Here is a 57,671-nt window from a genome sequence, read left to right as displayed (position 1 = left end):
GATATTGCGGGCATGCATCGCCTGGTACTCGTCGGCAAAGCTGTCGAATTCGGCCTTATCCATGCTGTTCCTCCTTCCTCGCCGTCTATTGTCCAACGTCGCAATCGCACCTTCAATAGCGCGTTGAAACAAGTATTGCCGCCGCTTGTCAGGCATGTCAGAAGTGGCGCAAAACGATGAATTATCCGCGCTATCCGTTGAATCGAATTGTGCTGATAAAACAATGTTGCGGTTCCAATTCGGCGTTTTCGCCGCTGATTTAGCGGTTTTCGGACAAAGAAAACCTTATTCTTGCATGAAGCGGACCATGCGTACTAATGTCGAAAGACTTGGTGCCCGATCGTGAGTCGAGCCGGCTTCAGAATGGGATGCGCCTATGACGACGCTGAATCTCGTCGTACCCTGCTACAACGAAGAAGAAGTCCTACCGGAGACCAGCGCGCGGCTTCTCGCACTATTGCAGCGCCTGATCGACGCCGGCGAGGTCAGTGACGAAAGCCGCATCACCTTTGTCGACGACGGTTCGCGCGACCAGACCTGGTCGATCATCGCCGCGCTGCACGCGAGCGATGCCCACTGCGGCGGCATCAAACTGTCGCGCAATCGCGGCCATCAGAATGCGCTGCTGGCCGGCCTGATGACCGCGCAAGGCGATGTGCTGGTGAGCCTCGACGCCGATCTTCAGGACGATATCGAGGCGATTCCGCGCATGCTCGAACAATACCGGCTCGGTGCGGAAATCGTCTGCGGTGTGCGCTTCAAGCGCAACACGGATACGTTCTTCAAACGCTTCACCGCGCGCAACTACTACAAGCTGCTGCGCGCGTTCGGCGTCGATATCCTGCCGGGCCACGCGGACTTCCGGCTGATGAGCCGCAAGAGCGTCGAAGCGTTGCGGCAGTTTCCGGAGGTGAATCTGTTCCTGCGCGGCATCATTCCGATGCTCGGCTTCCGGATGACCACCGTCGAATACGAACGGGCCGCGCGCTTTGCCGGCGAGAGCAAATATCCGCTCGGCAAAATGCTCGCGTTCGCGTTCGACGGCATCACGTCGTTCTCCGCGGTACCGCTGCAATGGAGCACCCGTATCGGCGCGTTGCTGGCGTTCGGCTCGTTATGCTTCGGCGCGTGGGCCGCATTCGCGCGTCTTTTCACCGACCTGACGGTGCCCGGCTGGGCCTCGACGGTCATTCCGATGTACTTCCTCGGCGGTGTTCAGCTGCTGTTTCTCGGCGTGATCGGCGGCTACATCTCGAAGACCTACGCCGAGACCAAGCAGCGTCCGCGTTTCATCATCGAGCAAACCTTATGACTTCGTCCGTCGACCCATCCGCGTCGGCGCGCGCAGGCGCCGACGCGCCGTCCGGACCCGCGTCGTTCGCGCGCTCCGGCCGCATTGCCGCGCTCGCGCCGTACGTGCTGTTCATCGTCACCGTGCTGTACGGCGGTGCGCTGTTCTGGATCGCGCCGCGTCCGCCGATGGTCGATCTGCCGCAACACGCGGGCCAGGTCGCATTGCTGCGCGATCTGCTCGAACACACGTCGCGCTGGGAAAACCTCGTACAGATCAATCTACTGACACCCTACCTGGTCGGCTACGGTCTGGCGCTGCCGCTCAGCTGGCTGATGCCGGTCGACGCCGCGCTCAAGTGCGTGCTGACGCTCGCGTACTTCGCGTTCGTCGCGTCGTGCATCGGCTTTCGCCGCTATCTGCGTGGCGACCCGCGGCTCGACTGGCTGTTCATCCCCGGCTTCTTCGGCTTCTCGTTCATGTGGGGCTTCTATACGTTCCTCGTCGCCGCGCCGTTAGGCATCCTGTTCATCTGGCTGTCGCACGCGTATGCGAGCGCAACTTCGTTCAGGAAAGGCGTCGGCATGCTGATTGCCGGCACCGCGCTGTTCTTCTGTCACGGCCTCGTGTTTCTGCTCGCGGCCGCGATCGGCGTCGGTTTCGTACTCGTCAAGCAGCGGCCGCTTGCTCGCGCGGCGCTCGCGCTCGCGCCGTTCGTGCCGCTCGGCGTGCTGTGCATCGTCTATGCATGGTGGAGCCGCTCGACCGATCCGCTGCTCGGCCAGGCGGTGGCGGGCATCGCGGTCTTCAACTGGGGCTTCGATTGGCAGCGTCTGCTGGCGCTGCCCGTCTACGTGTGGGGGATGAACAAAGCGGTGGTCGGCTATTTGCCGCTCGTCGCGCTGATGTTCGCCGCGCCGTGGGTGTGGCGCGACCGGATCAATGCCGATCGCGCGGTCGTCGTGCCGATGTTCGCGGTCGCGCTGGTGTGGTTTTTCGTGCCGGGCACCGCGCTGAAAACCGCCTACCTGTATCACCGTTTCGCGCTGTTTCTGCTGCCCGCGTATGCGCTGATGTTCTGCGCGCCGCCATCGGCCGCGAGCGGCGCGCGCGCCGCGCCGGCCGTGTCGAACTCGCGCAGGATTATCGGCCGCGGCGTGCAGGCGGCGATCATCGCCGGCTGCTGGATCTTTTTCGCGGACCAGACGATCCGCCTGCATCGTTTCGCGGTCGAGATCGCGCCGCTCGACACGCTGCTCGCGCAGACGCAGCCCGAGCAACGCGCGCTGAGTCTGATCTTCGATCGCGCGAGTCCCGCGTACCGCAGCACGGCCGCCTACGCGCACCAGTCCGTCTGGTATCAGGCGGAACAGCACGGTTTCGTCGATCTGAACTTCGCGACCTTCGTCCCGCAGATCGTGCGCTTCAGGCCCGGCATGATGCCGATCTCGCCGCCCGCGCTCGAACACGATCCGGGCAGTTTCGAATGGACCCGCGACCAGGGCCGTCAGTACCGTTACTTCTTCGTTCACAAGGTCGGGCCGTTGCCGGCGAATTTCTTCGCCAACAACGAATGCGAAGTGGCGCTGGTCGTGCACGAGGGCGAATGGTCGCTGTACGAGCGGCGCAAATGCCGGTGACCACACCCTCTATAAAATAATCAAATATTCAGTGCGCTATTTATATAGCGATTCCTCGATTTCCTAATAAAAATCCTCCGTAAAAAGCACGGGGCGCGCCCCAAAACGCGCGCCGTGCTGCCGCTGTCTCATACCTCACCGCCTCAGGCATCTTCCGCGCGCCCTAACCGGCCACATTACATTTACCTTAACAAATCACCACTAAAACACGCGAATTTTCCATTGCGCAAATTCGATATCTGTATTGAATAATTTATTTGAATTTTTATCGCATTTAATGCGCTTTAAGTTTGCCGTCGATAACACCTGCGCATTTAATACCTTGGCGTCGTTCGCGACGCATTTTCAGGGGTTCTCCAACCATCGACTTTGCGAGGTGAATGATGAGAAATGCATTGGTCGGTCGATACGGAATACGGCAAATGAGCAGGCGCGCAACGATCGCGTTGACGTTCGCGACGCTGGGCGCCATCGGCACTCTCGGCAGCAGTGGCGTGAGCCATGCCCAGTCCGGCTCGGATTGGGCGATGAGCGGCCGGGACGTCGGCAACTCGCGCAACCAGCCCGCGCAAACACAACTGAACGTGAACAACGCCGGCAGTCTCGCGTTGAAGTGGTCCCACACCGTGCACGGCGACGTGTCGGCCACGCCCGCGGTCGTCAACGGCGCCGTTTATTTCCCGGACTGGGCCGGCTATCTGACCAAGCTGGACGCGAACACCGGCGCGCTGATCTGGGAGCATCGCATCGATGCGTACGCCGGCGAAGCGTCGGGCGCGATCTCGCGCACCAGCCCGGCGGTCGTCAACGGCGTGATCTATATCGGCGACCAGAACGGCGCGAACCTGCTCGCGATCGATGCGAACACCGGCAACCTGAACTGGCGCACGCTGCTCAGCAACGGACCGTCCGCGATCATCACGCAATCGCCGATTGTCTATAACGGCGTGGTGTACGTCGGGACGTCGTCGACCGAGGAAGGCTCGGCCGCCAACATCGTCACCTATCCGTGCTGCTCGTTCCAGGGCACGTTCTCCGCGGTCGATGCGGCGACCGGCGCGATCAGATGGACCGCGCGCATGCTGCCCGACAATCACGGCCTGTCCTCCGGCTACAGCGGCGCGGCGGTATGGAGCAGCTCCGCCGCGATCGATCCGGCCAGCAACACGATCTACGTGACCACCGGCAACAACTATTCGGTGCCCGCGTCGGTCAAGGCCTGCCAGCTCAACGGCGGCTCGGCGGCCGCGTGCCTGAGCAGCGACGATCACGTCGACTCGATGGTGGCGCTCGATCTGACCAGCGGCGCGATCAAGTGGGCGACCGGCGTGCAAGGCTACGACACGTGGAACGCGTCCTGCATTCTCGAAGTCGGCCTGCTGAATAACTGCCCGCCGCCGCCGGGCGAAGACTACGACTTCGGCTCGGGCCCGAACCTCCTGACGCTCACCAATGCCGACGGCAGTATGCGGCTCGCGGTCGGCGCCGGGCAGAAGAGCGGCTTCTACTGGATCTTCGACGCGCACACCGGCGCGATCCTGTCGAGCACCTCGGTGGTGCCGGGTTCGTCGCTCGGCGGCGGCATCCAGTGGGGCACCGCCACCGACGGCCAGCGCGTGTATATCGCCGGCTCGGACATGGACCTCGTGCCCTACACGATCAACGGCGCGATCGTGATCTCGGGCTCGTTCGCCGCGCTCGATCCGTCCACCGGCAAACTGCTGTGGCAACGCGCCGATCCGACCGGCAGCGCGCTCGACCAGGGCGCCGTATCGGTTTCGAACGGCGTGATGTTCGCCGGCTCGAAGAGCGGCCACATGTACGCGCTCAACGCGGCGACCGGCGCCGTGCTGTGGGACTACCCGGGACAAGGCAGCTCGAACGCGGGCCCCGCGATCGACGGCAACGGCACCGTGTACTGGGGCAACGGCTATTCGCACCTGCTGCTGTACGGCACCGGCAGCAACACGTTCTACGCGTTTTCGGTGAACGGCAAATAACGCTCCCGGCGCGGCTGGGCGCGCCATTCCACGACGCCTGGCCGCGCTTGCGGGTAATCCCTCGTTGACCCACCCCATCTCATTAACTAGAGTGGCGCGCGTTCGCGTGAAGAATCTACGTTCTTTACGCGAACTTTCCACCCCCCGCACCCGGTTCCGGAAAGCCGGCCGGTGCGAGTATGATTCATTGCCGAAGCTCAGCAGATTTGCCCAGGCGCAGCATCGTGCGCCATTGCCAGACGGCGCACGGTCTTGAGAAAAGCAGCTCGTCGCGGCGGGCTTTTTCGCTTCAGGAGACCATCATGAACCGCAGCCCAGCTGTGAACGTTCAAACGTTCATCAACGAACATCCGTTTTCGCCGTTCCAGTGGCTGATCTTCTTTATGTGTTTCATCATCGTCCTGCTGGACGGTTTTGACACGGCCGCAATCGGCTTCATTGCGCCCTCGCTGATCACCGAATGGGGTATCGACAAACCCGCGCTCGCGCCGGTACTGAGCGCCGCGCTGTTCGGCCTCGCGTGCGGCGCGCTCGGCTCGGGTCCGCTGTCGGACCGGCTCGGACGACGCGTGATGCTGGTCGGCTCGGTCGCGCTGTTCGGCGCCGCCTGCCTCGCCTCCGCGTTCTCGGACACGATCGGACACCTGACCGTGCTGCGCTTCATCACCGGCGTCGGCCTGGGCGCCGCCATGCCGAACGCGGTCACGATGATGGGCGAGTACTGCCCGGATAACCGTCGCGCGACCGTGATCAACCTGATGTTCTGCGGCTTCCCGCTCGGCGCCGCGTTCGGCGGCTTCCTCGCCGCATGGATGATTCCGCATTTCGGCTGGCGCAGCGTGCTGATCCTCGGCGGCATCGCGCCGCTGCTGCTGTTGCTGCTGTTGATCGTGAAGATGCCGGAATCGGTCCGCTACATGGTCGCGAATAACAAGCCGGCCGAGCGGATTCGCGCGGCGCTCGCGCGCATTTCCGGCGACGCGGTGCACGCCGCTTCGTTCACGATGACCGAAACCGCGCCGCAAACCGGCGGCAAGGGCCTCGGCGTGGTGCTGTCGCGTTCGTACATCGTCGGCTCGGTGATGCTGTGGCTCGCGTACTTCATGGGCCTCGTGATCTTCTACGCGTCGATCAACTGGATGCCGATCCTGCTGAAGGACGCCGGTCTCACGCCGCAACGCGCTACCTTGATTTCCGCGCTGTTCCCGCTCGGCGGCGTCGGCGCGGTGCTGGCCGGCGTGCTGATGGACCGCTTCAATGCGAATCGCGTGATCGCGGTGTGCTATGCGCTGACCGCGATCAGCGTGTACCTCATCGGCCAGGCGGCCGGCAACGTCGGCATGCTGGTGTTGATCGTGTTCGTCGCCGGCGTGCTGATGAATACCGCGCAATCGTCGATGCCGGCGCTCGCCGCCGCGTTCTACCCGACCGCGGGCCGCGGCACCGGCGTCGCTTGGATGCTCGGCGTGGGCCGCTTCGGCGGGATCGCGGGCTCGTTCCTCGTGGCCGAACTGACGCGCCGCCACTTCTCGTTCGGCGGCATCTTCGCGACGATCGCGGTGGCCGGTCTGGTGTCGTGTATCGCACTGCTGATCAAACAGGCCGCGCGTCCGCAGGTCGCGGAAAGCGGTGCGTCGAAGGCGGAATCGTTCGGGCATTGAGCGAACGTCCGATGCAATAACGCCACCTGAGCGAAGGCTGCCCGGGTGGTAAATCAGAAAAGCCGCTCTGCAGTTTGCAGAGCGGCTTTTTGTTTGGCGCGGCGCGAACCGCTCAGCTCAGTTCAGCTCAGGACTGCGCCTTGTACGCGGGCAGAGACTGCCCAAGCCGTGCGCCCATTTCCGCACCCAGCGCCTGCAAGCCGCTCGCCGGCCGCACCATCACCTCGAATTCGACGATCCGGCCAGCCTCGTCGAAACGGATCATGTCGATCCCCTTCAACTGTTTGTCCTGCACGGTCGCGCTGAATTCGAGCACGACGTTCAGCCCATCCGGACTACTGAATTCCCGGTAATACGTGAAATCGTTGAGGATCGTGATCACCGTGCGCAGCGCCATCAACAGCGCGGGCGCCGGCGCGTAGGCCTTGAACGCCATCGGCGAGCGGAATACCGCGTCCGGATGAACGATCGATTCGAGTTCGCTGAAATCCTTGTTGTCCACCATCGCGTGCCACGCGTCGAGCGAGCGCGCGACCGCGGGTTGAAGGGCCAAACTGGTCTGACTCATGGAAGCTCCGTTCTCGGGAAAGGGACGACGGCCCGCCGGCGGCGGGACCATACTTCATTGCATTTCACAGCGCGGCCGCGAGCGTCGTGCCCTGGTGGATCGCACGTTTGGCGTCGAGCGCGGCCGCGTCGGCGGCGCCGCCGATCAGATGCACGCGGCAACCGGCGGCTTCCAGTTGATCGGCCAGCTCGCGCAGCGGCTCCTGGCCCGCGCAGATCACCACGTTATCGACCGCGAAGCTGCGCGGCTCGCCGTCGATCGTCACGTGCAGGCCGTCGTCGTCGATACGCTGGTAGTCGACCGCGGACAACATCTCGACGCCGCGCGCCTTCAGCGACGTCCGATGAATCCAGCCGGTGGTCTTGCCGAGCCCGTCGCCGACCTTCGACTTCTTACGCTGCAACAGATGCACGGTACGCTCGCCCCGCTCCAGAGCCGGCCGGCGCAAACCGCCGCGTTCGTGGTACGCGGTATCCACGCCCCATTCGGCGAAGAACCTCGCGGCGTTGCGGCTCGCGCTTTCGCCGTGATGCAGCAGATAGTCGGCCACATCGAAACCGATGCCGCCGGCACCGACGATCGCAACTTCGCGGCCGACCGGCTTCGCGTCGCGCAGCACGTCCAGATAGCTGAGAGCCTTCGGATGGTCCGCGCCGTCGATGCGCAATTCGCGCGGCACGACGCCGGTCGCGATCACCACTTCATCGAAGCCTTCGCGCAGCAGCGCTTCGGCATTCGCGCGCGTGTCGAGCCGTAAATCGACGCCGGTCAGTTCGATCTGCCGCAGGAAATAGCGCAGCGTCTCGTAGAACTCTTCCTTGCCCGGCACTTTCTTCGCGAGGTTGAATTGACCGCCGATCCGCGCATCGGCTTCGAATAGCGTGACCGCATGGCCGCGGCGCGCGGCGGTCACCGCGCATGCGAGTCCGGCCGGCCCCGCGCCGACGACCGCGACCCGCTTGCGCTGAGCCGTGGGTTCGATCACGAGTTCGGTCTCATGGCAAGCCTGCGGATTGACGAGACATGACGTGACCTTGCCCGCGAACGTGTGGTCGAGACAGGCCTGGTTGCAGCCGATGCAGGTATTGATTTCGTCCGCGCGTCCTTCGCGTGCTTTGCGCACGAACGCGGGGTCCGCGAGAAACGGCCGCGCCATCGAGACCATGTCGCACGCGCGGTCGGCGAGCAACTGCTCTGCCAGTTCTGGCGTGTTGATCCGGTTGGTGGCGACCAGCGGCACCGACACCTGGTCCATCAGCCGCTGCGTGACCCACGCATACGCGGCGCGCGGCACCTTGGTCGCGATGGTCGGAATGCGCGCCTCGTGCCAGCCGATGCCGGTATTGATGATCGTCGCGCCGGCCGCTTCGACCGCGCGCGCGAGCTGGATCACTTCGTCCAGCGTGGAGCCGCCTTCGACCAGATCGAGCATCGACAGCCGGTAAATGATGATGAAATCGCGGCCCACCCGTTCGCGCACCCGGCGCACGATTTCGACCGGCAAGCGAATACGGTTCTCATAACTGCCGCCCCAGCGATCGCTGCGCTGATTGGTGCGCGCCACGATGAACTCGTTGATCAGGTAGCCCTCGGAACCCATGATCTCGACGCCGTCATAGCCCGCGTGCCGCGCGAGCGCCGCGCAGCGAACGAAATCCTCGATGGTCTGCTCGACCTCGTCGTCGCTCAATTCGTGCGGGACGAACGGATTGATCGGCGCTTTCACCGCACTCGGCGCGACCAGTTGCGGGTGATACGCATAGCGCCCGAAATGCAGGATCTGCATCGCGATCTTGCCGCCCTCCGCGTGCACCGCGCGGGTAATCAGCCGATGCTTCTCGGCCTCCGCCTCCGTGGTCAGCATCGCGCCGCCGTGCATCGGTCGCGCGCGCTCGTTCGGCGCGATGCCGCCAGTCACGATCAGCCCGACTTCGCCGCGCGCGCGCTCCGCGTAGAACGCGGCCATCCGCTCGAAGCCGTTCGGCGCTTCCTCCAGACCGACGTGCATCGAGCCCATGAGTACGCGGTTTTTCAGCGTGGTGAAACCGAGGTCGAGCGGCTTTAGCAGTTTCGGATAGTGGATCAGATCGTGGCTCATGGGGTTTATGCAACTGGTTGCATTAAGGGTTGGCCGATAATGCAACCAGTTGCATAAACAGTCAAGCGGATGCGAGAATTTTGAAAAGTCCCTCTATCCGTGGCCCTTTTCTTCCTTCTCTTCCCGTACGCACGCCGATGTCTCTACCTCATGCCCTGCTCACCGCCCTCGTTGAACGGTCGTGCTCCGGTTCGGAGCTGGCCTCGCGCTTCGACCGTTCGATCGGCTATTTCTGGCACGCATCGCATCAACAGATCTATCGGGAGCTGGCCCGGCTGGAAGAAGCCGGCCTGATCGAATCGTTGCCCGAGGAGACGACCCGCGGGCGCAAGCGCGGCTACCGGATTCTGTCCGCCGGGCGCAGCGAGTTGAAACGATGGATCACGCTGGAGGAAGAACCCGCCGCGCTTCGCGACGAATTCATGGTGCGTCTGCGGGCCGAGGCCGCGGTCGGACCGACCGGGCTGGAGAAAGAGGTCCAGCGCCGCATCGGGCTGCATCAGGCGAAGCTCGCGTTGTATCAGGAGCTCGAGAAGAAGGACTTTCCTCAGGAGCCCGAAGATCGTAAAGCGGCGCTGCAGCTCCTGGTGCTGCGAGTCGGGATCAGCTATGAGAAGAACTGGCTCGACATTCTGGAGGCGGCGCTGGTTGCGCTGGGCAAGCCCGGTGGTAGGTCGCCGCGGGCCGGCGGGTCGGGCGATCATCGATGATCCGCATCTCGCAGCCACGCACGCGCGCGCGGAAACCGACCAGCACGAACCCTGCGGGCGCCCCCACTCCCAGAGCATCCCCCGCCACTTCCCGCTAAACTACGCCCTCATTCACCACGCGCCCGCAGGCCCGCGCCCGGCGACCCTCGCCGCTGCCACGCCGCCGCGCGTCTCTTGTCAGGATTTTCGGTAATGAAACGCGTAGTCGTAACCGCGCTCGTCGCGCTGTGCGTCGCGCAGCCGGCCACTCAGGCCGTCGCGCAGACAGTCAGCGATCAATGCTCCGCGCTCGGCGATATCGCCGGCCAGGTCGTCGGATGGCGCGCGCACAAGAAAACCAAAGCGCAGGCGCTCGAGCAGGCCGCCCGCTACTACAAGGGCCCGGCCGACCGCGCGGCCGTCGATGCGATCATCGAGAAAATCTTCGCCCCCGACGCGCCGCGCATGACGCCCGATCAGGCGAACATGGCGGTCACGGCGGAGTGCCTGGACCGTCAGAAAGGACCGGCATCGTCGACGCAGTGATGCCGGCTCGCGCCGGCCCTCACCGCGCGGCGCGCAGCCACGCAAGCAACCACTCACGTAGCCACACGCTCAGCCACGCAGCCGGCGCGCGGCACCAGCATCACTACCACCGCGAACGTTATCGCCGCCGGAACGCATCCAGCGACGACAACGCGTTGCCGTGGAAATCGAACAACGTGTTGTTGTCCCACTGATCGCCGGCGCCCACTTCCCAGCCGACGTTCGGCGTCGGGATCCATTCCGGCTCCCACCAGAACACGCCCTTGCCGTGACCGTTGGGGATCGCCTTGACGATGTCGGTGACCGCGCCGAGAAACTGCGCCTGTCCGGCCGGCGTCTGCGGATACGGCGACGTGCCCACGTTGGTCATCGAGTTCGGTTCGGAGTCGCCATCGCTGGTGGTCCACGGATACGCGGTTTCGACGACCATCACATCCTTGTCATAACGCGTCGCCAGATCGTTCGCGTTGCCCTGCAGGTCGCTGAACGAACCCTGCCATTGCGGGTAGTACGACAGCCCGATCACATCGAACGTGACGCCGCGCTGCGTCATCGCGTCGAACCACCAGCGGCTCGTCGCGTTGTTGCCGCCGCTGTCGATATGCAGCATCACCTTAGTCCGCGCATCGACGCCTTTGACCGCGTCGTGACCGGCCTTCAGCAGCGCCGCGAGATTGTCGAGCTGATCGTACTTGCCGAGCGGCCACAGCATCCCGCCGGTGATCTCGTTGCCGATCTGCACCCACTCCGGATGCACGCCGTCGCGCTTGAGCATCTGCAACACGTCCGACGTATACGCCGACAGCAGCGCGCAGGTCTCCGTGATGTCCTTGCCGGCCCACGCGTGCGGCGGATACTGCTTGCCCGGATCGGCCCACCAGTCGCTGTAGTGAAAGTCGATCAGCACGCGCAAGCCGAGCGCGGCCGCGCGGCGCGCGAGGATGCGCGCGTGCTCCGCGTTGTTCCAGCCGGCCGCCGGACTCTGATTGGCCGGAAAGAAGTTCGGGTTGCCCGGATCGTTCCACACCTTGATCCGGATCGAGTCGACGCCGTGATCCTTCAGGATCGCCAGGCAATCGCGCGACTTGCCGTGCTCGTAGTACTTCGCGCCGTTCGCTTCGAGTTCGAGCAGCGTCGACACATCCGCGCCCATCGCGAAGCGGTTCGCGAGCGCGGCGGCCGCAGCGGAATCATTGCCCTGACCACCGCGTTGCTGATCGCCGCCCTGATTACCTTGCCCACCTTGACCGCCCTGACCGCCCTGCGCCGCGAAACCCGGCACACTGACTGCCGCGCCGACGCCCGCCGCGGCAGCGCCCGCGAGCCATCCCAGTAGTTCTCTTCGGTTCATCCGTCATCCTCCATGTATTGAATGGCGGCTTTTGACGAGCCGCCTGATCTGGTTTGATGCGTCCGTGCTGCAACCTTCGAGTTTCAGACTGCGTTGCTTCTACTGCGCCGGGCGTGACCGACCGCCCGTCTTTACGACTGCATAACTGCCCACCGGCCAGCGCGACCGCGATCGCGCCGGCCGCCGGATCACGCGTCTTGCCACACGCAAAGCTCGCCGGTTTGCAGACGCGGCTCACCCAGCACGAACGTCGCGTTGCGCGGCGCCGGCGCCTGCACCGCCTGCTCGCCGAAGTTGAATGCGAACGTCAGCCCGCCGCGCCGGCGCAGCCGCAGTCCATCGGCAAGCAACTGCGTTTCGAGACCGGCGTCGCGCGCCGCCTGCTGCAACACCGTGCGATGCAGTTCATGCGACAGCCAGCCGGCGACGTAGCGCACGTTGCCGTGCGTCAGCAGCGCCGGCCACGCATCGTCGAAACGCGCGGCAATGCGCGTCTCGCCGTTCGCGCGCACATGCTCGCGCCAATGCAGCGCGTGGCCCTCGGTGCCGTCGATCGTGAGCGCGGGCGCCAGCGACGCGCGCAGCGTTTCGACTTCCAGCACCTGGATCGGCAGCACGCGCTGCAATGCGCCGGGCGGCAGATTGCCGGGGATCGCGAACTCGCCGGTCTTCGAGCCGCTGCGCGGACCGAACACCCATTGCGCGCGGCTGTGGGCGATCTGCTCGACCAGTGCGTCGTCGATCGTCGCGAGACTCGGCACGACAACCAGTTGGTAGCCCGAAACATCGGCGCGGCTCGACACGATATCGACATCGAGCCCAAGTTCGCGCAGCGCTTCGTAGTAGTCGAATACCAGCGTCTGATAGTCGAAACCCTTGCCGTGGCGCTGGATCTCGAACATCCATTGCGACTCGTAATCGAACAGCAGCGCGACGGCCACGCGCGACGGCGCGGCGAGCTTCGACAGCGCCGCGCTACCGGCAATCTCGCGCGCCGCCTGCTGCACTTCGAGACCACCCGGCGACAACTCGTTATTCGGCAGATTGAGCCCGGAATGCATCTGCTCCTGGGCATACGGGCACTGCCGCCAGCGGAAATACGACACCAGTTCCGCACCGTGCGCGAACGCTTCATACGCCCACAGCCGCACCATCCCGCGCGCGGGCACCGGATTCCACGGCGCCCAGTTCACCGGGCCGGCCTGCTGCTCCATCACCCAGAAACGCCCGGCGCCGACGCCGCGGTAACGGTCGTGATCGAACGCGGACACATCGGGGTGGCCAGTGCGCGCAAACCGCGCCTTCTGTTCTTCGGGCAATGCAATCGATTCGGTGCGCGCGATCGGATAGCTGTCCCATGCGGCGACGTCGATCGCGTTGTCTTCAGTGAAGCGGTAATGATCGAAGGTCGTGAAAAAACCCATGAAGTTGTGCAGCAAATCCGCATTCGGTGCGTGTTCGCGCAGCACGTCGATCTGCTCGCGATGAAAGCTCGCCACTTCGTCGGACATGAAGCGGCGGAAGTCGAGCAGATGGATCGGATTCGCGTCGGTGGGCGTCAGGTTCGGCAGGCCGATCGCGTCGAACGACGGATACTCCATACTCCAGAACACGTTGCCCCACGCTTCGTTCAGCGCGCCGACAGTTTCGTAGCGGCGCTGCAGCCACCCATGAAAACGCGTCAACGCCGCCGGCGAATAACTCGGCACCGTCTCGTGGCAACCGAGTTCGTTATCGGTCTGCCATGCAACGATCGACGGATGTCGTCCATAGCGTTGCGCCATCGCGGTCACGATCCGCACGCATTCGCGCCGGTACATGTCGCTCGAAATATCGTAGTGACGGCGCGAACCGAAATTCCAGCGCGTGCCGTCCGCGCGCACCGGCAGCATGTCCGGATGCGCATCGATCAGCCACTTCGGCGGCGACGCGGTCGGCGTGCCGAGCACCAGTTTCAGGCCGGCCTTCGCGAGCGTGTCGACCGCTTCGTCGAGCCATTGCCAGTCGAATTCGCCGGCGCGCGGCTCCATCCGGCTCCACGCGAATTCGGCGATCCGCACGTGGGTGATGCCGAGTTCGACCATCCGTTGCGCGTCGTCGGCCCACATCTCGCGCGGCCATTGTTCGGGGTAGTAGCAGACACCAAGTTGCATGTGAAAGTCTCGTTGTGAGTTGACGGCCCGGCCCGCGGGCTGGCTCGCGGTTTATCCCTTGCTCGCGCCGAACGTCAGCCCGGCGACGAAATGACGTTGCATCGCGAAGAACATCAGCACCGACGGCAGCGCGGCCAATACCGAGCCCGCCGCGACCAGATTCCACGCGGTGGTCCACTGCCCTTTGAGCGCGGCGACGCCGACCGTGATCGGCGCGGCCTCATCGCCTTGCGTGAGGCACAGCGCCCAGAAGTAGTCGTTCCACACGAACGTGAACACGAGAATGCCGAGCGCCGCGAGCGCGGGCCGGATCAGCGGCAGCACGATGCGCAGGTAGATCATCCATTCGCTCGCGCCTTCCACGCGCGCCGCCTCGATCATCTCGAACGGCAGCTGCTTGATGAAGTTGCGCAGAAACAGCGTGCAAAAGCCGGTCTGAAACGACACGTGAAAGATCACCAGCGCCCACACGGTATTGAACAGTCCGAACTTCAGCGCCATGTCCCGCACCGGAATCATCAGGATCTGGATCGGCACGAAATTGCCGGCGACGAATGCGAACAGCACCGCGGTGTTGCCCGGAAAGCGATAGGTCGCGAGCGCGAAGCCCGCCATCGACGCGAGCACGATCGCACCGATCACCGACGGCACCGTGATCAGCACGCTATTGGCGAAGTAATGCAGCATCGGCGTCTGCGTGAGCGCCGCGCCGTAGTTCTCCAGCAGCGCGAAATGCTTCGGCCACGTCCAGTAATCGCCGTGCATCAGTTCATCTGACGAGCGGATCGACGTGACCAGCACGGCGAGCATCGGCAGCAGCCAGATGAACAGCGCGAGCGGCAGCGACGCTTTATAGAGCGTTCGATTCAGCGGTTTCCAGCGTTCGACGGGAAGTGGATACATGACCTGGTACTCCTGACGTTCAATGAATCAGCGTTCTTCGCGCAGCATGCGGCGCAGATGGAACACGATGTAGACGAGCATGATCGCGAACAGCACGACCGCGATTGCCGCGGAATAGCCTTCGCGGTAGTACTTGATCGCCTGGTCGTACATGTAATAGGCGAGCACGGTGGAGCTATCGAACGGGCCGCCGCCGCTCATCACCGCGATCAGGTCGAAGCTGCGCAGCGCACCGATCACGGTCAATACGACCGCCATGAAAGTGGCGGGCCGCAATTGCGGCAGGATCACGTGCCACAGCAGACGCAGCCCTTTCGCGCCTTCCATCCGCGCGGCTTCGACGACTTCCGGATTGATGCCGGTCAGCCCGGTCAGATACAGCACCATGCAGAACGGCGTCTGCGGCCATAGCGCGGCGAAGATGATCCCGAACGTGACCGTATGCGGGTCGCCGAGTACCGGAATACCGCGTCCGAGAATCAGGCGCAGCAAGCCGAAAGTCGGATCGTAGAACCAGCTGAACACCAGCCCGACCACCACGCCCGACAACACGAACGGCGCGAAAAACAGCGACTTCACGACGCGCATGCCGCGCACGTGCTGGTTCAGATACAGCGCGAACAGCAGACCGAGCGGCGGCGCCAGCAGAAACAGCGCGAGCCAGATCAGGTTGTTCTTCAGCGCCGTATAAAACGTATCGGACTGGAACAGCTCGGTGTAATTGGCCAGACCCGCGAAGGTCTTCGGCGTCATGCCGTCCCAGTTATAAAAGCTCAGCGAAATACTGCTGATGATCGGATAGATCACGCACAGGCAGAACAATGCGCAGCCCGGCAGCAAGAAGAAAAACGCCGCGCGATGCTGGTGACGTCGGGTCGTCGAGACGCGACGGGGCCGCGCCGCGGGCAGGCGGCGCGCTGCGGTATCAGACATGGATCAGGCCTCGGTGGAATGCGCGGGCGACGCGCGCAGCGAAACAACGCACGCGCGGTCGCGGCAATCGCCGGCACACACCGGCCGCCAGAATGCGGCCGGCGCGGCGGGAGTTACTTCTGGTAGATGCGCTTGCGGGTCGCTTCGAGATGCGCGAGCACGCTGTCGAGTTGCGACGGATCGCTATAGAACTGCTGCATGGCCTTCATCCCTTCGTCGGCCATTTCCTTCTGCATATCGCGATCGTAGAACTGCGCAATGCCGCCGCGCGTGTTCGCGAGCGTCTGGAAGCCGACCTTCGAGATCGGATCTTCCGGCTCGGTCGCCTGGCTGTTCGACGGCAACTGGCCCCAGCCCTTCGCGAGTTCCGCATTGATCTTCGGCTGTTCCATGAACGCGAGCAGCTTGCGCGCGTCGGCCTTGTTCTTCGCCTTCGCAGGAATCAGCAGCACGTTGACCGGACCGTCCTCGGCCATCGGCACCTTCGCGTCGATCACCGGGAAGCGGAAGAAGCCGATCTGATCCTTCACCGCCGGCGGGAAGCTCGCCGAGAAGAACGTGCCCATCAGCATCATGCCGGCCTTACCGTTGACGAGGAACGGCGCGATCGAATCGAGATCGTAGGACAGCGCGTTGTCGATATACGCGTGATTGTCGAGCAGCGTCTTCCACGTCGTGTAGACCTTCTTCACGCGCGGATCGGTGTACGGCACTTCGCCGGCCATCAGCTTCTGATGGAACTCGTTGCCGTTGATGCGCAGATCCAGATAGTCGAACCACGCGGCGAGCGTCCAGCTATCGCGCGCGGCCACCGCGATCGGCGCGACGCCGATCGCTTTCAGTTTCTTCGTCGCGTCGAGCAGTTCGTCCCACGTTTTCGGTTCGCCCTTGATGCCGGCCTTCTCGAACAGGTCCTTGCGATAGAAGAAGCCGTACGCGTCATAGCCGAGCGGCGCCGCATACTGCTTGCCCTTATACGTCGATGCTTCCTTGACCGACGCGTATTGCTGCGACCAGCCGTTCTTCGACCAGTCCGGGCTCAGGTCTTCGAGCAGCCCGCGCTGCGCGTAATAGGCCATCCGCTCGCCGTCGTGCCACGACACCACGTCGGGCGGATCCGTCGCGAGCCAGCCGCCCATCTGCACCTTGTACGCTTCCTCGGTGATGTACGTGACTTTCAGATCGATGTCGGGATTGGCTTTCTTGAACTGGTCGAACGCGTCCTGCCAGGTCGAGCGCTGGTTGCCGCGCGCCGATACGTTGACGTTCAGCGTGGCCGCGTCGACCGTGGCGCTGCCGAGCGCGCCGGCCACCATTGCGGCCGCCAGCGACAGCCGTGCAAGACGGCGAAGGCGAAGAGCAATCATCTATGTCTCCTTGTCTACCTTGTTGACCGGCTACGTGGCCGGCGATGTATGCCGCTCTGCGGCGGAATTGAGCATGACGAACCTTTCGCGGGTTCGTCGTTGACGATCGATCAGGCGGCCGCGCCTTCGGGTTCGAACGTGCTACGCCGCAATGCAAGACCCTGTTCGTCGAACAGATGACAGGCCGACGCCGGCACGTGCACGCGAATGTGTTCTCCCGCGCCGAGCGGCGTATCGCCGGGCGCCTTCGCGATCAGCGTGCCGCCCGCGTAGTCCGCGTGGATATAGCTGTGCTCGCCGAGCCGCTCCGACAGCACGGTCGCGCACTGAATGAACTGGTCGTCGCCGTCGAGCCGCAGATGTTCGGGCCGCACGCCGAGCGTCACGCGCTGGCCGCGTTGCAGGCGTTGACCGTCGACGTGCGCGACGAGCTTCACCGCGTCGCCGCCGTGGCTGGCATTAGTTAGCAGTGCGACCGTCACGCGGCCCGGCTCGATCGAGTCGACCGTCGCGTCGATGAAGTTCATCCGCGGCGAGCCGATAAAGCCGGCGACGAAGCGCGACTTCGGATGGTGATACAGCTCGAGCGGCGCGCCGGTCTGCGCGATGCTGCCGAAGCGCTCGGCATCCGCGCCCGCATGCAGCAGCACGATGCGATCGGCGAGCGTCATCGCCTCGACCTGATCGTGCGTCACGTAGACCACGCTCGCATCCGCGAAGCGCTGATGCAGTCGCGCGATCTCCACGCGGGTCTGACCGCGCAGCGCGGCATCGAGATTCGACAGCGGTTCGTCGAACAGAAATACGCCGGGTTCACGCACGATCGCGCGGCCAATCGCAACGCGCTGGCGCTGACCGCCCGACAACGCTTTCGGATGACGCTCGAGCAGACTTTCCAGTTGCAGGATGCGCGCGGCCTCCCGCACCTTGCGCTCGATCACGTCTTTCGGCTGCTTCGCGAGCTTCAGCCCGAACGCCATGTTGTCGAACACGGTCATGTGCGGGAACAGCGCGTAGCTCTGGAACACCATCGCGACGCCGCGCTCGGCGGCGGGCACGTCGTTGACCAGGCGGCCGCCGATATGCAGCTCGCCGTCGCTGAGGTCTTCGAGACCGGCGATCATCCGCAGCAACGTGGACTTGCCGCAGCCCGACGGCCCGAGAAATACGCAGAACTCATGCTGCGCGATCTCCAGATTCACACGCCGGATCACCGGCGGATGGTCGCCGTAGGCCTTCTTTACATCGGTCAAACGAATCGTTGCCATGCTGTCTCCGTCTGCATTTAATCGCTTAAATTTTTTTCGAAAATAAAGCGGCGGCCCTTGTGCGACTGGCATTTAATCGCTTAAATTCGAGTGCGACGAGAAAAGTCATGGTGAGTGTCTCCGCGATGTTTTTCAGGACGTTAGCAATCTCGCGGGCTGCTTGCAACATATGAATCATCTTCCCTACATTTGGGACAACCGAACATGGTCACGCTGTCAGAAGTCGCGAAGCGCGCGCAGGTCACTGCCGCGACCGTCTCCAACGTCCTGCGCAATCGCGACAAGGTACGTCCCGAAACGGCGGAGCGCGTGCTGCGGGCAATCGACGAACTCGGCTACCGGCCGAATCTGAATGCGCGCGCGCTGGCCGAGGGACGTTCGTCGACGCTCGCGTTGATGCTGTCGAACATCTCGAACCCGTTCTACCCCGAGTTCGTGCTCGCCGCCGAGCGCGCGGCGCGCAAGAGCGGCCACTTCCTGATGGTTTGCAATACTGACGATGATGCGGAGATCGGCCGCGCGTATCTGAACCAGATCGCCGGCACGCTCGCGGACGGCGTGCTGGTGATGAACACCGACATCACGATCAACGATCTGTGCGCGTCGGCCACGCATAGCGCGCCGATTCTGCTGGCGATGTGGGAACACCCGGAGTCGCCGCCCGAACTGCCGTGCATCGCGGTCGATTTCGCGCGCGCCGGCGAGCTGGCCGCGCAGCATCTGCTGACACTCGGGCATCGCGACATCGGTCTGTTGATCGGCGACGGTTGCGGCGGTTTGCAGGATGCGCGCTCGAATGGTTTTCGCGCGGCGATGCGCGCGGCCGGTATCGAAGCCGACGCGGCCGCGGTACTGCAGATTCGCGACTCGATCGACGCCGGTTACGCGGCCTGTATGCAGCTGATGGCGAATCGCCCGCAGGTGAGCGCGATCTTCGCGACCAACGACCTGCTCGCGATCGGCGCGGTGCAGGCGCTGATCACGCTCGGCCGCGCGGTGCCGGACGACGTGTCGGTGATCGGCATTACCGACATTCAGCTCGCGCACCAGGTGCATCCTGCGCTGACCACGGTCGCTATTCAGACGGCGGCGGTCGCGGAGTTGTCGATCGAGAGTCTGATCCGGCTGATTCAAAACCCGGCGCAACAGCCGTCGATGGTGCTCGGGCCATCGCCGGAACTGGTGGTGCGGGCGTCGACGGGGCCGTACCGCAAACGCTAACGCCCCCACCACCCCGCCTCAATTCACCCGCTGCTGCGCCATCTTCGTAACGATGTCGAACGCCTTCTGCGTCGCGCCGGCGTCGGCCTCGACCACCGGCGCGATCACGTCGATCTCCTCCCGGGCGGACTCACCGTTGTCGCCGTTGTGCGGATTGAAGCCGCACACCGCGATGCGCGGCTGCGCGAGGCCCGCGCGTTTCAGACCGTCGTGAATCATCTCATCGCAGGTTTCCATACCGCGATCACTGGGGGTTATCGGTAGCGAAGCCACACGAGTTCTGCACGGTATCCTGTCCATTCCCGCAACAGGACTACCGACATGAACCTCAGAGCTCTCCAATGCTTCGTGATTCTCGCGGAGGAACTCAATTTCAGCCGCGCCGCCGAGCGTCTGCATATCGCGCAGCCCGCGCTGAGCCAGCAGATCCGCGCGCTCGAAGAGCGGCTCGGCACGCAACTGGTGGACCGCGCGCGGCGGCCGTTGATGCTGACCGAAGCCGGCCACTATCTATGCACCGAAGCGCGCCAACTGCTCGGCTCGCTAGAACAGATGACCGTAGCCGCGCAGGAAATCGGCGTCGGCCGGCGCGGCTGGCTCAGTGTCGGCTTCACGCGTTCGTCGATGTACAGCGTGCTGCCGCCCGCGCTGAAGAAATTCCACAGAGCCTATCCGCAGGTCGAATTGAAGCTGTACGAAATGCTGACCGAGGAACAGACCGATGCGCTGCGCGATATGCGCATCCATATCGGCATCGGCCGTCAGCCGCTAACTGTAGAAGGCTGCACGTCCTACACGCTGCTGCGCGAGCGCGTGGTCATCGCGCTCGAAGCGGGTCATCCTCTCGCCGCGTGCAAGACACTGCGTATCGCCGATCTCGCCGATACGCCGTTGATTCTTTATCCTAAACACCAGAACGCGCAGTTCAAACGCTCGGTGCTGTCGTTGTATCGCGACGCGGGCGTAACGCCGCTGGTTGCGCACGAAGCTTACGAAATACAAACGGCGATCGCGCTGGTCGGCGCCGGTCTCGGCGTGACGGTGGTCGGCGAATCGGTCGCGCGTCATGGCCGCGCCGACGTGGTGTTCCGGCATCTGGCGGGACCCGGTTCTTCTTACCGCTCGACGCTCGCCGCGACCTTTCGTACCGATGACATGTCCCCGCATCTGCGCGCGTTTCTCGACTGTCTGCCGCCGCCGTTGAACGACGCCACACTATAAGCGCAGTCTTATACAAGCATAAGCAAGCGGTCTTGGACTCCACGCCGCCGCGTTTTTATCATGGATGCTGCGTCGCTCAACCCGGCGCTCCACGATAAAACGCACCGGCGGCTACTTCAGTTAGCGGTCGCACTTACGGTGCATGGGGTCCGCGTCAGTGCCGAAGCACTCGCTCGGACCGACAGGAGACATGCATGACCGCATTCGATGAAACCGCCACGATGCGCAAGGTGTACCGGCGCCTGATGCCGATGCTCTTTGCGATGATGTTCATCAACTATCTGGACCGGATCAATATCGGTTTCGCCGCGCTCGATATGAACAAGCAGCTGGGTTTCAGTCCGGCTGTATTCGGCTTCGCCGGCAGTATTTTCTTCGTCGGCTATATGCTGCTCGAAGTGCCGAGTAATCTCATCTTGCACCGGGTCGGCGCGCGCGTCTGGATCGCGCGGATTCTGCTGACGTGGGGCGCGGTCGCCGCGGCCACCGCGTTCGTGTTCAACGACACCAGCTTTTACGTGCTGCGCTTTCTGCTCGGCGTGATGGAAGCCGGCTTTCTGCCAGGCATCGCGGTCTATCTGACCAAATGGTTTCCGGTGCGCTACCGGGCCCGCGCGGTGGGCGGCTATATCGTCGCCGGCTCGTTTTCGGCGGTGCTCGGCGGCCCGATTTCGACGATGCTGATGACCTACGCGAACGGCATTCTCGGTCTGGCCGGCTGGCAATGGATGTTCATTCTCGAAGGCGTGCCCGCGATGCTGCTGGGTCTGCTCACGCTGCGCATCATGACCGAACGCCCGGCCGACGCGAACTGGCTGACCAGCTCGGAAAAGAACTGGCTCGAAGGAACGCTCGCGGCCGAGCGCGAGGCGGTCGGCGGCAATCGTCACTTTCCGCTGCTGAAGGTCGCCGGCGATATCCGCGTATGGAGCCTCGCGTGTCTGTTCGGCTGCGCGCTGGTCGGCATTTACGGGCTGTTTCTGTGGCTGCCGCAGATCGTCAAGAGCTTCGGCCAACTGAGCAATATCGAGGTCGGTTTCCTGTCAGCCGCGCCGCCGCTGCTCGGCGTGCTCGGCACCTTCCTGATCAGCCGCAGTTCCGACCGCACCGGCGACCGCAAGAAGCACCTCGCATTCGTCTACGGGATGAGCGCGCTCGCGATTGCCGGCAGCGCATATGCGCCGAACCCGGTGATTGCATATCTGTTGCTGTGCGTGACCGGCCTGTTCATCTATGCGGGCAATCCGCTGTTCTGGAGTCTCGCGTCGTCGTTTCGCACCGGCGCGGCGGGTGCCGCAACGATCGCGCTGATCAACACGATCGCGCAATTCGGCGGCCTCGTCGGCCCGTGGAGTATCGGGCTGGTACGCAACGCGACCGGCAACTTCAAACTCGCGCTGCTGACGATCTCCGCGTTCCTGGTCGTCTCGACGATCATCGCGCTGGTCATGCGCGTGACGCCTCCCGAAGACGAAACCGCCACGCTCGCAACCGGCAAGGCCCCACGCCGCGCGTAACCACTCGCACGGCAGCGCGCCCTCCCTCTCGCTTCGCGCTGAAGCGAGCCCGAACGAACGCAACCGACCCAACCGCAGAAGGTACTTGCACGCATGATTATCGATTGCCACGGTCATTACACGACTTCCCCACCGCAACACGAAGCATGGCGCAAACAGCAGATCGCCGCGCTGCAAGACGGTCTCGCGCCGCCGCCGCTGCCATTTATCGGCGACGACGAAATCCGCGCCAGCATCGAAACCGGCCAACTGCGCGTGCAACGCGAACGCGGCACCGATCTGACGATCTTCTCGCCGCGCGCGGCCGGCATGGGCCATCACCTTGCGGGCGCCGACGCGAACGCGCAATGGTCGAGCGCCTGCAACGATCTCGTGCATCGCGTCTGCGAAATGTTCCCGCGCAATTTCATCGGCGTGTGTCAATTGCCGCAAGCGCCGGATGTCGCGCCGGCGAACTGCATCGGCGAATTGCGGCGATGCGTTGAAGAACTCGGCTTTATCGGCTGCAATCTGAATCCGGATCCGTCCGGCGGCCACTGGAGCGGGTTGCCGCTGACCGATCGCAGCTGGTATCCGCTCTATGAAGCGCTGGTCGAACTCGACGTGCCGGCGATGATTCACGTGTCGTCGTCGTGCAATCCGAACTTTCACGCGACCGGCGCGCACTATCTGAACGGCGACACGTCCGCGTTCATGCAACTATTGCAGGGCGATCTGTTCGCGGACTTTCCGACGCTGCGCTTCATCATTCCGCACGGCGGCGGCGCGGTTCCTTATCACTGGGGCCGTTATCGCGGTCTCGCGCAGGACATGCAGCGGCCGCTGCTCGAAGAACATCTGCTGAACAACGTGTTCTTCGATACCTGCGTATATCACCAGCCCGGCGCCGAACTGCTCGCGAAAGTCATTCCGGTCGAGAACATTCTGTTCGCGTCGGAAACGATTGGCGCGGTGCAAGGAATCGACCCGCGCACCGGCCACTACTACGACGATACGCGCCGCTATATCGACGCGATCGAATGGCTCAGCGACGCCGAACGTCAACGCATTTACGAGGGCAACGCGCGCCGTGTGTACCCGCGGCTCACGCGTCAACTCGATCGCCAAACCGATCGACAACTCGCAACCCGAGGAACAACCGCATGAATCCAGTGGGATGGCGCGAATATCCGTGCGCGCCGCAAATCAGTCCGGCCACTCTTAACGCATTGCGTGAGCTCGCGGTCTCGCTGCTCAGCGACAACATGGCCCGCGCGAGCGGCGCGCTCGGTTTGCGGCCGTATCACCGGCCCAAGCCGCTGGCGGGCACCGCGTTGACGATCCATACCCGCCCCGGCGACAATCTCGCGATTCATCGCGCGTTCGAATATTGCCGGCCCGGCGACGTGCTGGTGATCGACGGTGCCGGCGACGTCAGCCAGGCGTTGATGGGCGAGATCATGGCCACCTATGCGGAAAGTCTCGGCGTGCAGGGTCTGGTGATCGACGGCGCGATTCGCGACTCGGGCGCGTTGAGCCAGCGCGACTTTCCGGTGTACGCGCGCGGCGTCACGCATCGCGGCCCGTACAAGAACGGCCCCGGCGAAATCAACGTGCCGGTTACGGTTGGTGGCATGGTCGTGCATCCAGGCGATATCATCGTCGGCGATGAAGACGGTCTGCTCGCGATTTCCCCGGCCGACGTCGACGCGGTGATCGAAGGCGCGCGACGGCAGCAGGCGAAAGAAGCGGCGGCGCTCGCGTCGATTGCGAACCGCACGTTCGACAACGCGTGGGTCGCCGTGCAGCGCGACCGGATGATGAACGGCTCCTGAACCCCTTTCAATCCGCTCCATGGCGCAACATCTGAACGCTGCAACCCTGCTCGAACTGGCGCGCGCCGCGCAACAGCGCACCGCCGCATCATGCGAATGCACGCGCACGCCGCTCGACGGCTGGCAATCGCAGCCGCTGTCGGTCGACGAAACGCTGCTAGTCGAAATCGGCACGCTGATGCCGGAAGACGATCCCGAACCGACATATAGCGAATATCTGCCGGACAAGACCACGTACTGGTCGACCGATGCGCCGATCGCGCCGCGCTATTTCCCGTATAACCGCTGCGGCGTGTGGCAGTGCTCCAATTGCGCGCGCGTTTATCTGCGCTACGTCGAAGGCGGCGGCTACTTCGTCGACCGGCGGATTCGCGCGCTCAATGCGGATCTGATCGAGGACATCCCGCTGCCCGGGTAATCACGCGGTACCATGACGGCCTTTCGCAACCGTCGAACTCGATACCAATGAAGTCCACACGCTGGGCCGGAGTACTTTTTCTACTGATTACCGCAACCGGTTGGGCGCTGAACTGGCCGGCCATGAAAATCCTGCTGCGCGAATGGCCGCCGCTATTCGCGCGCGGCGTCGCCGGCATCGTCGCATCGTTATTGCTGATCGTGATTGCACGCTGTTCGGGCGAGCGCATCGCGATTGCCCGCGAGTTGTGGCCGCGCCTGCTGCTCGCGGCCAGCACCAACGTATTCGCATGGATGGGCTTCTCGACGCTGTCGATGAAATGGCTGAGCGTCAGCGAAGGGGCGCTGCTCGTCTATACGATGCCGATCTGGGCGATGCTGCTCGCGTGGCCGATCCTCGCGCGCCGCCCTTCCGCCGAAGGCTTCGTCTCGCTCGTGCTCGGCCTTGCCGGCGTGGTCGTGCTGCTCGGCGGCCAGGGGTTCGCGTTCGACGCGGGCAAACTCGCCGGCATCGGCTTCGCGCTCGCCGCGGCTGTGCTATTTGCGCTCGGTACCGTGATGACGCGCACGCCGATTCCGGTGCCGCCGATCACGCTGGTCGCGTGGCAGGTCGGCATCGGCTGCGTGCCGATGCTGATCATCGGACTACTGATCGAACGGCCGGACTTCGGCGCGCTCGATCATGCCGGCTGGGCGGTGATGATCTATATGACGCTGGTGCCGATGGCCGTCTGCTATCTCGCGTGGTTCGCGACGCTGCGGCATCTGCCGCCTGAAGTCGCATCGATCGGCATGCTGCTCGTGCCGATCATGGGGATCGTCGCGGCCGCGCTGTCGCTCGGCGAACCGCTCGGCCTCAGACAGATCGCCGCGATGGCGTTGACGCTCGGCGGCGTGGCGCTGGCACTCAGACGCAAGGCCCCCGCCGCGCGCCGTGCCGCGAGTTGAGACAAACCGCCGGCGCGGTATAACTCACTCGTCGTCCCTGTCGCCGTGGGCGACGCCGACCATCTCTTTCACGCGCCGCGCGAAAGTGGACAGCACGCCGCCGCGATGTCCGTCGGGCTGCGCGGCGAATTGCCGATGCGCCATCCGTTGCAGATCTTCGTGATCTTCGTCGAGCGCGCGCGCGTGACTGGCCGCGCTATACGGCCAGCACACCGCGCTCGCGTGCACATGCGGCGCACGCGGATCCTGTTCGGCGCCGTCGAGATAGGCATTGATCGCCGACGCCTCGCGCCGCGCGGCCTGCTCCGACTCGACGGCAATAAAGTCGTCCGGGCCTTCTATATGGACGCACCACAACTGTTCGCTCACGTCGTGTCTCCCGCGTACCTCAAGCCTCATTGGCCGTCAAACTGCTGTGCCGTGAAACTCGTTTGCCTCTGAATAATATGTAGCGAAAATTCAGCGTGCCGCCTTCAACCGTTCCCATCTGAGATCCGAAAAGCACGGCCCCTGGGTGGCCTCGCTGAATTTCACGTCGTTGTGCTCGCCGTTCCATTCCATCACCTGCACCCGCTCGTCGGCATCGACGGTCAGGTCCCAGCCCACGCAACGCGCAAACGGAATCTTGCTGTGCAGGCGCAGCACCGTCGCTACGCATTGCTCGAACTGTGGAATCTTCAAACCAGCAAATCGCACGCCTGAGTCCGGATGCGCGTCGAGCGCCCCCCAGTCGGTCGTAAAACCTTCGGCGGCCAACTCGCCGGTGGCGAGATTCACCGGTACGCAGATCTCGCGATCGGTCAGGATATGCGTGTCGTCCGCGCGCCCCAGACGCAGAAAACACGCACGCATCGAGATATAACCGTTGTCGTCGACCACGGTCGTGAAGCGCAGCGTGGCCACCGGCTTCGACGCGAATGCGTCGAACATCGGGTGTTGAATGATGAATTTCTGGATCACGCCATTACCCAGCGAGCGGATCATCGCGGGATTGAAATTCGCCCGGTCGAATACGTACACGCCATTACCCTGCATCGAGCCGTCGAGTTTGAACACGACGCGCTCCGCATGCTCGAATACCACCTCGCGCAACTCACGCTCGGGCACCACGACACTTCTGTCGGTAAAGAACAGACCATTGGCGTAATACGCGACGTCCGGCAATGCATCGCCGTCGAAGATCAGCCGAGAGATCGGCTTCAGGCTGGAAATCTTGCCATACCAGCCTTTCATATGCGGGACCACCACGCTGCCGTAGTAGTTATCCGGAATCCAGCCTTCCTTGAACGTGCCGCAAAACGCCGTATAAACGCGCAACCACGGCGCGTACACCGGATCGCCGAATACGTCCCGCGCGTAATTGTCCGCGAGCCGCAGATTCGCCGGATCGGCCTTGCCGTACTTGCTCTCGATCGTCAGCAATACTTTTCTCGCCTCCGCGCCGTGACCAAGGTGAAAGCAGTATTGCCCGACCCGCTTCGCGGATCGTCGTACTACGTTCTCGACGTCTATTTTCATTATTTTTTAATAAGCGTTCGGATGATGAAGACCCTTGAAAATCGTGGCCAGAATAATTTTTACATCGAGCCAGAACGACCAGTTCTGCAGGTAATACAAATCGTGCGCGACCCGCCCTTCCATCTTCTCGATCCGGTCCGTTTCACCGCGGAAGCCGTTGATCTGCGCCCAGCCGGTGATGCCCGGTTTGATCCTGTAACGATGGATATAGCCGTTCACGATGTTCTGATACAGGTCGTCGTGTTCGATCGCATGCGGACGCGGCCCCACCACCGACATCTCGCCGCGCAGCACGTTGATGAACTGCGGCAACTCGTCGAGGCTCGTGCGGCGCAAAAACGCGCCGACCCGGGTAATGCGCGGATCGCCGCGGGTGGCCTGCTGAAGCACGCCGGCCTTCTGCTCATGCACCCGCATCGTGCGGAACTTGTAGATCGTGAAGACGCGGCCGTCCGCGCCCTTGCGCCGCTGTTTGAAGAACACCGGTCCATGCGAACTCAGTTTCACCGCGATCGCGCAGCCCAGCAGGATCGGCGAGATCGCGATCAACGCGCCGAGTGCGAACACGCGATCGAACAGATCTTTCTGTACCAAAGCTCCCGGCGGCAACGGCGACGCGGCCAGGTTGATGGTCGGCACGCCGAGCAATTCCGTCATGCTGCCTTCGAATAGCGCGAGCGTGCGCACGTCCGGCATGAAGCGGATATTGATCAGATCATTGCGAAACTCCGAGACCAGTTTGAGAATCGCGCGCTCCTCGCTAAGCGGCAGTGCGAGCCAGACTTCGCCGATGTGCTGCTCACGAACGTGGCGCGCAAACGCGTCATGTTCTTCGAACACCTGTACCGGCGAGCGCGTTTTCACCCGGTCGTCCGGATGCAGGTTGTACAACGCATTGGCGCGAAAGCCGGCCGCGGGCGACGCCTCCATCTTGCGAATGATCTCGTCGCAATGTTCTCCGCACGCGGCCACCGCGACTCGCTGCAGGTTGATCCCCGCATGACGCATGCGCCCGAGCAGCGCATGGGTCACGAACCGGCCGGCCATCATCGCGGCGCCCGAGATGCCGGTCCAGTACACGAACCACAGCCGCGACACGAAGTCGATCCGATGCAACGAGAACATCAGCGCCATCGCGCAAGCCTGCACGACCAGCCAACCCAGCGCGACGTGACTCACGAGTGCGCGTTTCGAGCGCCCGCGCCACGATTCGTACACGCCGAGCGCCGGAAACACCGCCAGCGAGAACGCCGCCGCGAACGCAACGAACGCGAAATAGAAACTCCGTTGCGAGCCGCCGTCGAAGCGGATCTGCGACGCCGCGAAGCCGCCCGCCACGATCATCGCGACGTCGAACAATCTTGCCAATAGACCAGTCAGCAATCGCATCGCCGCCCCCTCATAGCAAATAGTCGCTCGATTCCCGCGCATTAGCCGCAACGTCCGTACTTGTCGTCGTAACGAACGATGTCGTCCTCGCCGAGGTAAGTACCGGATTGCACCTCGATGATCTGCAACGGCACGCGGCCAGGATTTTCGAGCCGGTGACGAACGCCGAGCGGAATATAGGTCGATTCGTTTTCGCCGAGCAGGAATTGCTCTTCGCCGCGTGTGACCAGCGCGGTGCCGCTGACCACCACCCAATGTTCGGCGCGATGGTGATGCATCTGCAGCGACAGCCGCGCGCCCGGCATCACGACGATGCGCTTCACCTGAAAGCGCTCGCCGTGATCGATCGAATCGTAAAAGCCCCACGGACGACGGACTTTTCGATGGTTGTCGGCTTCGGGCGCCTTCTCGCTGCGAATCCGCGATACCAGCCCCTTGATGTCCTGCACGTGCGAGCGATCGGCGACCAGCACCGCGTCGTCGGTTTCGATCACGACCAGGTTGTCGGTGCCGACACACGCGACCAGCCGGCCGCCTTGCGAACGAGCGTACGTCGCGGTCGCGCCTTCGAACAGCACGCGGCCGTTCGCGGCATTGCCGCACTCGTCCTTCTCCATGGCCTGCCAGACCGCGTCCCACGAGCCCAGATCAGACCAGCCCGCGGAAAGCGGCACGACCACGCCGGAGAACTTCGAGTCCGCTTTGCCGAGCTGTTCCATCACTGCATAGTCGATCGAATCGGACGGCGAATTAAGAAACTGTTCGGCATCCGGCATGATGCATTCGTCGGTCGTTTTCGCGGCACGGCACGCGCTCACGCAGGCCGCGTGCATACCGGGCTGGAATTGCTCGATGATCGACAGCCACACCGATGCACGCACCACGAAAATGCCGCTATTCCACCAGTAATTGCCGGACTCCACGTATTGCGCGGCCAGCTCGGCCGCGGGCTTTTCGACGAAGCGCTCGATGCGATGCGCGCCATCGGGCAGCGCGTCGCCGAGACGGATATAACCGAAGCCGGTATCGGCGCGTTCGGGCGGCACGCCCAGCGTGACGATCGTGCCGCTGCGCGCATGGCTGGCGGCCAGATCGATCGCGCGATGCAGCGCGTCGAGATCGGCGATCGAATGATCCGCGGGCATCGCGACCAGAATCGCGTCTTCGCCTTCCGCACACGCGTTCAATGCGGCCAGCGTCAGCGCCGGCGCGGTATCGCGACGGCCCGGCTCGACCACGATGCGCGCGTTCACGCCGATTTCGCGAGCCTGTTCGTAAGTGGCGAAATAGTGTTCGCTACCGCACACGATCACCGGATCGGCGGCCACGTCCCACGCGCCCTCGAAGCCGGCCATGCGCCCCATTGTTGCCTGCAGCAAGGTCTGATCGCCGACCACGTCGATCAGCTGCTTCGGAAACTGTTCCCGCGACACCGGCCACAGCCGCGTGCCGGAACCGCCGGCGAGAATCACCTGCACGAGCGGCAGATAGCCGGTGCTGGTCGAATTGCGCTGGATCGTTTCGATATCCGTTGCGGCTGCTGCCGCGCTTGCCTTACCCATTTGTTTGACTCCTTCGCATTGAAACCGGCTTGGGAATGCTTCCCCCGTGGCGGCAACGCCCATTGCGTTGCGCCGCGTTCCACGCTATGACCGACTCATGTGATGTTTTTGACAGGACGCTCGTGTCGAACGGACCACGCCAACAGTTCGGCTTGCAGCGACACTGCAGGTACCGGCTAGACCCCGGCACGAACTGAAAATCCTGGAACTGCCTGGCTGGATCGCTGCGGTCTGCCCGGCAACGACGCCCAGATAACGAAAAAACGAAAGAACGTATGACACGTCGGCTTGATTCACATCGAAAGACGCCGTGTCTCGATGTGATCAATCATAGTGAGTGACAGGTGCAACGCGCCGCTTGTGGCGCGAACAGCGGAGCTTTTGGCAGCGCGCGTCAGCTGTTTTTAGCAGGCCTGCGAACGAGCTTGCATTGCACTTGCAGACAAAAGTTGCAAGATGGCAAGAAGTGTATCGACGTGCTACCGTGCGGATGAACATTCCCGCACTTTCATGTCAAACTCAGGACAACGACGTTATCCGTGAGAGGGTCAGTCACGGATCCGCAGTGCACGTTTCCTGCTTTCCAATCCGAGCCATTATCCAGCGCATGGGTATCACCCCAACCGGCGCGTCACCTTCATTCCTGGAGTCGCAATGGCCTATATTTCGCTCGTCGCACTGTTTCTGACAGTCACCAATCTGGTGCCTCTCAGCGCGATCGGCTTTATTCCGCTCATTCTTTGCGCGTGGCGGTTTTACGGCCGCAGCTACCCGGACTTCATCATGCCGCTCACCGGCTTCACGGTGCTCGCGATCCTGTCCACCCTGTTGTACAACCCCGCGTCGTTTCTGGAGTTCGATTTTTACCGGCGCGACGGTAATTTCTTCATTTCGTACGCGCCCATTTTTGCCGGCTGTTTATATGCGCATCGCTGGGATCTGAACAAGGTACTGCGTACCTTCTTCATTTTCGCGGTCCTGATCAATCTGCCGATCTACGCGTACTACATCGCGACCAACGGCCTGCTCAGCATCTTCCTGAATCCGAACGACAGCTTCGGCAGTTATTTCATTGCCCGTAACGCGGCCGGCGGTTTCTTCGCGATGCTGTTCTGCCTCGGCGTGGCCTGCTATCTGCAACAGCGCAGCCGGCTGGTGCTCGCGCTGCTCGCCTGCAATGCGCTGATGCTGTTCTCCACCTACAGCCGCGGTTCGCTGCTCGGCGCGCTGGCGATCCTGCCGTACCTGTACCTCGGCCGCAAGCGCTGGGTGCTCGCGTCGCTGCTCGCGGGGCTGCTGGTCGCGTCGTTCGCGGTCGCGATCTACCACACCGACCCGACTGTCGACTACATGGGCTATACGTTCTCGATCCAGAATCAGGACGCGAAGCTTGCGAATCTGAACATCCGTTATGAATGGCTGTGGCCGCGCGCGCTCGCCTATTTCCGGCAGAGCCCGCTGGTGGGAATGGGCTTCGGCTCGTTCGACGACCACATCGGTACGCTCGCGTCGTATTTCCATCTGATCTCGGTGCCGTCCGACATCACGGTCGAGCACAGCGACTCGCACGCTCACAACTCGTACCTGAATATCCTCGCCGAAATGGGCGTGGTCGGCCTTGCGCTGATGCTGACCTTCTACTGGAAGCTGGTCGACTGGTGCAAACAGGGCGCGGCATTCGCCGCGCTGGCCGACGGCGGGCGCAATTTCGCCGCGTACCGCTTCGTCGAGATCGCGTCGGTGTGCCTGCTGGTGATGTCGGCCACCGAGCACCGGCTGGTCACGCCGTCGAACGTGCTGATCCTGTCGCTGGTGATCTCGCTGCTGCTCGCCGCCCGGCCGCTACGGGCCGCCGCGCCGACCTTCGACCCGCGCGTCGCGCGCAAGGCGAAGGTCGCGAATGAGCGGCCCGCGCAGCACGTCGTGCCGAGCCGATAAGATCAGACGAGTGATTGCGATCGATCCCGCTTCCAGCCGGGAGCGGATCGAAACGGATTAAAGCGGATTGAGGCGAATTGAGGCGGATTAAAACGAACTAGAGCGAAGCAACGGCCAGCGGTATCGACCGCGCCGGCGGATCAGCAGAGATTGGGACAGAGAGGCCGCGAATTCGCGGCTTTCTTTTTTGGAGGGACTCGTACAAGCCGCGGCATGCCGATCAAGGCCGCCGCGCTCACGTCCGGCCGCGCATCGCACCCAGCGCATGCAGCGCACGCAACACGAACGTGGTGAAACAGCGCCCGCTCAGGGCGTCACATCGGCCAGATGACGCTCGTCGGCCGCGGCCGGAGCATGATCCACGTACGGCAGATACTGTTCGACGCCGGCATACGGCAGGCGCGCGTCGACAAAGCTCATCAACGCCTTCTTGAAGTTCTCCGTCGAGAAGCGCTCGGCATTCTTGCGGCACTGGCGCGGATCGAATAGCCCCGCGTTCGCTTCGAAGCGGCCAACCGCCTCGAGCAGCGATTCGGCGGTCTGCTCGCCGAAGAACACGCCGGTCGGCCGTTCGAGCGGCAAACCGATCACCGATTCGAGCGCGCCGCCGCGTCCGAATGCGATCACCGGCGTGCCGCACGCCTGCGCTTCGACCACCGAAATGCCGAAATCTTCTTCCGCCGCGAACACGAACGCGCGTGCGCGCCGCAAATGATCGACCAGTACGTCGGACGGTTGATGGCCGAGGATCTCGACGTTCGGGCCCGCCACCGATTTGATCCGTTTCATTTCCGGGCCGTCGCCGATCACCACCAGCTTGCGCTCGGGCGTCTTCGAAAAGGCCTGCACGATCAGATCGATACGCTTGTACGGCACCATCCGCGACGCGGTCACATAGAAGTCGTCTTTCTGCGTGCCGACCGTCATTTTTGCCAGATCGACCGGCGGATAAATCACCGTCGCGTCGCGCTGATACGCCTTCTTGATCCGCCGCGCGATGAACTGCGAATTGGCGACCAGATGATCGACGCCATTCGCGGAGCGCGAATCCCAGCCGCGAATGTAATGCAGCAGCACCCGCGCCATCGCCGAGCGCAGCCCGGTATTCAGATTCGATTCGCGCAGGTACTGATGCTGCAAATCCCACGCATAGCGGATCGGCGAATGCACATAGCTGATATGCACCTGGTTCGGCCCGGTCAGCACGCCTTTGGCCACCGCATGCGAGCTCGAGATCACGAGGTCGTAGCTGCTCAGATCGAGCTGCTCGATCGCAATCGGCATCAACGGCAGATAGGCGCGATATTTCCTGCGCGCGAACGGCAGGCGCTGGATAAACGACGTGTTGACGGACTTTCCCTTCACGCATTCGCGATCTTCGAGAAAATCGACAATCGAGAAGATGTCCGCATTCGGGAAGCACTCGATGATGTTTTTCAACACCTTCTCGGCGCCCGCCGAGACCACCAGCCAATCATGAACAATAGCGACTTTCACTTCGCCCTCCCGTGACATTTCACATCGACTTCGACACCACCCGCGAGTGGTGGCATCAATCGTCTTTCGCACCGCCCGTCTGCGGACGCAGCCCACACACGACGCGCACCCGCTGCAACGCGCGTTCGGCACCCGGCAGCAGGTGCACCAGTTCGAGGCGGATCATCACCCCGAGCAGGATCACCGCCAGCGTCGCTTCGCCGATCACCCGCGCGGACGCCATGCCGAGCGCGCCGAAATGCGGCGCGAGCGCCAGAGCCGAGACCAGATTGAACACACCCGACGCCACACCCGCGATCGCGAGCAGCCGGTCCTTCTTGCGCGGTACGAATACATAAAACGCGACGAACTCGTTGAACGCCGCAAACGGAAACATCCACGCGAACACCTGCAATACATGCGCGCTGGGCTCGAACGCGGGGCCGAGAATCAGCGGCAGCACGAACGGCGACAAGGTCAGCGCGCCGCAGAAAACCAGCATCCCATAGCCGATCAATAGCGTTGCGCCGCGACGCGTCGTGACATGCGCGCCTTCCTTGTCGCCCTCGGCGAGCTGCCGCGAGATGGTCGGAATGAACACCTGCGAGGCCGGTCCCATCAGACTCAGGCCAATCGTCGCGAAGCGCTCGGCCGCGCCGAAATAGCCGACCTGTTGGGGTGTCGACAGCAGCGTCAGCAGATACGTCGACGACGCGGTCAGTACGACCGAGCCGGACGAATAGCAGAACAGCATCGTCGAATTGCGCACCAGCGGCACGACACCGGTCAGCCGCAGACGCGGCCAACCGAGTTGCCACGTCGTCATTCCGTAAGAAATGATCGACGACGCAATCCCGGCGATCAGCAGCGCGGCCAGTACCCACACCGCGTCGCCCGGACCCTTCACGAACGTGAGCACCAATACGAGGCTCAGCGCGAAGCCGAATACCTCGATCATGATCGGCGTGCGAAAGTGCTGGCGGCCCTGGAATAGCCAACCGAGATTGAGTGCCGACACGATCCCGAGCGCGGTCGCGAGAAAGCCGATCAATGGCCGCTCGGACAACACCGGCGAACACATCGTCGCGACCACGCCGATCACCGCGCCGAGCAGACCCAGCAATAGCCGCGCACTGACATGCAGCGAATAGATCTCGTTGCACTCCTGCGCCGACTTCGCTTTCGACACCTCGCGCATCCCGACGAACGTGAAGCCGTAACTGACCAGCATCCAGATCACGTTCATCAGCGACATCGACGCCAGCACGCGACCGTACTCGGCCACGCCGAGTACCCGCCCATAGAACGGCACGACGATGATGAGGTACACGTACCTCATCAGATAGCCGCCGTACACGAAGGCAATTACATTCGCGCTCGCGCGTCGATTCATCCCTTCCTCCTTCGCGCTCATCGGCCGACCGCGCGGCGACGCGCGAGCGGGTTGGCGATGTAACGCACCGCGAAATCGGACAACGGCGAGTAAGGCACCAGACACAGACCGGAAAGCACCAGCGTGCCGAGCTTTTTCTTCGGCCCCCAGAACGGATTCGCGACGATCGTATGCAGATAGCTGCGCGAATCGCGCAGCATCCAGCGCCACCGCGAAAATAGCCGCGCGTGATAGACGTTCGAGCAGAACGTCGCTTTCTCGAGCGAAAAGTCGAGAAAGCTCGCCGGCAATTCGATGTCGAGCCGGTCCCGCGCGAGATTGCGCAGAATTGCCCAGCGCATGCTGAATGCGCGCGGCGCTTTCGTCAGTTGCTCGGAATTGGCGAACGACACCGTCTCGCTGCCCGCGTTGTGCACGCGGTAACCGCCGAGTGCTTTCGGCACGGTCGCGATCGGGCCCGTTAGCGCGACGCCATAGATCGCGTAAAAGTCCGCGCCATAGCGATTAACGCCCTCTTCCGGGACCGGAAAGATCTGCCTGAGCGCGCTCACCCGGTAAGCGTTGCCCGATGCGGGCGGCGACGGATACAGCCAGCCGGCGCGCAGCAGCTTGCCGCAGTCGGGCGGCGGCTCGCTATTGGGCACCGACGCACCGGTGCGCGTGCCTTCGCTATCCATCACGTCGAGGCGGAATTGCACCTTGGCCCATGCGCCCGCTTCGAACAGTCGCATCACCTCGGACACCGCGCTCGGATACAGCACGTCGTCCGAATCGAGAAAGATCACGTATTCGCTGTCGAGCAGTTCAATCGCATGGTTGTACGCGGACACCTGCCCGCCATTACTCTTGAAGGCCGTTTGCACACGCTCGCCATAGCGTTCGATGATCGCGCGCGAGCCGTCGGTCGAGCCGTCGTCGACGACCATCACTTTGGTCGCCGGATAATCCTGCGCGAGCGCGGAGTCGATCGCCGCGGCCAGATAGCGTTCGTAGTTGTAATTACAGATCGCAATGGTGACGTTTTTCATGATGCCTCGACGCTATCGGTCAAATTCGATCCGCCGGTTCCCAGCGGTCGTAAAACACACGATGTAGGGTGATGCGACGCGCTACGCTGCATTGCGCACCACCAGATAAGCCAGATGTTTCGGTGGGTTGTTGCGTGCGCCGTTGACCCGGTCGGGTACTCTGAAACGCAGTTTCATCAGATCGTTGTCCCAACTGATTGCCAGCTGGTTCGACGCGCTGGTCTCGCCGGTGAGCGCATCGATAAAAGCGGTCTTTACCGAGCCTTCGCGCAACGCCTGCAAGCCGCCGATGCCAAGTTCCTGCCAGCCCGCATTCGCGCTGACCTGCAGCACCAGATCGCGGCCGGACAATAGAGCTTTCGCAGCAACCCCCGGGCCCGCCTGCACGGGTTTCGCGAAACTCGCGAGCTCGCCGCCGGCGGTCTGACGCAGCACGACGAGACTGCGGCCGGACACGTTGTACGTTCGCGCCGGCGGCCCGCGATGAGTCAGACGGAACGGTTCGAAACCGTCCCAGTGATAGATCATCGACACGTACTTGTTCGGATCGTCCCACTGCCTGTCGAGCGCCCACACCGCGAAATCGAAGAAATAACGCGGCAGATAATGCGGGTCCTTCATGTACTCGTCGCCGATCTCGGTTTGCCAGATACCGCGCGCCGGACCGTTCTTCACGTACTGCTGATAAAGCGACTCCATGTCGGCCACCGGCAGATAATGCGTGTCGATGTAATCGACCCAGTCGAGCATCCGTTCCTTCGATGCCGGGCTGCGGTATTCGAGCCAGCGCTGGAAGTTATCCAGACCGCCCTGATCCGGCCAGCCGCCGTACACGATGTACGCGTGATACTTGCGAATGATCCGCGCGGCCGGCAGATGAATCTTCTCGACGTAGTCCTGCATTGCGCGCTCGTAAGGCTTCGCGCGCTTCTGGTCCTTGTCGAAATGCGGTCCGTGCCAGAACGTCGCCTGCGGCAGTCCGCCGGACAGCTTGCCGGCCGCCTCGTTCCAGATCTGGAAATAGCGCAGGTTATACGGGGGCGCCGAGTACTTGCGGACCACCGCCTCGACGTATTGCTCCCACGGGCCGACATCGACCGGCGCGGAATTGCCGTCGCCCGGCACGCTCGCATTCCATCCCGGCGTATAGCCGAGCAGCAGCAGCGAACCGATGTCGTTGCGGTCGTTGCTAATCAGTACCGACGGTAGATCGCTATCGAATGCGGAACCGGTCTTGTCGATCCGCATGTTCTCGCCGCGCCGGTCGGGTTGCCCCGGCCCCACCGAGCCGCGCCCCCAGCTGATGCCCATTGCGCGCCACATCTCGAGGTCGGCCGGCGAGCCGGCCCAGCCGTTGGTGCCAATCAGATCGGTCATCATGCGCGCGCCGGCAGCGGCGCGCGGCGGCTGGGCATTCTGCGCCAATGCATACGCGGGTGTGCTACGCGCCAACGGCAACACGCCGCCTGCGGCGAGCGCGGCAAGCGCGCGCAATGCACGTCTTCGACCTGCACGGGTTTTCACGTGATTCATGTTCGTGTCCGCCCATTGCTAGCTCGCCGACGCACGCGGCGCCAGATTGGCCAGCCGGTTGCCGGTCTGACCGTGAAGAATGTCCAGTACCTTTTGCGCGGAACGCTCCCAGCGATACTCGCGCGCATGCGCGAGGCCGGCGCTTCGGTAGCGCTGGCGCAATTCCGGGTCGCTCATCATCTGGGTGATTTTCGCGGCGATGTCGTCGGCCGAGGTGGCCTCGCAATACATCGCGGCATCCCCGCACGCTTCCGGAATCGACGTACGCGCCGACGCGATCACCGGGCAGCCGCAGTACATCGCTTCGAGCGGCGGCAAACCGAATCCTTCGTACAGCGATGGAAACACGAGACAGCCGGCATTCTCGTAGAGCGACTTCAATTCGCCGTCCGATACGAATCCCGCCCACACGATGCGCCGCGAGCGAGCGGGCGGTTCCGCGCCGTCGCCGCTGAAAATGCGCGAGTTCTTGCCGCCGACGATCACGAATTTGACGCCGGCCAGATGGTCGAGCCGCTCGATCGCATCGAGCACGCCTTGCAGGTTCTTGCGCGGATCGAGACTGCCGACGATCACGCAATAGGCGTCCTTATTCAATTCGAGGCGCTGAATTACCGCGGGGTCCGCGACGATCCGGTCGAGATGATCGGCGCCCGGCGTTACGACTTTCACGCGCGATTCGTCGATCTTCAGATGGTGACAGATGCGCATCTTCGAGAACGTCGAGACGGTCAGAACCGTCGGCTGGGTACGCGGCAGCAACGAAAAGCACAGCCGGTACCAGAGCCGGAATTCTCTCGAGAAGCCATTGGGCACGTCGTACACGGCCATGTCGTGCACCATCACGACCTGGCCGCGCTTGAACAACGGATTGGTGTTGCACAGACTGAGCAGCGTGGTCCCGCGCGCCGCGAGCGGCAGCGTGATCTGCTCCCACAGCGTGCCGCGCAGCCCCGGCACCCGCCGCTGCGGCTGCAGCAACGCGCCCGGCGCCACCGCGTTCTGCGGCACCAACAGCTCCGGCTCGTCGCCGGGGCCGGAGTTCATCTGCATCGCCCGCGTCAGTTCATACGCAACGCGCTGAACCCCCGTGACGGACTGCGAAGTAAACTTTCCGTTGATTGCAAAGGCCATCTGCTGATTCTCCGTTTTACGCCGTCGCAAGCCGCTCAATTGCCCTTTCCTTCCTGTTTGTTATGTTCAATTGCAAGCTGCTCACGCACCGTGCGGCGCCTGGTGCGTGACGTCGTCCTCGCCGAAGTCGCTGGCGTAATTGGTTTCGTAGTCGTAGTTTTTGGTGCTCCGGCGCAACGGAATGCCGTTGAACACCGCGCCCGCGATCCGGCCTTCCGCGCGATCGACCTTCTTGACCGTGTCGGCGATTTCCTCTTCGCTCTGCATGCCCGAGCGCAGCACCAGCAGCGACGAGCCCGCATCGCTCGCAATAATCGACGCATCGGTGACCGCGAGGAACGGCGGCGTATCGATGATCACCAGATCGAACTGGGTCGACAGCCGCTCCAGCAATTCCTTGAAGCGCGGCTTCATCAGCAGTGCCGCCGGGTTCTCCGGGCGCACGCCGCACGACAGGAACGTCAGGCCGTCGATACCGGTCGCGCGCAGCGCGCTACGCAGCGGCATCCGCTCGGACAGCACTTCGGACAGACCGCCGCGATTGGCCTCATTAAATAGCGAAGCCAGATGACCGCGCCGCATGTCGGCATCGATCAGTACGACACGCGAGCCGACTTCCGCCTGCAGGATCGCCAGATTCGCGGCGACGAAGCTCTTGCCGGCCGAAGGCGTCGGCCCGATGATCATCATGATGTTGTTGCGCGCCCGCGCGAGATCGCGCGTCATCGCGGTACGCACGCTGCGCAGCGCTTCGACCGAACTGTCGTGCGGGAAACGCGCGGCCAGAATCCGGTTGTTCTCGCCGGCATTGAATTGGATGTCGTGCAGCCCCTTGTGCATCGGCGGGCCGCCATGCGCGGCCGCCGCCGGCAGCGATTTGCGCAAAGTACTCGTCGCGTTGCGATCGAGCAGCGACTGCTGCTGGCTGAACAGGATTTCACCGAATACAGGCACGCTCATCTGACGTTCGATAAAACGCGGATCCGTCACGCCGATCATCACGTGGCGACGCATGAACACCATCACGACACCGGACAGCACACCGAGTACCAGCCCGCCGCCCAGCACCAGCAGCGGCTGCGGCATCACCGGACGATGCGGGGTCAGCGCCTGATCGAGAATATGCGCGCCGCCGGTCGTGCTCGCGCGCCGCACCTGCAATTGCTGAGCCTTCTGCACCATGCCGAGATAAACCGTTTCGGCGACCTTCTGCGCGCGCAGCAGATCGACGCTCGCGCGCTCGGAGGCGGGCATGCCGCTGAAATGCGTGTCGAACTTCCCTTTCGCGGCCTTCAGTTGCGCCAGCTGCTGGTCGATGTTTTGCACCCAGCGGCTCTGCTCGGTATAGCGTTCGAGCATTTGCGTGCGCTGCAATTGCAGACTCGCGATCTGCTTGTCGAGCTCGAGGCCGCCTTGCAGATACGCTTGCGCTTCGTTGGTCGGCTGCATCGATTGCGCATTCGAGCGGTAGTTCTTCAGCGCCTCTTCCGATTTACGCAGATCGCCGAGCAGTCGCGGCAATTCGCCGTTGATGAACTGCAGAGTCTGGGTATCGTTCAACTGGCGGCTGGCAATCGCCGAATTCAGATATTGCTGGCCCAATGCATTGGCGACGGCCGCGGCCTTATCCGGATCCTTGTCGCGATACTGGATTTGCAGCAGTCCCGAATCCTTGACCTTGTCGCCGACTTTCACCGCGTTCTGAAAATTCTTGACCGCGTCCAGTTCATTCCAGCGAATCACTTCGAACTTCGTACCGGGACGCGCGGCGAGTTCTTTCAGCAGCATCGATACGCCATTCTGTTTGACGGGCGTGCCCACCGTGCCGCTCACTAGCAGCTCGCCGGACGGATTGAGCAATTCGAAAGCGCCGTGCTCGCCGGCCACCAGCGTGAGCTTCTCTTCTTCGAGATCGCGCGGCACGTCCAGCGAGCCGATCTGTACGCGCTCGCCACCCCACGCGTAGGATTTCAATCCCAGCCACGGCGCCGACGGATGCCCCGGCGTCGAGAACTTTTCGGCGATCGCGCCGAGCACCGGAACCTGATGCGGTTTCACCGACACGTCAAAGCGGAATTGATCGATGACCGGCTGCAATACCGCGCGGCTCTGCATCACCGCGGCTTCCGTAACGGGAGACGGCGCGGGCGGCGGCAGCGCTTCCTGGGTCTGCAAAGCAAGTCCCAGCGCATTGGGTTCGGGCGGATCGACGCGCACGACCACGTCGCTGGAATAGATCGGCGTGGCGATCAACAGATAGGCGACGGCCAGCGTGAGCACGACGACCGTCGTTACGACGATCTCCCACACGTGGTCGCGCATCAATGTGAGCATCCCACTGGCTGTGAGTTGCCTGCGCTCGCTGTCGACAGCGGGATAGAGCGAATTTTGCGGGTAGTAATCCACCGGTCTGATCCTTGCAGGTTAATAGGCAAAGCAATCGACGATCGCTTTACGTCGCCACATCGTCATGAGCACCACCGCTCCAGAAACGAGCTGAATTGGCGGGTAGCACGGCGAAGCGACGTGCTGTGTCGGGTTAGGTCGGGGAACCGGGTTCGGGACCTCTCGAACGCCGGCAGGCTGCACACCTATGGCTATCCACCACGGCGTGGCCGAATGCGCTCCTCGCGAGTTCGTAGACACACAGGTCCATAGCCCCATTCGCGAGAGGCACTTCTTCTTTGGATGTTGCGCTGAAGCATAGGTGGGGAAAGCGCCGGACTTTCGGCAGGGGCGCAAAGTCGGGTGCTATTGGCCGATTCTGTGGAGCAATTTACGGCGCGAGACGTTGACAGAAAGCGTTGTTGCGATGTGCAATTGGTGTAACAGAGTTATACGGTGAAACCCGTACAACGCGCCAGAACCCCAGCGCCCTCTTCAGTTCCGAAGAATTCCGCTCAACCCGTCTCGTTCGGCCGCAATCCATTGCCAGATGGCGCATTCGGCATGATTTTCGCAGCGTTTTTCGACCCCACTGCGTGAAATTGGCAAAAGAAAATCTTCCCTAGTGTGTTAAGTATTAGAACCAATTTAAAGAAATCGCAAGTAAGAATTTCTTCGCCCCTGTCGATTACGCCAAAACACCACGCGACCCGGCCAGACTCGTCTGTCACACTTCGATGCGCTAATCTCAAGCGTAGATTTTCCCGTCTGGAGAACCTCGCGTGATGAAGCACATTGGTCTATTCGTCTTTCAAGACTGCTCGATGGCAAGTACCGGAGCGATCGGCGACGCCTTTCGCCTTGCCAACGAATTCAAAAAGGCGGGCGGTGAAGAGCCGCCCTATAAGTTCACCGTCGTGTCCGACGGCGGCGGTCTCGTCACGAGTTCGTCCGGTATTTCGATCTGGACACAAGGGCTCGAACGCTACTGCCTCGCCGATTTCCATGCGTTCTTCGTCGCCTGTCGCGACGTGAGCGAAGTGGCGGAATCAAACGATCGCTTCCTGTCATGGATCTCTTTACAGGGATCGATCGCTTCGTTCGGCATGCAGCAAGGAGCAAACCTTGCAGTGATCTGCAACGATCCACTGCAATCGACGGTACCGATATTTCTGTTCGATGACAGCGGCGATGCCGCGCGCTCGCAAAGCAGCGTCACGCCCACCGATCTCGCGCTCGCGCAGATCGAGCGCGATATCAATACCGACACCGCCCGCAAGATCGGCCGTATTCTGCAGGCGGGCTACGTCGAAAAGAGCCGCACCGAATACGACGATGCGAATATCACCACCACCACCGAGAAGATTCGCGAGTCGGCACGGTGGATCAAGGAGAACTACAGCAAGGCGATTTCGGTCGCGCAGGCGGCCGAGTCGGTCGCAATGAGCAAACGCAATTTCCAGCGCCGCTTCAAGTGCGAATTCGGCATGACGCCGCTCGAATATCTGTTGCGTACCCGTTTCGAGATTGTCTGCTCGATGCTGAAGAACACCGATCTGCCAGTCGACAAGATTGCGCGCCGCTGCGGGATGGGCGACGGTAACCGGCTCGGCCGTCTGTTCAAGGAGCGCTACGGAATGGCGCCCACCCAATTCCGCGCGCAGCAGCACGTGGAGTCCGAAGAACGCTGGCTCACGCCTGAACAGAGCTGGAGCGCCGCGACCGAGATGTTGCGACAGGTCCCCGCCACGGTCTGACCTCAAACCTTTGTCTTTCCGGGTGCGATGACTCGTTGCAATGTTTTGTTGCGATGAATCGCCTCGACCACCCAAAGGGAAATAACAATATGACAATCCTTAAATCCGCCGAGCTCGACGAGGAGGATGCGGCAGTCGCGCCGAAACTCAACGTTTTCGGACAGATCGACGACCATGCGGGCGCCGCCGTTCTGGCGGAGCGGCCGCCGGTACAGGCCGAGCACGCGCATGAGGGCACAGCTCAAACGCCGTCGCGAACGAAGAAACTGAAGGAAGTCGCGAAGACATTGCTGCCGGACTCGCTATTCGTGAGTCTGTTGCATCACAAGTGCATTGGCCGTTACCCGAATCTGCTGCATCCGACGACGTTCAACGAAAAGATTCTCCAACGCAATCTGCACCCCGATCCTCGTTATATTCCGCTGACGGATAAGTTGCTGGTACGGGAATATATTGCCGACAAGATCGGCGAGCAGCATTTAATACCGCTTCTGTGCGCGCCGGATGCGTTCACGCGCGAAGTATTCGACGCGCTGCCCGATGCTTTCGTGATGAAGGCCAATCATGGCAGTACCTTTGTCGAAATCGTCAGAAACAGATCGGACACCTCGTTCGAAGAATTGAAAGCGCTTGCCGATAAGTGGCTGCAGACCGAGTTCTACTACGTCGCGCGCGAACGCCACTACCGGACCATCGAGCCGCGCATCTTCTTCGAACAGTTGCTGCTCGACCAGCGCGGCCAGATTCCGGCGGATTTCAAGCTGCACTGCTTCAACGGGTGTCCGGGCCAGCGGCCCACCATGTATCTGCTGGTGATTTCGGATCGCTTCGGCAATGCGACGCATGGCGACGTGTACGACGTCGACTGGAATCGCCTCGACATTCAAATCGGCCCCTATACGCGCAGCCCGGTGCCGGCGCCGCGCCCCCCGCATCTGGACAAGGTACTGGAGGTCGCCGGGCGGCTGTGCGAAGACTTCGACTATGTGCGTGTCGATCTGTACGCGCCGGACGACAAGGTCTATTTCGGCGAATTGACCTTCACACCCGGCGCGGGCGTGCTGCCGTTCAAACCGGACAGCATCGATTACGAGTGGGGCAAGCTGCTGACCTGAGCGTGCGCTGCCTGAGCTGCCTGCGCCGCCTGCACTGGCGTGCATTCGCAGGCAGCGCGGCGTGGTCATTCGTAGTGCTTTGAATCGGCCATCGATTCCGGCGTACCAATCTCGCGCGACTCAGGCCTGCGCGTTCACCAATGCCGCCGACTTGCGCGCGATATGTGGTTGCAGCATCGCAAAGCTCAACGCGCTGATCACCATCGCGACGATCATGAACAGGAAGCCGTCGTTGAACGAGCCGCTCGCCTTCACCAGATAGCCGACCACCAGCGGCGACGCCATCCCGCCGATCTGACCGCCGGTGTTGATCAGCCCCGCGAAACCGCCGCGCGCCTGCTCGGGCGAGAAGTGCGACACGAGACTCGCATACGGCGACAACATTCCGTACAGCAGAAACGCCGCAGCCGACAAACCGGCGAGACAGGTCATCACATCGTTGCAGGTGAAGGTCAGATATAGCGCGCACGCGGCGCCGACGCCGCCCGCCGCAACCAGCAGCGGACGCCGGCGATGCAGCGCGCCGCTGCCGAGCGTGCCGAACACCATCAGACCGAGAAAGCCGAACAGATACGGCACGGAAGCCGCGTAGCCCAGCGTCTTCAGATCGATATGCCGCTGGATCGCCAGATAGGTCGGCATCCAGCCGACGAAACCCCAGTAGCCGATATTGAACGTCAGATACGCGACGAACAGCAGCCACGTGGTCTTCTTCTGCAGAATCTCGCCCCATTGCCGGCGACGCTCCGCGCGCTCGACCCGCTCCGTCACGGCCGCGGCTTTTCTGCCCGGAATCAGCAACAGGATCAGCAGCGACACGAGCACGCCCGGCACCGAGAAGAAATAGAACACATGGCGCCACGTGCTGACGGTCAGCAGCATCACGACGACCGGCGCGACGAACGCGGGACCGAGTGCGAGCGCGCTCAACCATACGCTGTGCGCGCGGGCCGCCTCCTTGGTGCTGAAATTGTCCGACACCACTTTGTAGACGGCGGCGTTGCTCGAGCCTTCGGCAAGACCGAAACAGAAGCGCACCAGAATCAGCACGCCGACCGTCGACGCGAGGCCGGTCAGGCCGGTAAAGATCGAGAACAGTAGCGGCGCGCCGACCAGCATCGTCTTCGCGCCGAAGCGATCCGACAGCATCCCGCCGGGCAATTGCATCACCGCGTAGCCGACCGCGAACGCGCCGAAAATCAGGCCGATCTGACTCGCGTCGAGTTGCAGCGTTTTCATCATCGACGGCGCGGCGACCGAAATGCTGACCCGGTCGAGGTAGTTGACGAACTGCAGCAGCCAGGTCAATCCCAACAGTCTGTATCTGAGGCTCATTGTCTTCTCCATGCTGGGCCCGCTCTTTGCATCAGTAGCCGGGCCAGTCATTGTTATGTGATTACGCGTTGCGTTACGGCAGCGGGAATGCGTTCGTGTGTCTCCTCCGGATTCTTTTCATTCAGATTGCAATGGCGGCGGATCGGCGCACACGTTTGCGCGAGTTGCGACAGACGCACTCTGTGCCGCATGCGATTGCCGTGTCGCGACATATTCGTACTCCTCATATCGCCGCTCACTGTTTGCCCGTGCTGCAAACGCAGCCGGACCGCGCTCAGGCCGCCGACATCCGCACACCCTCCTGGGGCATGCCGGGTAAAGACAGAATCAGGTTCGCCGAATGCCACAGATGGCGTTTCATCGCGTCATAAGCGGCATCGCCATTGCCGGCCAGAATCGCCGCCGCGATGTCCTCATGCTCGGCGAGCGAATTGCGGATCAGCTGGTCGCTGCCGATGTTCTGGCGCAACTGGATCATGAAAACCGGTAACTGATATTTATCGATCAATTCGCCCAGCAGCGGATTACCGGAGATCCTGACGATCTCCTGATGAAACGCGCGGTTGTCGATAACGAATTGCTGAAACACCGGGCGCTCTTCGTGGCGGCGCCCTGCTTCGAGTACTTCGGTCAGAAGGCGGCGATTGTCGGCCTCGCCGATGTTTTGTGCGGCGAGTCGCGCGGCCTGCCCTTCGAGTGCTTCGCGAATCTGGAACACGTGGCGCACTTCCGCATGCGAGAGCTTGCGGACCACCGCGCCGCGATTGGGCACCACCTCGATCAGGCCGTCCGCTTCGAGGCGGCGAAACGCTTCGCGCAGCGAACCGCGGCTGATACCGAGTTCTTCGACCACGTCGCGCGAAATCAGGCGCTGGCCGGGCGCGAAACGTCCTTCGAGAATGCGGGTCTTGAGTTCTTCCGCAATGCGCTCGACGGTCTCGCCCGAGCGGCCAACGGTATCTGCGGGAAGAAAAGCGCGGGTATCGATTTGGGTTCTCCGGAAAGGCCACAGACACAGCGCCGCTTAAGGTCGGCAAAAGGCCATGAGCCAACCGCCAACCGCTCGCCGTCAGCGATAAGACCGCTGACTGGCCGCCGATACTACAGGACATTCCGGCAAAAGTGTATGACACTTTTCCCTGGCAAATCGCGTACGGCCCTTACAAAAACCCTACATCGACGACGCAAATGAATGGCTTTAATAGCCGAAGAAAAGAGAATGCGGCGCTCGACATCGCGGTGAATCGCGATGTCGAGGCATATATATGCGGGGAACTTGGACCGCGAGAAAGGAAGGCCCGAATGGCCCAAGCTGCAACCTGCTGACGGCTGTCAGGCCGGCGTCATCCCATTGGCCAGCTTCGCGCCGGAGGCCTCCGGCGAAACCAGAAAGGCCAGCAACGCCTGCGCCGCTTCGCGCTGACGCGCGAGCGTGCAGATCGCGGCGGTGAACACCGTGGTGGCTTGCACATCGGGCGGCAATTCGCCGAGTACCGCAATACCCGGCACGTGAATCAGTTCGCTCAACTGCTGAAAACCCAACGCAACGTCGCCACGCGCGACGAGCCCACCGACCGGCACACCCGGCGGCGCCTTCACGAGCCGCGGCGCAATCTGTTCGGCAATCCCCCAGCGCTCGAACAGCTTGAGCAGATGCGTGCCGCTCGGCCCGGTCGAATAACCGATGCTGCGCGCGCCGACCACCGCGTTGCGCAGCGCCGCTTCGCTGCCGATGTCCGGGCGCGCGCTACCGGCCGCCACCGCGACCGCGATGCCCGAACGCGCGACACCGACCCGGCTTGCCGGCTCGACACAGCCGGACACCACCAGCCGCTCGATCGCATCCGCCGCGAGCACGACGATGTCGAATACTTCGTCATCCTCAACGCGGCGCGCCGCATCGACGCCGCCGACCGATTCGATCGTCACCGCCTGACCGCTGCGCCGCTCGTACGCGGCAACGAGTTCGGCCAGCACCTGGCGGGTCGCCATCGACGAAATGCCGGTGATCGGCAGCGCCACGTGCTGCCCGTTCGTCAGCGCGACCACGGCCGTCAGTCCTTGTAACGCAGGCCGGCCTGCTCGAGCGTGCCGCGCATGTCGTACATGTCGAGACCGAGCACGCCGGAGGCGAGCTTCGCGCGCTTTGCCGCTTCGTTGGCTTCGCGCGCGGCCGCCTTTTCCAGCACTGCCGACGCCGCCGCGGCCGGCACCACGACCACGCCGTCGTCATCCGCGACGACCACGTCGCCCGGCGTGACCAGCGCGCCCGCGCAGACCACCGGAATATTCACCGAGCCGAGCGTCGCCTTGACCGTGCCCTTCGCGGAAATCGCCTTGCTCCACACCGGGAAATTCATCTCGGTCAGCACGCTGACGTCGCGCACGCCGGCGTCGATGATCAGCGCGTGCGCGCCGCGCGCCTTGAAGCTGGTCGCGAGCAGATCGCCGAAATAACCATCGGTGCAATCCGCGGTGACGCCCGCGACGACCACGTCGCCCGGGCGGATCTGTTCGGCCGCGACGTGCAGCATCCAGTTATCGCCCGGCTGCAGCAGCACGGTGACCGCGGTGCCGCTCGCGCGCGCGCCGACATAAATGGGCCGCATATACGGCTTCAGCAGGCCGGTGCGGCCCATCGCTTCGTGCACGGTGGCCGAACCGAGCGCGCCGAGTTTGGCGGCCACGTCCGCATCCGCGCGCTGGATGTTGCGATAAACGACTCCGAGTTCATACATGATTACAGCCCCTTCGCTTTGAGCATTGCATCGAGACGCGGATAAACGCGCCGCGCGTTGCCTTCATAAATCTTCTGACGATCTTCGGCCGCGACATGCGCCGCTTCGACATAGCGTTTCGTGTCGTCGAAATAGTGGCCCGTCTCCGGATCGATCCCGCGCACCGCGCCGATCATTTCGCTCGCGAACAGGATGTTGTCGACCGGAATCACCTTCGTCAGCAGATCGATACCCGGCTGATGATAGACACAGGTATCAAAGAACACGTTATTCAGCAAATGGTCTTTCAGCAGCGGCTTTTTCAGTTCCTGCGCAAGTCCGCGGAAACGGCCCCAGTGATACGGCACCGCGCCGCCGCCGTGCGGAATGATGAAACGCAGCGTCGGAAAATCGCGGAACAGGTCCGAGGTCAGGCATTGCATGAACGCGGTCGTATCCGCATTCAGATAATGCGAGCCGGTGGTGTGGAAGCACGCATTGCAACTCGTGCTCACGTGAATCATCGCCGGAATGTCGTACTCGACCATCTTCTCGTAGATCGGATACCACGAACGGTCGGACAGCGGCGGGCTGGTCCAGTGACCGCCGGACGGATCGGGATTCAGATTGATCGCGACATTGCCGTACTGCTCGACGCATTTGACGAGTTCGGGAATGCAGGTGGCCGGATCGACACCCGGACTTTGCGGCAGCATCGCGGCCGGCACGAAACGATCGGGGAACAGCTGGTTCACGCGATAGCACAGCTCGTTGCAGATCGCCGCCCACGTGCTCGAGACTTCGAAGTCGCCGATGTGATGCGCCATGAAGCTCGCGCGCGGGCTGAAGATCGTCAGATCGAGACCGCGTTCGCGCATCAGTTTCAGCTGGTTGCTTTCGATCGACTCGCGCAGCTCGTCGTCGCTGATCTGCAACTCCGAGACCTTCGGCATTTCGGACGGATTCCTGATGCCCGCGATCTGGCGGTTGCGCCACGTTTCCAGCGCTTTTGGCGCGGTCGTGTAGTGGCCGTGAATGTCGATGATCACCGTGATTCCTCAATAAATGATTTGCCCTGACGGCGCGCGCGGATTGCGCGCGCGCCGGATTTCTTATTGCGAGTTCGTTATTACGCGTGCATCAGTGCGCGGTATTCGGCTGCGCCGCCGACGCCACGTTGCTCACGCGCTGGCTCACCAGGATCGCGATCGCGGCGAGCGCGGCCGGAATCGCCAGCATCGCCAGAATCGCGCCGAATTGCCAGCCCAGACCGAGCAGCGCGCCGCCGATCGCCGAGCCGAAGATGCTGCCGAAACGGCCCATGCCGAGCATCCAGCTGACGCCGGTGGCCCGCGCGACGGTCGGATAACGGCCCGGCGCATACGCGTTCAGACCGGTCTGCGCGCCGCTCATGCAGAAGCCCGCGGCGAATACCAGCAGCGTAAGCGAAGACGACAGCGCGCCGATATAGCCGAGTGCGAGCACGCACAGCGCGCCGCCGACATACGCAGTACTGATCACCGGCGCCGGACGCGCCTTGTCCATGATCCAGCCGACCAGCACCGCGCCGATCGTGCCGCCGATCTGGAACATCGCGGTGACGTTCGCCGCGGTCGTGACCGTCAGACCCGCGTCCTTCATCAGCGTCGGCAGCCAGCCGGTCAGCAGGTAGATCACCAGCAGACCCATGAAATACGTGACCCACAGCGCAATCGTCATCGTGCTGTAGCCGTGCGAGAACAGCACGCCGATCGGCTTGCGGGTCGGCAGCGGCGGTTCGTTCGACACGAATACTTCGTCGCCGTTGAAACGCGCGCCGCACACGCGGCCGAGCACCGCGCCGACGCGTTGCGAAGACGCGCCGCGCACCGCCAGCAGACGGGCCGATTCAGGCAGCAGCCAGATCTGGAACGGAATCAGCACGAGCGGCAACGCGCCGCCGAAGATCAGCACCGAGCGCCAGCCATGCACCGGGATCAGCCAGCCAGCCACGAAACCGATCAATGCCGAGCCGAGATTGAAGCCGGTGAACATCACCGTGATCAGCAATGCACGCTTGCGCTGCGGCGCGTACTCGGACAGCAGCGTGGTCGAGTTCGGCATCGCGGCGCCGAGACCGATACCGGTCAGCAGACGCAGCACGGCCATTTGCAGCGGCGATTGCGTGAATGCGGTCGCGATCGTGAACACACCGAACAGAAACACCGACGTAATCAGCACCCACTTGCGGCCGATGCGGTCCGATGCCGGACCCGCGGTCAATGCGCCGATCACCAGACCGATCGGCGCCGCGCTCATCACGAGGCCGAATGCGGGACGCGAAATGGCCCAGTCGTGAATGATCGACGGCGCGACGAAACCCATGATCGCGACGTCCATCCCGTCGGCGGTCACGACCAGAAAGCACAGCGCCACCAGCAACCATTGGTACGCCGAAATAGGCCGTTCGTCGATGAACGCCTTGATATCAATTCTTTTACCGCTCGTGGTTCCACTCATTTGAATCTCCTGCCTCCATCACTGGTCTTATCGCGCGCTCGGAGCACGTAATTGCGCACTGCGTTCGTACTGCATCGATTCCGTAACCGTCGTGGCGACGGTCGCTCAGTTGCCTTCTTCAAGTAACTGGCGTGAAGGTACGTTTGCCGATTCGACTGCCAAAGCGCGGGTTAACCATAGGGCTGATGCGAGTATCCGCGTTTTTATGATTCCGCATAGCGTTCCCGCGCCCCGGCCAAACCACCGGGAGTCCCGCCCGACAAGCGTTTTAGCCCATCTATAAGGGGCCGAAAGCGGGCTTTACGACCGCTCGTTCGCACACCCTTCGATAAATAGAACTGATGACGCGGGAACGAAGTCGCATAGAACGGCCGCGCGGGTCATGCGGGAATAGAAAAAGCGGAATGACCGGGACAACGGTCATTCCGCTTTGGAGAAGAACCGGCCGCTGAAGGCCGGCTATTCGATCGGTTACAGCCGCCTGTTAACGCTTACGGCGCGGCCACGCCACGCGTGCTCGGCGTGTAGGTCGTGTAGAAGCTCGAGCCGGCCCACGTGCGCGACGCCGCGCTGTACAGCGGCGAGCCCTGCGTGTAATTCGCGCCGTCGTGCCAGTCGCCCGAACCGGTGTACTTCGCGACCGCCGGGAACGGATAGACCGGACGCGAAGCCGTCACGTTGTTCGATGCATCGGTTTGATACGTCATCACCGAATTCGGCGCCTTCGCCTGCTCGACCCAGTTGGTGACCGACGTCACGAGGTCGATGTTCGGGAAGCCTTCGCCGCCGCCGCAATGCGCGACGCCCGGCACCAGATAAAGACGCGCGAACTGATCGACGTTCGAATCGCCCATCGTCTTCTGCATTGCTTCGTAGTACTGGATCGTGAACAGCGGCGAAATGTGCTGGTCGGCCCAGCCGTGCCACAGAATCAGCTTGCCGCCGGCCGCCTGGAACGCGGACAGGTCCGGGCTCGTCGCATCGATGAACGGATGATTCGCCTTCAGATAGGTCGGGTAGAAGCTTGCATCCGTATAGCCGAAAGTGTCGATGGTCGGCATCGTCGGCGAACCGGTGAAGATCAGGTTGTAGGCGCCGGTCACGATCGAATAGCTGAACAGCTTCGTGACGGGCACCGGCGCGTCGGTCGAGTTCGTCGTCGGCACTTCGACGCCAACCCAGTTCGCTTCCGAACCGTATTGCGGCGAACCGGCCAGCATGTACTCGCCAGTGGTCGCATCGGTCGGACCGCTATAAATAGCCTTCGCGGTCGTCACTTCGGCAGCGGTCAGACAGCTGCTCGTGTCGGTCGCGTTGTTCGCGCACTGGATCGTGGCCGGATCGAAATGACAGGTACGCGGATCGGCGAGCAGACCATCGGCCGCGCCGCTGCCGCCGCCGCAAGCTGCCGCGACCGCCTTGTGCAGCAGCGTGGCTTTATCGGCGTACAGGATCGCATTGCCCGCGCTGGTGCCGGTCGTGCTTTGCGACTTCACGCTCCAGCCGTGATACAGCGAGTTCTGGATCTGGAAGTGCGCGGCCGGTGCGCCGGCGACGATACCGTTGTAGTCGGTCGGGTAACGTTGCGCGGCCATCAGCGCTTCACGGCCGCCGTCCGAACAGCCGATGAAGTACGAGTACTTCTGCTGCTGTCCGTAATAAGCCTTGATCAGCTTCTTCGCGGTGAGCGTCGTGATGTGCTGGCCGCGATACGCGAAGTCGGCCTGCTTCTGCGTGTCCGAACTCCACGTCTGATCGGAGCCGGTGTGGCCCATGTCGGTCGCCGCCGTCACGAAACCGCCCTTCTGCACCAGCGGGCATTGATACGTGAAGCTGAACGAGCTTTGCTGGGTCGGATCGCTCAGATTGCCGCACAGGCCGCCGCAACCGAGTTCCGCGAAACGCTGCGTCCACGTGCTGACCGGCAACGCGACTTCGAACGTATTCGACGGTGCGAGCGTGCCCTTCACGGTACAGAACGCAACGGTCGCGCCATTGATCGTCGCATTGGTCACGGTCGCGGACGTGATCGTGCTGCCCGCGCCGCCGATATCGGTGATATCGACCGCAGCGAGCTTCGCGCAATCGACGACCGGTTGCACGACCGACAGCGTCGGATAGGTAAGCGTGCCGCCACCGCCGCCACCACCGCATGCGGCGACGATCGCAGCGGTCGCGCACACGCCCGCCAGCGTCAGCAGCGAAACGGTACGGGTCCGGATGCGTGAGAGCAGATGGCGAGCATTCATGGTTCTCATGCCTGACCTCCTCTGTGCGTTGTTCCAGGCTGAGTGACAGCCGTGTTCTTCACCTTCATGGATTTACCTCTCCTCTTTGATATTTCGGCTCTTGGAAACGTCGTGGATCTCTTGATGGCGGCCATAGGGTTCGCGGTTTCGCGACGGCTCGTCTCGTTTTGCCGCGACGTTAACCATTCGGTGAACAGCGTGAAATCGCGGGTTAACCACAGGGAGCGACAGCGGAAACCAGGCGTGTGCGATGCCATGCGCATCTCGTAATTGCGCAAAGCGGTGTGCGCCACGCTTTGCTACAAGGACTTACGCGCGCCCGCCACAATCGATACCGGCGCGGCACGCAATCGCATATCACCGCGAGCGATAAATTTTTTAGATATGAAAAGTAAGAAAATGAAATGCGCTGCGCGGCGCTTATCGCGCCGGCCATTCCGGCAACGTCTTGACGTGTCGGACGCACACCCCGCGAAGTTGTGGCGTACACCCAACGCCACGCGAAATCGCGTTGCGAAGTAATGCACGAAGCTTTCTCTTTTATTTATCGCGACGCGTGTCGGAGAACTTCGATTTTTACAGAATTGCCGTTTAACTTTTACGAAAAACGCACAGCATCAAAACGTGACATAAAAATAAAACACTGGGTTTTCAACGCACTACAACGCATTCTCCGCGATCGCGCAGCATGCCGCCGCATTCGCTACTGCGCGTAAACCCCGCATTTTCGTCACCGCGTTCGCACACTCGATTGCCTTTTTCGCACGCTCCGCACCACTTCCTTACGAACATCGGGCTCGACTATATTGAGCCCCGTTCTGCAACCGGCCGCCTTTTTCCTGGCGATGGCCACGGCTACGCATGATCCGCGACCGGCATGGCTATGACACGCCGCCGCACTTCGCAGGACTAAATACAAAAGGAGATCATTACGATGAAGAAGACGCAAATCGCGCTCGCCATTCTCGCGAGTACCCTGATGGCAAGCGCGGCACATGCGCAAAGCAGCGTCACGCTGTTCGGCCTGATCGACACGGGCGTCACCTATGTGAGCAACCAGTCGGGCAAGAGCAACGTGAAGATGGACGACGGCGTCAACGGTCCGAATCTGTGGGGCATGAGAGGCGCCGAAGATCTCGGCGGCGGCACCAAGGCCATCTTCGAACTCGTCAACCAGTTTCAGGTGAACAATGGCTCGTTCATGCCGAATGCAAGCCTGTTCAGCCGCACCGCGCTCGTCGGTCTCACCAACGAACGCGCCGGTAAGATCACGCTCGGCAACCAGTACGACTTCATGACGGACGCGCTCTATTTCGGCGGCAACGACCCCGCCGAAATTTCGGGCCACTTCTATGCGTTCCGTGCCGGTCCGTTCAAGAAGCTCGCGCTGCCGAGCAATGCGACCGGCTCATTCGACTGGGACCGCATGGCAGGCGAGCGGATCTCCAACTCGGTCAAATACGTGACGCCGATCTTCAACGGCTTCAGCGCGGGTGCGATGTACGGCTTCGGCAACGTGGCGGGCTCGATCGGCGCCGGCAATTCGACCAGCTTCGCGCTCAATTACGCGGCGAATTCGTTCGGCGCGAACGCGGCCTACACGAACATCAAGTACTACACCGCGGGTTCGCCGCAGGTCAGCGTACGCAACTGGGGCGTCGGCGCGCATTACAAGTTCGGCGGGTGGTTCACCAATGCGCTGTTCACGACCGTGCACAACTCAGCAAACGGCGCTTCGGTCTACGAAGGTTCGGTCGGCGCGCAGTACCGGGTCACGCCGGCATTGGCAGCCGGTGCATCGTATATGTATATGAAGGGCAATTCGGTCGTCGACAACAATCACGCGCACCAGGCCGCGGCGATCCTCGACTACTCGCTGTCCAAGCGTACCGACGTCTATGTGCTCGGCGTGTATCAGCGCGCGAGCTCGGGCGGGCTCGCGCAGCTCAACGGGATGAACAGCGCGGACGGCGCATCGAGCGGTCAGACCCAGGCGGTCGCGCGCGTCGGCTTGCATACGCGGTTCTGAGTCGCGCATCGGCGCGAATCATCGCAGTACGCCGCGCGCCTCGCGCGGAACCACGCATGGCCTGAAGGGCGAGCCCGCCCCTCGGGCCATTTTTTATTTGCTCGCCGCGATCCATTCGTCTGCGGATTCGAGCCCCGGCCGGCGCCCTCGGCCAGGGAAATCACCGAGCGTCTCTTTCACAACTTTGCATACAATGTATTGGTCATCCTGCCGATACGCATCTTCCTGATCGTGAAAGACAACGTTTTGCATACAATGCAGCCTGCACCGGCCCGATCGCCGGACGACGTCTATCTCGCGATCAAACAGTCGCTCGCCGAGAACCGTTATGGCGCGGGCCAGTATCTGCGCGAAGAGCAACTGGCGAAAAGCCTCGGAGTCAGCCGCACGCCGGTGCGTGAAGCGCTGCGCCGGCTCGGCGCCGAAGGCTGGGTCGAGATCCGGCCGAACTATGGCGTGCGGGTCAAGGCGTGGTCGCTGCAGGACGCGCGCGAGATCTTCGAGGCGCGCCTGCTGATCGAGCCGTTTCTCGCCGGGCGCGCCGCGTTGAAGATCGGCAGCGCCGACATCGAGCGGCTCGGCGCGCTCGCCGCGCAGATGTCGGCGATCACGCTGCAGCCGTCCACCGCCGAAACCACCGAAGCGTGGTTCACCGCCAACGGCGAATTCCATTCGATCATCACGGCCGCCGCCGGCAACGCGCGGCTCGACCGCTCGTTGAAGTCGATGAAGGAAACCCCGCTGATCAAGTGGACGTTCGATTCCTACAACGACGAACACCGCGCGAGCAGCGCCCGCCAGCATGTCGAAATCGTGCAGGCGCTCGCGAACCGCAATGCCGCATGGGCCGAAGCGATTACCCGCTGCCATATCCTCGCCGCCGAAAAGGCCGTGCTCGACCGCTATCAACGCGAGCACCCGGAACCGTAGCCAGCGCTCGCGCGCGCCACGCTTTCAGCCATTACCGCAAGACCTCTCGTAGAACCCGCCACAGAACCAATCGTTGAACCACCCGCAGAATCTTTCGTAGAACTCATCGCAGCACACATCGAAGCACCACGAAATAGCCGTCCTATAACGACGCAGGAGACGTGAAATGCCGAGCACCGTGAACGCTGGTCCAAGACTGGACAGACTACCCATCTCCGGTTTTCACCGGCGCATCCTCTGGCTGATCGGCGGGGGCATGTTCCTCGATTCGTTCGATATCTATCTGGCCGGCGGCGTGCTCGGCGCGCTCGCGAAGACCGGCTGGTCGACGATGCAACTGAATGCGGCGTTCCTGTCGTCGACCTTCGTGGGTATGCTGCTGGGCGCGTTCACCGCCGGTCTGCTCGGCGATGCGAAAGGTCGTAAGTTCACCTATCAGTTCAATCTGGCGATCTTCGGCCTCGCATCGATCGCCGGCGCGCTCGCGCCGAACATGACGTGGCTGATCGTCTGCCGCTTTTTCATGGGCCTCGGACTAGGCGCGGAAATCGTCGTCGGTTATGGCTCGGTCGGCGAATTCATTCCGCCCGCGGTGCGCGGCAAGTGGTCCGCGTATCTGTCGCTGATCACGAATTCGGCGCTGTTCTTCTCGACCTTCCTCGGCTACCTGATCATTCCGACGATCGGCTGGCGCGCGATGTTCGCGATCGTCGGCGCCGGCGCGCTGATCATGTGGGTGATCCGCAAGAAGATGCCCGAATCGCCGCGCTGGCTCGAATCGAAAGGACGCTATGCGGAAGCGGATGCGATTCTGCACGCGGCCGAAGCCGAATCGGCTAAAGCTCAACCATTGCCGCCGTTCACGCCGGTGTCCGAGTCGGCGGCGGGCGTACGCGCAACCACGCTGCTCGACCTGTTCAAAGGCTCGCAGATTCGCCGCATGCTGCTCGCGGTCACCGTGCAGATCGGCGTGAACGTGGTGATCTACGGCTTCATCGTCTGGGTGCCGACCTTCCTGATGAAGCAGGGCTTCGGGATGGCGTCGTCGCTCGGTTATACGACGCTGATGTCGCTCGGCGGCCCGGCCGGCGCATTTGCCGGCGTGCTGATCGCCGACAGGATCGGCCGCAAGAACGGCCTGATCGCGGTCGCCGCGCTCGCCGCGGTGGTCGGCTGGCTGTACGGACATTCGACCACTGTCGCGATGGCCACCGCGCTCGGTTTCATGCTGTTCACGCTGACCTATCTGATGGTCGCGCTCGGCATCGCCACCTATATCCCCGAGCTGTTCGCCACCGAAAACCGCATGCGCGCGAACGGCATTGCCGGTTGCGCGGGACGCATCGCCGGCATTCTCGCGCCGCAACTGGTGGTCGTGATGTATGCGACCGGCGGCGTGCGCGACGTGCTGTCGGTGATCGTAGGCGTACTCGCCGTGATGGCCGCGGTGCTCGCGATCTTCGGCATCGAAACCAATCAACGCTCGCTCGAAGCGATCGCGCCGCCGGACACGCTCGACCCCGCTGCCGACCTCGCCCGCGCGGGCGCCGCGCCGGAGTCGCGTCATTGAAACTTCGTTTAAAACATCATTGAAGCCGCATCGTCTCGAGCCGTCTTCTCCATTCAACCCGATTCACCGACATCAAACGGAACCAGCATGAACGCACAGAACAAACGCCAGCAACTGAAGGCCCGTCTCGCGCAGAAAGAGATCGTCACCGCGCCCGGCATCTTCGATCAGATCTCCGCGAAGATGGCCGATTCGATGAACTTCGAATGTTTGTATATGACCGGCTTCGGCACGGTCGCGTCGTATCTCGGCCTGCCCGATGCGGGACTCGCTACGTACACCGATATGGTCGACCGGGTCGGCGCATTCTGCGGCGCGACTAATACGCCGATGATCTGCGACGGCGACACCGGCTACGGCGGCCTGCTCAACGTCGCGCACACGGTGCGCGGTTATGAACGCGCGGGCGCCGCCGGCATTCAGCTCGAAGACCAGGAGTTTCCGAAGAAATGCGGGCACACGCCGGGCCGCAAGGTGATCGCGCTCGACGACATGGTGAAGAAGATCA

The 57,671-nt window shown here is 62.7% G+C and carries 46 protein-coding genes and 1 pseudogene (2 of these 47 running past the window's edge); 20 read left to right on the top strand and 27 right to left on the bottom strand.

The annotated features are described in order from the left end of the window. Positions 1–156: the 5' portion of a class I SAM-dependent methyltransferase gene (locus tag BTH42_RS12025; RefSeq protein ID WP_256701976.1), read on the bottom strand. Its footprint begins 633 nt before the window's first position; 156 of the gene's 789 nt are visible here — the first part of the coding sequence; the start codon lies at positions 154–156; its stop codon lies off the left edge, out of view. 220 nt (positions 157–376) lie between these two features. Here BTH42_RS12025 and BTH42_RS12020 point away from each other — a divergent pair, with 220 nt between their 5' ends. The 4 genes from BTH42_RS12020 to BTH42_RS12005 all read left to right on the top strand — a co-directional run bounded on the left by BTH42_RS12020 (position 377) and on the right by BTH42_RS12005 (position 6,592). Further along, entirely contained in the window at positions 377–1,312 is a 936-nt protein-coding gene (locus tag BTH42_RS12020; RefSeq protein ID WP_075299421.1) for a glycosyltransferase family 2 protein, read from the top strand. After that, on the top strand, positions 1,309–2,931 hold the full coding sequence (locus tag BTH42_RS12015; RefSeq protein WP_075299420.1) for a hypothetical protein: 1,623 nt from the start codon (positions 1,309–1,311) through the stop codon (positions 2,929–2,931). The genes BTH42_RS12020 and BTH42_RS12015 overlap by 4 nt, the downstream gene beginning before the upstream one ends. Before the next feature lie 422 nt (positions 2,932–3,353). Then, positions 3,354–4,931, top strand: coding sequence for a PQQ-binding-like beta-propeller repeat protein (locus tag BTH42_RS12010; RefSeq protein WP_075299418.1), 1,578 nt, complete (start codon positions 3,354–3,356; stop codon positions 4,929–4,931). A 302-nt stretch (positions 4,932–5,233) separates the two neighbouring features. Beyond that, on the top strand, positions 5,234–6,592 hold the full coding sequence (locus BTH42_RS12005) for an MFS transporter (protein ID WP_075299416.1): 1,359 nt from the start codon (positions 5,234–5,236) through the stop codon (positions 6,590–6,592). 127 nt (positions 6,593–6,719) lie between these two features. Here BTH42_RS12005 and BTH42_RS12000 read toward each other — a convergent pair whose 3' ends face one another. After that, complete coding sequence (locus BTH42_RS12000) at positions 6,720–7,160, bottom strand: nuclear transport factor 2 family protein (protein ID WP_075299414.1); 441 nt, start codon at positions 7,158–7,160, stop codon at positions 6,720–6,722. Between the two features lie 64 nt (positions 7,161–7,224). Next, positions 7,225–9,246 (bottom strand): FAD-dependent oxidoreductase, encoded by a 2,022-nt coding sequence (locus BTH42_RS11995; RefSeq protein WP_372237262.1) that lies wholly within the window; start codon positions 9,244–9,246, stop codon positions 7,225–7,227. A gap of 149 nt (positions 9,247–9,395) precedes the next feature. Here BTH42_RS11995 and BTH42_RS11990 point away from each other — a divergent pair, with 149 nt between their 5' ends. Continuing rightward, positions 9,396–9,968, top strand: a complete 573-nt coding sequence (locus BTH42_RS11990; RefSeq protein WP_075299410.1) for a PadR family transcriptional regulator — start codon at positions 9,396–9,398, stop codon at positions 9,966–9,968. Between the two features lie 192 nt (positions 9,969–10,160). After that, a complete protein-coding gene (locus tag BTH42_RS11985; RefSeq protein WP_075299408.1) occupies positions 10,161–10,493 on the top strand; it encodes a hypothetical protein in 333 nt (110 codons plus the stop codon). Between the two features lie 118 nt (positions 10,494–10,611). Here BTH42_RS11985 and BTH42_RS11980 read toward each other — a convergent pair whose 3' ends face one another. The 6 genes from BTH42_RS11980 to BTH42_RS11955 form a co-directional block, all read right to left on the bottom strand. Beyond that, entirely contained in the window at positions 10,612–11,844 is a 1,233-nt protein-coding gene (locus tag BTH42_RS11980) for an arabinogalactan endo-1,4-beta-galactosidase (protein ID WP_143752019.1), read from the bottom strand. Positions 11,845–12,032: 188 nt separating this feature from the next. Beyond that, a complete protein-coding gene (locus tag BTH42_RS11975) occupies positions 12,033–13,997 on the bottom strand; it encodes a beta-galactosidase (protein ID WP_075299406.1) in 1,965 nt (654 codons plus the stop codon). A 51-nt stretch (positions 13,998–14,048) separates the two neighbouring features. Then, positions 14,049–14,900: a carbohydrate ABC transporter permease gene (locus BTH42_RS11970; RefSeq protein ID WP_075299404.1), complete on the bottom strand. Its 852-nt coding sequence runs from the start codon at positions 14,898–14,900 to the stop codon at positions 14,049–14,051. A 27-nt stretch (positions 14,901–14,927) separates the two neighbouring features. Beyond that, positions 14,928–15,833 carry a carbohydrate ABC transporter permease gene (locus tag BTH42_RS11965; RefSeq protein WP_075299402.1) on the bottom strand — a complete coding sequence of 302 codons (906 nt, stop codon included), beginning with the start codon at positions 15,831–15,833 and terminating at the stop codon, positions 14,928–14,930. A 113-nt stretch (positions 15,834–15,946) separates the two neighbouring features. Further along, positions 15,947–17,200, bottom strand: coding sequence for an ABC transporter substrate-binding protein (locus BTH42_RS11960; protein ID WP_075299400.1), 1,254 nt, complete (start codon positions 17,198–17,200; stop codon positions 15,947–15,949). 110 nt (positions 17,201–17,310) lie between these two features. Further along, positions 17,311–18,468: an ABC transporter ATP-binding protein gene (locus tag BTH42_RS11955; protein WP_075299398.1), complete on the bottom strand. Its 1,158-nt coding sequence runs from the start codon at positions 18,466–18,468 to the stop codon at positions 17,311–17,313. A gap of 204 nt (positions 18,469–18,672) precedes the next feature. Here BTH42_RS11955 and BTH42_RS11950 point away from each other — a divergent pair, with 204 nt between their 5' ends. Next, the gene (locus BTH42_RS11950; protein WP_075299396.1) at positions 18,673–19,689 is read left to right on the top strand and encodes a LacI family DNA-binding transcriptional regulator; all 1,017 of its coding nucleotides are present in this window, start codon (positions 18,673–18,675) and stop codon (positions 19,687–19,689) included. Between the two features lie 84 nt (positions 19,690–19,773). Here the strand turns inward: BTH42_RS11950 and BTH42_RS11945 are convergent. Further along, positions 19,774–19,908 (bottom strand): annotated as a pseudogene (locus BTH42_RS11945) (4-hydroxythreonine-4-phosphate dehydrogenase PdxA); the annotation flags it as partial. Between the two features lie 102 nt (positions 19,909–20,010). Here BTH42_RS11945 and BTH42_RS11940 point away from each other — a divergent pair. The 6 genes from BTH42_RS11940 to BTH42_RS11915 all read left to right on the top strand — a co-directional run bounded on the left by BTH42_RS11940 (position 20,011) and on the right by BTH42_RS11915 (position 25,606). Beyond that, positions 20,011–20,910 (top strand): LysR family transcriptional regulator, encoded by a 900-nt coding sequence (locus BTH42_RS11940; RefSeq protein ID WP_075299392.1) that lies wholly within the window; start codon positions 20,011–20,013, stop codon positions 20,908–20,910. Positions 20,911–21,104: 194 nt separating this feature from the next. Beyond that, entirely contained in the window at positions 21,105–22,427 is a 1,323-nt protein-coding gene (locus BTH42_RS11935) for an MFS transporter (protein WP_075299390.1), read from the top strand. A 93-nt stretch (positions 22,428–22,520) separates the two neighbouring features. Next, positions 22,521–23,573: an amidohydrolase family protein gene (locus BTH42_RS11930; protein WP_075299388.1), complete on the top strand. Its 1,053-nt coding sequence runs from the start codon at positions 22,521–22,523 to the stop codon at positions 23,571–23,573. Then, positions 23,570–24,241 carry an RraA family protein gene (locus BTH42_RS11925; protein WP_075299386.1) on the top strand — a complete coding sequence of 224 codons (672 nt, stop codon included), beginning with the start codon at positions 23,570–23,572 and terminating at the stop codon, positions 24,239–24,241. The genes BTH42_RS11930 and BTH42_RS11925 overlap by 4 nt, the downstream gene beginning before the upstream one ends. A 19-nt stretch (positions 24,242–24,260) precedes the next feature. Further along, a complete protein-coding gene (locus BTH42_RS11920; RefSeq protein WP_075299384.1) occupies positions 24,261–24,659 on the top strand; it encodes a hypothetical protein in 399 nt (132 codons plus the stop codon). A 47-nt stretch (positions 24,660–24,706) separates the two neighbouring features. Further along, a complete protein-coding gene (locus tag BTH42_RS11915; RefSeq protein WP_075299382.1) occupies positions 24,707–25,606 on the top strand; it encodes a DMT family transporter in 900 nt (299 codons plus the stop codon). A gap of 24 nt (positions 25,607–25,630) precedes the next feature. Here BTH42_RS11915 and BTH42_RS11910 read toward each other — a convergent pair whose 3' ends face one another. The 4 genes from BTH42_RS11910 to BTH42_RS11895 all read right to left on the bottom strand — a co-directional run bounded on the left by BTH42_RS11910 (position 25,631) and on the right by BTH42_RS11895 (position 30,075). Further along, a complete protein-coding gene (locus tag BTH42_RS11910; RefSeq protein ID WP_075299380.1) occupies positions 25,631–25,975 on the bottom strand; it encodes a hypothetical protein in 345 nt (114 codons plus the stop codon). Positions 25,976–26,065: 90 nt separating this feature from the next. Further along, positions 26,066–27,124 carry a sugar-transfer associated ATP-grasp domain-containing protein gene (locus BTH42_RS11905; RefSeq protein ID WP_075299378.1) on the bottom strand — a complete coding sequence of 353 codons (1,059 nt, stop codon included), beginning with the start codon at positions 27,122–27,124 and terminating at the stop codon, positions 26,066–26,068. Between the two features lie 6 nt (positions 27,125–27,130). Further along, complete coding sequence (locus BTH42_RS11900; protein WP_075299376.1) at positions 27,131–28,513, bottom strand: undecaprenyl-phosphate glucose phosphotransferase; 1,383 nt, start codon at positions 28,511–28,513, stop codon at positions 27,131–27,133. 41 nt (positions 28,514–28,554) lie between these two features. Then, on the bottom strand, positions 28,555–30,075 hold the full coding sequence (locus BTH42_RS11895) for a mannose-1-phosphate guanylyltransferase/mannose-6-phosphate isomerase (RefSeq protein WP_075299374.1): 1,521 nt from the start codon (positions 30,073–30,075) through the stop codon (positions 28,555–28,557). 654 nt (positions 30,076–30,729) lie between these two features. Between BTH42_RS11895 and BTH42_RS11890 the strand changes: the two genes are divergently transcribed. Continuing rightward, positions 30,730–32,013 carry an O-antigen ligase gene (locus tag BTH42_RS11890; RefSeq protein ID WP_075299372.1) on the top strand — a complete coding sequence of 428 codons (1,284 nt, stop codon included), beginning with the start codon at positions 30,730–30,732 and terminating at the stop codon, positions 32,011–32,013. Between the two features lie 306 nt (positions 32,014–32,319). Here BTH42_RS11890 and BTH42_RS11885 read toward each other — a convergent pair whose 3' ends face one another. The 6 genes from BTH42_RS11885 to BTH42_RS11860 form a co-directional block, all read right to left on the bottom strand. Continuing rightward, the gene (locus tag BTH42_RS11885) at positions 32,320–33,510 is read right to left on the bottom strand and encodes a glycosyltransferase family 4 protein (RefSeq protein ID WP_075299475.1); all 1,191 of its coding nucleotides are present in this window, start codon (positions 33,508–33,510) and stop codon (positions 32,320–32,322) included. A gap of 55 nt (positions 33,511–33,565) precedes the next feature. After that, positions 33,566–34,882 carry an oligosaccharide flippase family protein gene (locus BTH42_RS11880; RefSeq protein WP_075299370.1) on the bottom strand — a complete coding sequence of 439 codons (1,317 nt, stop codon included), beginning with the start codon at positions 34,880–34,882 and terminating at the stop codon, positions 33,566–33,568. Between the two features lie 17 nt (positions 34,883–34,899). Beyond that, positions 34,900–35,910, bottom strand: a complete 1,011-nt coding sequence (locus tag BTH42_RS11875) for a glycosyltransferase family 2 protein (protein WP_075299368.1) — start codon at positions 35,908–35,910, stop codon at positions 34,900–34,902. An 81-nt stretch (positions 35,911–35,991) separates the two neighbouring features. Next, positions 35,992–37,443, bottom strand: coding sequence for a hypothetical protein (locus tag BTH42_RS11870; RefSeq protein WP_075299366.1), 1,452 nt, complete (start codon positions 37,441–37,443; stop codon positions 35,992–35,994). A gap of 18 nt (positions 37,444–37,461) precedes the next feature. After that, positions 37,462–38,577: a glycosyltransferase family 1 protein gene (locus BTH42_RS11865; protein ID WP_075299364.1), complete on the bottom strand. Its 1,116-nt coding sequence runs from the start codon at positions 38,575–38,577 to the stop codon at positions 37,462–37,464. Positions 38,578–38,658: 81 nt separating this feature from the next. After that, positions 38,659–40,983, bottom strand: coding sequence for a polysaccharide biosynthesis tyrosine autokinase (locus BTH42_RS11860; protein WP_178392153.1), 2,325 nt, complete (start codon positions 40,981–40,983; stop codon positions 38,659–38,661). An 803-nt stretch (positions 40,984–41,786) separates the two neighbouring features. Between BTH42_RS11860 and BTH42_RS11855 the strand changes: the two genes are divergently transcribed. Together BTH42_RS11855 and BTH42_RS11850 are read left to right on the top strand one after the other, a co-directional pair. Beyond that, complete coding sequence (locus BTH42_RS11855; RefSeq protein ID WP_178392152.1) at positions 41,787–42,719, top strand: GlxA family transcriptional regulator; 933 nt, start codon at positions 41,787–41,789, stop codon at positions 42,717–42,719. A gap of 89 nt (positions 42,720–42,808) precedes the next feature. After that, positions 42,809–43,834 carry an ATP-grasp fold amidoligase family protein gene (locus tag BTH42_RS11850; protein ID WP_075299358.1) on the top strand — a complete coding sequence of 342 codons (1,026 nt, stop codon included), beginning with the start codon at positions 42,809–42,811 and terminating at the stop codon, positions 43,832–43,834. Between the two features lie 120 nt (positions 43,835–43,954). Here BTH42_RS11850 and BTH42_RS11845 read toward each other — a convergent pair whose 3' ends face one another. The 7 genes from BTH42_RS11845 to BTH42_RS11815 form a co-directional block, all read right to left on the bottom strand. Then, the gene (locus BTH42_RS11845; RefSeq protein ID WP_178392151.1) at positions 43,955–45,169 is read right to left on the bottom strand and encodes an MFS transporter; all 1,215 of its coding nucleotides are present in this window, start codon (positions 45,167–45,169) and stop codon (positions 43,955–43,957) included. A 274-nt stretch (positions 45,170–45,443) separates the two neighbouring features. Continuing rightward, entirely contained in the window at positions 45,444–46,094 is a 651-nt protein-coding gene (locus BTH42_RS35800; protein ID WP_256701987.1) for a GntR family transcriptional regulator, read from the bottom strand. 407 nt (positions 46,095–46,501) lie between these two features. Continuing rightward, entirely contained in the window at positions 46,502–47,218 is a 717-nt protein-coding gene (locus tag BTH42_RS11835) for a substrate-binding domain-containing protein (protein WP_372237260.1), read from the bottom strand. A gap of 5 nt (positions 47,219–47,223) precedes the next feature. Next, the gene (gene ligK, locus BTH42_RS11830; protein ID WP_075299352.1) at positions 47,224–47,907 is read right to left on the bottom strand and encodes a 4-carboxy-4-hydroxy-2-oxoadipate aldolase/oxaloacetate decarboxylase; all 684 of its coding nucleotides are present in this window, start codon (positions 47,905–47,907) and stop codon (positions 47,224–47,226) included. Between the two features lie 2 nt (positions 47,908–47,909). Further along, positions 47,910–48,935 (bottom strand): amidohydrolase family protein, encoded by a 1,026-nt coding sequence (locus tag BTH42_RS11825; RefSeq protein ID WP_075299350.1) that lies wholly within the window; start codon positions 48,933–48,935, stop codon positions 47,910–47,912. Between the two features lie 91 nt (positions 48,936–49,026). Continuing rightward, complete coding sequence (locus BTH42_RS11820) at positions 49,027–50,385, bottom strand: aromatic acid/H+ symport family MFS transporter (protein WP_075299348.1); 1,359 nt, start codon at positions 50,383–50,385, stop codon at positions 49,027–49,029. A 491-nt stretch (positions 50,386–50,876) separates the two neighbouring features. Beyond that, positions 50,877–52,643, bottom strand: coding sequence for a tannase/feruloyl esterase family alpha/beta hydrolase (locus tag BTH42_RS11815; protein ID WP_083654753.1), 1,767 nt, complete (start codon positions 52,641–52,643; stop codon positions 50,877–50,879). A gap of 925 nt (positions 52,644–53,568) precedes the next feature. Here BTH42_RS11815 and BTH42_RS11805 point away from each other — a divergent pair. The 4 genes from BTH42_RS11805 to BTH42_RS11790 form a co-directional block, all read left to right on the top strand. Further along, on the top strand, positions 53,569–54,663 hold the full coding sequence (locus tag BTH42_RS11805; RefSeq protein ID WP_075299344.1) for a porin: 1,095 nt from the start codon (positions 53,569–53,571) through the stop codon (positions 54,661–54,663). A gap of 255 nt (positions 54,664–54,918) precedes the next feature. Next, on the top strand, positions 54,919–55,593 hold the full coding sequence (locus BTH42_RS11800) for a GntR family transcriptional regulator (protein WP_075299469.1): 675 nt from the start codon (positions 54,919–54,921) through the stop codon (positions 55,591–55,593). A 166-nt stretch (positions 55,594–55,759) separates the two neighbouring features. Beyond that, the gene (locus BTH42_RS11795; RefSeq protein WP_075299342.1) at positions 55,760–57,163 is read left to right on the top strand and encodes an MFS transporter; all 1,404 of its coding nucleotides are present in this window, start codon (positions 55,760–55,762) and stop codon (positions 57,161–57,163) included. Positions 57,164–57,250: 87 nt separating this feature from the next. Then, positions 57,251–57,671, top strand: partial view of an oxaloacetate decarboxylase gene (locus BTH42_RS11790; protein WP_075299340.1) — the 5' portion only. It continues 452 nt past the right edge of the window; 421 of the gene's 873 nt are visible here — the first part of the coding sequence; the start codon lies at positions 57,251–57,253; its stop codon lies beyond the right edge, outside the window.

This window comes from Burkholderia sp. SRS-W-2-2016, from assembly GCF_001931485.1.
Classification (GTDB): Bacteria; Pseudomonadota; Gammaproteobacteria; order Burkholderiales; family Burkholderiaceae; genus Paraburkholderia.
This window is presented reverse-complemented; position numbering and strand designations above follow the sequence as displayed.

Bases quoted from the DNA above. Each gene is read 5' to 3' on its own strand.
- BTH42_RS11960 (WP_075299400.1), bottom strand. From the start codon at position 17,200: ATGATTGCTCTTCGCCTTCGCCGTCTTGCACGGCTGTCGCTGGCGGCC.
- BTH42_RS11905 (WP_075299378.1), bottom strand. From the start codon at position 27,124: ATGAAAATAGACGTCGAGAACGTAGTACGACGATCCGCGAAGCGGGTC.
- BTH42_RS11975 (WP_075299406.1), bottom strand. From the start codon at position 13,997: ATGCAACTTGGTGTCTGCTACTACCCCGAACAATGGCCGCGCGAGATG.
- BTH42_RS11850 (WP_075299358.1), top strand. From the start codon at position 42,809: ATGACAATCCTTAAATCCGCCGAGCTCGACGAGGAGGATGCGGCAGTC.
- BTH42_RS11920 (WP_075299384.1), top strand. From the start codon at position 24,261: ATGGCGCAACATCTGAACGCTGCAACCCTGCTCGAACTGGCGCGCGCC.
- BTH42_RS12000 (WP_075299414.1), bottom strand. From the start codon at position 7,160: ATGAGTCAGACCAGTTTGGCCCTTCAACCCGCGGTCGCGCGCTCGCTC.
- BTH42_RS12005 (WP_075299416.1), top strand. From the start codon at position 5,234: ATGAACCGCAGCCCAGCTGTGAACGTTCAAACGTTCATCAACGAACAT.
- BTH42_RS11875 (WP_075299368.1), bottom strand. From the start codon at position 35,910: ATGAAAAACGTCACCATTGCGATCTGTAATTACAACTACGAACGCTAT.
- BTH42_RS11985 (WP_075299408.1), top strand. From the start codon at position 10,161: ATGAAACGCGTAGTCGTAACCGCGCTCGTCGCGCTGTGCGTCGCGCAG.
- BTH42_RS11935 (WP_075299390.1), top strand. From the start codon at position 21,105: ATGACCGCATTCGATGAAACCGCCACGATGCGCAAGGTGTACCGGCGC.
- BTH42_RS11915 (WP_075299382.1), top strand. From the start codon at position 24,707: ATGAAGTCCACACGCTGGGCCGGAGTACTTTTTCTACTGATTACCGCA.
- BTH42_RS11870 (WP_075299366.1), bottom strand. From the start codon at position 37,443: ATGAATCACGTGAAAACCCGTGCAGGTCGAAGACGTGCATTGCGCGCG.
- BTH42_RS11930 (WP_075299388.1), top strand. From the start codon at position 22,521: ATGATTATCGATTGCCACGGTCATTACACGACTTCCCCACCGCAACAC.
- BTH42_RS11980 (WP_143752019.1), bottom strand. From the start codon at position 11,844: ATGAACCGAAGAGAACTACTGGGATGGCTCGCGGGCGCTGCCGCGGCG.
- BTH42_RS11845 (WP_178392151.1), bottom strand. From the start codon at position 45,169: ATGAGCCTCAGATACAGACTGTTGGGATTGACCTGGCTGCTGCAGTTC.
- BTH42_RS11895 (WP_075299374.1), bottom strand. From the start codon at position 30,075: ATGGGTAAGGCAAGCGCGGCAGCAGCCGCAACGGATATCGAAACGATC.
- BTH42_RS11800 (WP_075299469.1), top strand. From the start codon at position 54,919: ATGCAGCCTGCACCGGCCCGATCGCCGGACGACGTCTATCTCGCGATC.
- BTH42_RS12010 (WP_075299418.1), top strand. From the start codon at position 3,354: ATGAGCAGGCGCGCAACGATCGCGTTGACGTTCGCGACGCTGGGCGCC.
- BTH42_RS11900 (WP_075299376.1), bottom strand. From the start codon at position 28,513: ATGCGATTGCTGACTGGTCTATTGGCAAGATTGTTCGACGTCGCGATG.
- BTH42_RS11855 (WP_178392152.1), top strand. From the start codon at position 41,787: ATGGCAAGTACCGGAGCGATCGGCGACGCCTTTCGCCTTGCCAACGAA.
- ligK (WP_075299352.1), bottom strand. From the start codon at position 47,907: ATGTATGAACTCGGAGTCGTTTATCGCAACATCCAGCGCGCGGATGCG.
- BTH42_RS11940 (WP_075299392.1), top strand. From the start codon at position 20,011: ATGAACCTCAGAGCTCTCCAATGCTTCGTGATTCTCGCGGAGGAACTC.
- BTH42_RS11955 (WP_075299398.1), bottom strand. From the start codon at position 18,468: ATGGCAACGATTCGTTTGACCGATGTAAAGAAGGCCTACGGCGACCAT.
- BTH42_RS11820 (WP_075299348.1), bottom strand. From the start codon at position 50,385: ATGAGTGGAACCACGAGCGGTAAAAGAATTGATATCAAGGCGTTCATC.
- BTH42_RS11950 (WP_075299396.1), top strand. From the start codon at position 18,673: ATGGTCACGCTGTCAGAAGTCGCGAAGCGCGCGCAGGTCACTGCCGCG.
- BTH42_RS11865 (WP_075299364.1), bottom strand. From the start codon at position 38,577: ATGGCCTTTGCAATCAACGGAAAGTTTACTTCGCAGTCCGTCACGGGG.
- BTH42_RS11815 (WP_083654753.1), bottom strand. From the start codon at position 52,643: ATGAGAACCATGAATGCTCGCCATCTGCTCTCACGCATCCGGACCCGT.
- BTH42_RS11805 (WP_075299344.1), top strand. From the start codon at position 53,569: ATGAAGAAGACGCAAATCGCGCTCGCCATTCTCGCGAGTACCCTGATG.
- BTH42_RS11965 (WP_075299402.1), bottom strand. From the start codon at position 15,833: ATGTCTGATACCGCAGCGCGCCGCCTGCCCGCGGCGCGGCCCCGTCGC.
- BTH42_RS11795 (WP_075299342.1), top strand. From the start codon at position 55,760: ATGCCGAGCACCGTGAACGCTGGTCCAAGACTGGACAGACTACCCATC.
- BTH42_RS11990 (WP_075299410.1), top strand. From the start codon at position 9,396: ATGTCTCTACCTCATGCCCTGCTCACCGCCCTCGTTGAACGGTCGTGC.
- BTH42_RS12015 (WP_075299420.1), top strand. From the start codon at position 1,309: ATGACTTCGTCCGTCGACCCATCCGCGTCGGCGCGCGCAGGCGCCGAC.
- BTH42_RS11890 (WP_075299372.1), top strand. From the start codon at position 30,730: ATGGCCTATATTTCGCTCGTCGCACTGTTTCTGACAGTCACCAATCTG.
- BTH42_RS11925 (WP_075299386.1), top strand. From the start codon at position 23,570: ATGAATCCAGTGGGATGGCGCGAATATCCGTGCGCGCCGCAAATCAGT.
- BTH42_RS11880 (WP_075299370.1), bottom strand. From the start codon at position 34,882: ATGAATCGACGCGCGAGCGCGAATGTAATTGCCTTCGTGTACGGCGGC.
- BTH42_RS12020 (WP_075299421.1), top strand. From the start codon at position 377: ATGACGACGCTGAATCTCGTCGTACCCTGCTACAACGAAGAAGAAGTC.
- BTH42_RS11970 (WP_075299404.1), bottom strand. From the start codon at position 14,900: ATGTATCCACTTCCCGTCGAACGCTGGAAACCGCTGAATCGAACGCTC.